Origin of the sequence: Sporosarcina limicola, from assembly GCF_014873855.1 — a bacterium.
GTDB classification, from domain to species: domain Bacteria; phylum Bacillota; class Bacilli; order Bacillales_A; family Planococcaceae; genus Sporosarcina; species Sporosarcina limicola.
The window spans coordinates 173,015-230,685 of sequence record NZ_JADBEL010000004.1 but is presented as its reverse complement, the minus strand read 5'-3'; the positions used below and the strand labels follow the sequence as shown (position 1 = coordinate 230,685).

61 protein-coding genes (1 of these 61 cut by a window edge) are annotated in these 57,671 nt (G+C 41.8%); 4 read left to right on the top strand and 57 right to left on the bottom strand.

Annotated elements, in window-relative coordinates:
* Nucleotides 1–483 precede the first annotated feature (483 nt).
* The 4 genes from H4683_RS06050 to H4683_RS06035 all read right to left on the bottom strand — a co-directional run bounded on the left by H4683_RS06050 (nt 484) and on the right by H4683_RS06035 (nt 5,137).
* A complete protein-coding gene (locus H4683_RS06050; RefSeq protein WP_192597935.1) occupies nt 484–927 on the bottom strand; it encodes an RloB family protein in 444 nt (147 codons plus the stop codon).
* Between the two features lie 4 nt (nt 928–931).
* The gene (locus H4683_RS06045) at nt 932–2,209 is read right to left on the bottom strand and encodes an AAA family ATPase (RefSeq protein WP_192597934.1); all 1,278 of its coding nucleotides are present in this window, start codon (nt 2,207–2,209) and stop codon (nt 932–934) included.
* A 292-nt stretch (nt 2,210–2,501) separates the two neighbouring features.
* A complete protein-coding gene (locus H4683_RS06040; protein WP_192597933.1) occupies nt 2,502–4,769 on the bottom strand; it encodes a DEAD/DEAH box helicase in 2,268 nt (755 codons plus the stop codon).
* Nucleotides 4,766–5,137 carry a YppE family protein gene (locus H4683_RS06035; RefSeq protein WP_192597932.1) on the bottom strand — a complete coding sequence of 124 codons (372 nt, stop codon included), beginning with the start codon at nt 5,135–5,137 and terminating at the stop codon, nt 4,766–4,768. Before H4683_RS06035 ends, H4683_RS06040 begins: the two co-directional genes overlap by 4 nt.
* 175 nt (nt 5,138–5,312) lie before the next feature.
* Between H4683_RS06035 and recU the strand changes: the two genes are divergently transcribed.
* Together recU and H4683_RS06025 are read left to right on the top strand one after the other, a co-directional pair.
* Nucleotides 5,313–5,945: a Holliday junction resolvase RecU gene (gene recU, locus H4683_RS06030; protein WP_192597931.1), complete on the top strand. Its 633-nt coding sequence runs from the start codon at nt 5,313–5,315 to the stop codon at nt 5,943–5,945.
* On the top strand, nt 5,942–8,584 hold the full coding sequence (locus H4683_RS06025; RefSeq protein WP_192597930.1) for a PBP1A family penicillin-binding protein: 2,643 nt from the start codon (nt 5,942–5,944) through the stop codon (nt 8,582–8,584). Before recU ends, H4683_RS06025 begins: the two co-directional genes overlap by 4 nt.
* A gap of 65 nt (nt 8,585–8,649) precedes the next feature.
* Here H4683_RS06025 and H4683_RS06020 read toward each other — a convergent pair whose 3' ends face one another.
* From H4683_RS06020 to H4683_RS05950, 15 genes are all read right to left on the bottom strand, one after another.
* Nucleotides 8,650–8,997, bottom strand: coding sequence for a YpoC family protein (locus H4683_RS06020; protein WP_192597929.1), 348 nt, complete (start codon nt 8,995–8,997; stop codon nt 8,650–8,652).
* Nucleotides 8,987–9,640, bottom strand: a complete 654-nt coding sequence (gene nth, locus H4683_RS06015) for an endonuclease III (protein WP_192597928.1) — start codon at nt 9,638–9,640, stop codon at nt 8,987–8,989. Before nth ends, H4683_RS06020 begins: the two co-directional genes overlap by 11 nt.
* Nucleotides 9,641–9,648: 8 nt before the next feature.
* On the bottom strand, nt 9,649–10,359 hold the full coding sequence (locus H4683_RS06010) for a DnaD domain-containing protein (protein ID WP_192597927.1): 711 nt from the start codon (nt 10,357–10,359) through the stop codon (nt 9,649–9,651).
* Nucleotides 10,360–10,376: 17 nt separating this feature from the next.
* Nucleotides 10,377–11,672, bottom strand: coding sequence for an asparagine--tRNA ligase (gene asnS, locus H4683_RS06005; protein WP_192597926.1), 1,296 nt, complete (start codon nt 11,670–11,672; stop codon nt 10,377–10,379).
* 35 nt (nt 11,673–11,707) lie between these two features.
* A complete protein-coding gene (locus H4683_RS06000; RefSeq protein ID WP_192597967.1) occupies nt 11,708–12,889 on the bottom strand; it encodes a pyridoxal phosphate-dependent aminotransferase in 1,182 nt (393 codons plus the stop codon).
* Nucleotides 12,890–12,914: 25 nt separating this feature from the next.
* Nucleotides 12,915–13,394: a DUF5590 domain-containing protein gene (locus H4683_RS05995; protein WP_192597925.1), complete on the bottom strand. Its 480-nt coding sequence runs from the start codon at nt 13,392–13,394 to the stop codon at nt 12,915–12,917.
* A gap of 46 nt (nt 13,395–13,440) precedes the next feature.
* Nucleotides 13,441–16,263 carry an ATP-dependent DNA helicase DinG gene (dinG, locus tag H4683_RS05990; RefSeq protein WP_338062402.1) on the bottom strand — a complete coding sequence of 941 codons (2,823 nt, stop codon included), beginning with the start codon at nt 16,261–16,263 and terminating at the stop codon, nt 13,441–13,443.
* Between the two features lie 105 nt (nt 16,264–16,368).
* Entirely contained in the window at nt 16,369–16,749 is a 381-nt protein-coding gene (gene panD, locus H4683_RS05985; RefSeq protein ID WP_192597924.1) for an aspartate 1-decarboxylase, read from the bottom strand.
* The gene (gene panC, locus H4683_RS05980) at nt 16,724–17,602 is read right to left on the bottom strand and encodes a pantoate--beta-alanine ligase (protein WP_192597965.1); all 879 of its coding nucleotides are present in this window, start codon (nt 17,600–17,602) and stop codon (nt 16,724–16,726) included. Before panC ends, panD begins: the two co-directional genes overlap by 26 nt.
* A 10-nt stretch (nt 17,603–17,612) precedes the next feature.
* Nucleotides 17,613–18,458: a 3-methyl-2-oxobutanoate hydroxymethyltransferase gene (panB, locus tag H4683_RS05975; protein WP_192597923.1), complete on the bottom strand. Its 846-nt coding sequence runs from the start codon at nt 18,456–18,458 to the stop codon at nt 17,613–17,615.
* Nucleotides 18,459–18,688: 230 nt separating this feature from the next.
* Nucleotides 18,689–19,672, bottom strand: a complete 984-nt coding sequence (locus tag H4683_RS05970) for a biotin--[acetyl-CoA-carboxylase] ligase (protein WP_192597922.1) — start codon at nt 19,670–19,672, stop codon at nt 18,689–18,691.
* Complete coding sequence (locus H4683_RS05965) at nt 19,650–20,840, bottom strand: CCA tRNA nucleotidyltransferase (protein WP_192597921.1); 1,191 nt, start codon at nt 20,838–20,840, stop codon at nt 19,650–19,652. Before H4683_RS05965 ends, H4683_RS05970 begins: the two co-directional genes overlap by 23 nt.
* Nucleotides 20,837–21,979, bottom strand: a complete 1,143-nt coding sequence (gene bshA, locus H4683_RS05960; protein ID WP_192597920.1) for an N-acetyl-alpha-D-glucosaminyl L-malate synthase BshA — start codon at nt 21,977–21,979, stop codon at nt 20,837–20,839. The genes H4683_RS05965 and bshA overlap by 4 nt, the downstream gene beginning before the upstream one ends.
* A gap of 18 nt (nt 21,980–21,997) precedes the next feature.
* Complete coding sequence (dapB, locus tag H4683_RS05955) at nt 21,998–22,798, bottom strand: 4-hydroxy-tetrahydrodipicolinate reductase (RefSeq protein ID WP_192597919.1); 801 nt, start codon at nt 22,796–22,798, stop codon at nt 21,998–22,000.
* Nucleotides 22,798–23,133: a nucleotide pyrophosphohydrolase gene (locus tag H4683_RS05950; protein ID WP_338062401.1), complete on the bottom strand. Its 336-nt coding sequence runs from the start codon at nt 23,131–23,133 to the stop codon at nt 22,798–22,800. The genes dapB and H4683_RS05950 overlap by 1 nt, the downstream gene beginning before the upstream one ends.
* 106 nt (nt 23,134–23,239) lie before the next feature.
* On the opposite strand from H4683_RS05950, the gene H4683_RS05945 reads away from it, so the two are divergent.
* Nucleotides 23,240–24,112, top strand: a complete 873-nt coding sequence (locus H4683_RS05945; protein WP_192597918.1) for a YitT family protein — start codon at nt 23,240–23,242, stop codon at nt 24,110–24,112.
* A 59-nt stretch (nt 24,113–24,171) separates the two neighbouring features.
* Here H4683_RS05945 and H4683_RS05940 read toward each other — a convergent pair whose 3' ends face one another.
* The 34 genes from H4683_RS05940 to prsW form a co-directional block, all read right to left on the bottom strand.
* On the bottom strand, nt 24,172–24,840 hold the full coding sequence (locus tag H4683_RS05940; protein ID WP_192597917.1) for a zinc metallopeptidase: 669 nt from the start codon (nt 24,838–24,840) through the stop codon (nt 24,172–24,174).
* A 75-nt stretch (nt 24,841–24,915) separates the two neighbouring features.
* Nucleotides 24,916–25,512, bottom strand: a complete 597-nt coding sequence (gene lhaT / locus H4683_RS05935) for a lipoprotein heptaprenylglyceryl N-acetyltransferase LhaT (protein ID WP_192597916.1) — start codon at nt 25,510–25,512, stop codon at nt 24,916–24,918.
* Between the two features lie 109 nt (nt 25,513–25,621).
* Nucleotides 25,622–26,398 carry a menaquinol-cytochrome c reductase cytochrome b/c subunit gene (locus H4683_RS05930; protein WP_192597915.1) on the bottom strand — a complete coding sequence of 259 codons (777 nt, stop codon included), beginning with the start codon at nt 26,396–26,398 and terminating at the stop codon, nt 25,622–25,624.
* A 43-nt stretch (nt 26,399–26,441) separates the two neighbouring features.
* Nucleotides 26,442–27,116: a menaquinol-cytochrome c reductase cytochrome b subunit gene (qcrB, locus tag H4683_RS05925; protein WP_192597914.1), complete on the bottom strand. Its 675-nt coding sequence runs from the start codon at nt 27,114–27,116 to the stop codon at nt 26,442–26,444.
* Nucleotides 27,117–27,139: 23 nt separating this feature from the next.
* Nucleotides 27,140–27,646, bottom strand: a complete 507-nt coding sequence (locus H4683_RS05920) for a QcrA and Rieske domain-containing protein (RefSeq protein ID WP_192597913.1) — start codon at nt 27,644–27,646, stop codon at nt 27,140–27,142.
* A gap of 147 nt (nt 27,647–27,793) precedes the next feature.
* The gene (locus H4683_RS05915; RefSeq protein WP_192597912.1) at nt 27,794–28,240 is read right to left on the bottom strand and encodes a DUF2487 family protein; all 447 of its coding nucleotides are present in this window, start codon (nt 28,238–28,240) and stop codon (nt 27,794–27,796) included.
* Between the two features lie 59 nt (nt 28,241–28,299).
* The gene (locus H4683_RS05910) at nt 28,300–28,851 is read right to left on the bottom strand and encodes a ReoY family proteolytic degradation factor (RefSeq protein WP_192597911.1); all 552 of its coding nucleotides are present in this window, start codon (nt 28,849–28,851) and stop codon (nt 28,300–28,302) included.
* Nucleotide 28,852: 1 nt separating this feature from the next.
* Nucleotides 28,853–30,118, bottom strand: coding sequence for a tetratricopeptide repeat protein (locus tag H4683_RS05905; protein WP_192597910.1), 1,266 nt, complete (start codon nt 30,116–30,118; stop codon nt 28,853–28,855).
* Nucleotides 30,119–30,156: 38 nt separating this feature from the next.
* On the bottom strand, nt 30,157–31,464 hold the full coding sequence (aroA, locus tag H4683_RS05900; protein WP_192597909.1) for a 3-phosphoshikimate 1-carboxyvinyltransferase: 1,308 nt from the start codon (nt 31,462–31,464) through the stop codon (nt 30,157–30,159).
* Between the two features lie 16 nt (nt 31,465–31,480).
* Entirely contained in the window at nt 31,481–32,593 is a 1,113-nt protein-coding gene (locus H4683_RS05895) for a prephenate dehydrogenase (protein WP_192597908.1), read from the bottom strand.
* 2 nt (nt 32,594–32,595) lie between these two features.
* Complete coding sequence (hisC, locus tag H4683_RS05890; RefSeq protein WP_192597907.1) at nt 32,596–33,690, bottom strand: histidinol-phosphate transaminase; 1,095 nt, start codon at nt 33,688–33,690, stop codon at nt 32,596–32,598.
* A 27-nt stretch (nt 33,691–33,717) separates the two neighbouring features.
* Nucleotides 33,718–34,080: a chorismate mutase gene (gene aroH / locus H4683_RS05885; RefSeq protein WP_192597906.1), complete on the bottom strand. Its 363-nt coding sequence runs from the start codon at nt 34,078–34,080 to the stop codon at nt 33,718–33,720.
* A 13-nt stretch (nt 34,081–34,093) separates the two neighbouring features.
* Nucleotides 34,094–35,182: a 3-dehydroquinate synthase gene (gene aroB / locus H4683_RS05880; RefSeq protein WP_192597905.1), complete on the bottom strand. Its 1,089-nt coding sequence runs from the start codon at nt 35,180–35,182 to the stop codon at nt 34,094–34,096.
* Between the two features lies 1 nt (nt 35,183).
* Complete coding sequence (aroC, locus tag H4683_RS05875) at nt 35,184–36,365, bottom strand: chorismate synthase (RefSeq protein ID WP_192597904.1); 1,182 nt, start codon at nt 36,363–36,365, stop codon at nt 35,184–35,186.
* A gap of 113 nt (nt 36,366–36,478) precedes the next feature.
* Nucleotides 36,479–37,249, bottom strand: a complete 771-nt coding sequence (locus H4683_RS05870) for a CheR family methyltransferase (protein WP_192597903.1) — start codon at nt 37,247–37,249, stop codon at nt 36,479–36,481.
* 102 nt (nt 37,250–37,351) lie between these two features.
* Nucleotides 37,352–37,798: a nucleoside-diphosphate kinase gene (ndk, locus tag H4683_RS05865; protein WP_192597902.1), complete on the bottom strand. Its 447-nt coding sequence runs from the start codon at nt 37,796–37,798 to the stop codon at nt 37,352–37,354.
* 85 nt (nt 37,799–37,883) lie between these two features.
* Nucleotides 37,884–38,858 carry a polyprenyl synthetase family protein gene (locus H4683_RS05860; RefSeq protein ID WP_192597901.1) on the bottom strand — a complete coding sequence of 325 codons (975 nt, stop codon included), beginning with the start codon at nt 38,856–38,858 and terminating at the stop codon, nt 37,884–37,886.
* 24 nt (nt 38,859–38,882) lie between these two features.
* Nucleotides 38,883–39,581: a demethylmenaquinone methyltransferase gene (locus H4683_RS05855; RefSeq protein WP_192597900.1), complete on the bottom strand. Its 699-nt coding sequence runs from the start codon at nt 39,579–39,581 to the stop codon at nt 38,883–38,885.
* An 18-nt stretch (nt 39,582–39,599) separates the two neighbouring features.
* The gene (locus H4683_RS05850; protein ID WP_192597899.1) at nt 39,600–40,340 is read right to left on the bottom strand and encodes a heptaprenyl diphosphate synthase component 1; all 741 of its coding nucleotides are present in this window, start codon (nt 40,338–40,340) and stop codon (nt 39,600–39,602) included.
* 50 nt (nt 40,341–40,390) lie between these two features.
* Nucleotides 40,391–40,612, bottom strand: a complete 222-nt coding sequence (gene mtrB, locus H4683_RS05845; protein ID WP_192597898.1) for a trp RNA-binding attenuation protein MtrB — start codon at nt 40,610–40,612, stop codon at nt 40,391–40,393.
* Between the two features lie 68 nt (nt 40,613–40,680).
* A complete protein-coding gene (gene folE / locus H4683_RS05840) occupies nt 40,681–41,250 on the bottom strand; it encodes a GTP cyclohydrolase I FolE (protein ID WP_192597897.1) in 570 nt (189 codons plus the stop codon).
* Between the two features lie 284 nt (nt 41,251–41,534).
* On the bottom strand, nt 41,535–41,807 hold the full coding sequence (locus H4683_RS05835) for an HU family DNA-binding protein (RefSeq protein ID WP_192597896.1): 273 nt from the start codon (nt 41,805–41,807) through the stop codon (nt 41,535–41,537).
* 164 nt (nt 41,808–41,971) lie between these two features.
* Nucleotides 41,972–43,450 (bottom strand): stage IV sporulation protein A, encoded by a 1,479-nt coding sequence (gene spoIVA / locus H4683_RS05830; protein ID WP_192597895.1) that lies wholly within the window; start codon nt 43,448–43,450, stop codon nt 41,972–41,974.
* A gap of 76 nt (nt 43,451–43,526) precedes the next feature.
* Nucleotides 43,527–44,249, bottom strand: coding sequence for a hypothetical protein (locus H4683_RS05825; protein WP_192597894.1), 723 nt, complete (start codon nt 44,247–44,249; stop codon nt 43,527–43,529).
* A complete protein-coding gene (locus H4683_RS05820; RefSeq protein ID WP_420826545.1) occupies nt 44,249–44,443 on the bottom strand; it encodes a DUF2768 domain-containing protein in 195 nt (64 codons plus the stop codon). The genes H4683_RS05825 and H4683_RS05820 overlap by 1 nt, the downstream gene beginning before the upstream one ends.
* Before the next feature lie 37 nt (nt 44,444–44,480).
* Nucleotides 44,481–45,503: an NAD(P)H-dependent glycerol-3-phosphate dehydrogenase gene (locus H4683_RS05815; protein ID WP_192597892.1), complete on the bottom strand. Its 1,023-nt coding sequence runs from the start codon at nt 45,501–45,503 to the stop codon at nt 44,481–44,483.
* A 32-nt stretch (nt 45,504–45,535) separates the two neighbouring features.
* Nucleotides 45,536–46,846 (bottom strand): ribosome biogenesis GTPase Der, encoded by a 1,311-nt coding sequence (der, locus tag H4683_RS05810; RefSeq protein WP_192597891.1) that lies wholly within the window; start codon nt 46,844–46,846, stop codon nt 45,536–45,538.
* Between the two features lie 173 nt (nt 46,847–47,019).
* Nucleotides 47,020–48,162: a 30S ribosomal protein S1 gene (gene rpsA, locus H4683_RS05805; protein WP_192597890.1), complete on the bottom strand. Its 1,143-nt coding sequence runs from the start codon at nt 48,160–48,162 to the stop codon at nt 47,020–47,022.
* Between the two features lie 78 nt (nt 48,163–48,240).
* The gene (locus tag H4683_RS05800) at nt 48,241–48,825 is read right to left on the bottom strand and encodes a lysophospholipid acyltransferase family protein (protein ID WP_192597889.1); all 585 of its coding nucleotides are present in this window, start codon (nt 48,823–48,825) and stop codon (nt 48,241–48,243) included.
* Nucleotides 48,822–49,499 (bottom strand): (d)CMP kinase, encoded by a 678-nt coding sequence (cmk, locus tag H4683_RS05795; protein WP_192597888.1) that lies wholly within the window; start codon nt 49,497–49,499, stop codon nt 48,822–48,824. The genes H4683_RS05800 and cmk overlap by 4 nt, the downstream gene beginning before the upstream one ends.
* An 85-nt stretch (nt 49,500–49,584) precedes the next feature.
* Nucleotides 49,585–50,250, bottom strand: a complete 666-nt coding sequence (locus tag H4683_RS05790; RefSeq protein WP_192597887.1) for a flagellar brake protein — start codon at nt 50,248–50,250, stop codon at nt 49,585–49,587.
* Between the two features lie 55 nt (nt 50,251–50,305).
* Nucleotides 50,306–51,583 (bottom strand): PepSY1/2 domain-containing protein, encoded by a 1,278-nt coding sequence (locus tag H4683_RS05785; RefSeq protein WP_192597886.1) that lies wholly within the window; start codon nt 51,581–51,583, stop codon nt 50,306–50,308.
* A gap of 90 nt (nt 51,584–51,673) precedes the next feature.
* Entirely contained in the window at nt 51,674–52,465 is a 792-nt protein-coding gene (sleB, locus tag H4683_RS05780; RefSeq protein WP_192597885.1) for a spore cortex-lytic enzyme, read from the bottom strand.
* Between the two features lie 73 nt (nt 52,466–52,538).
* The gene (gene prsW / locus H4683_RS05775; protein WP_192597884.1) at nt 52,539–53,222 is read right to left on the bottom strand and encodes a glutamic-type intramembrane protease PrsW; all 684 of its coding nucleotides are present in this window, start codon (nt 53,220–53,222) and stop codon (nt 52,539–52,541) included.
* Between the two features lie 58 nt (nt 53,223–53,280).
* On the opposite strand from prsW, the gene H4683_RS05770 reads away from it, so the two are divergent.
* Nucleotides 53,281–54,219, top strand: a complete 939-nt coding sequence (locus H4683_RS05770; RefSeq protein ID WP_225941904.1) for an asparaginase — start codon at nt 53,281–53,283, stop codon at nt 54,217–54,219.
* 50 nt (nt 54,220–54,269) lie between these two features.
* On the opposite strand, the gene H4683_RS05765 is transcribed toward H4683_RS05770, so the two are convergent.
* From H4683_RS05765 to H4683_RS05750, 4 genes are all read right to left on the bottom strand, one after another.
* A complete protein-coding gene (locus tag H4683_RS05765) occupies nt 54,270–55,241 on the bottom strand; it encodes a YpdA family putative bacillithiol disulfide reductase (protein WP_192597882.1) in 972 nt (323 codons plus the stop codon).
* Nucleotides 55,242–55,266: 25 nt separating this feature from the next.
* A complete protein-coding gene (locus H4683_RS05760; RefSeq protein WP_192597881.1) occupies nt 55,267–56,043 on the bottom strand; it encodes a metallophosphoesterase in 777 nt (258 codons plus the stop codon).
* 64 nt (nt 56,044–56,107) lie between these two features.
* Complete coding sequence (locus H4683_RS05755; protein ID WP_192597880.1) at nt 56,108–56,845, bottom strand: LysM peptidoglycan-binding domain-containing protein; 738 nt, start codon at nt 56,843–56,845, stop codon at nt 56,108–56,110.
* 78 nt (nt 56,846–56,923) lie between these two features.
* On the bottom strand, nt 56,924–57,671 hold the 3' portion of the coding sequence (locus tag H4683_RS05750) for a RecQ family ATP-dependent DNA helicase (protein WP_192597879.1). It continues 689 nt past the right edge of the window; only the last 748 of its 1,437 coding nucleotides appear in the window; the start codon falls outside the window, past its right edge; it ends in the stop codon at nt 56,924–56,926.

Here is a 57,671-nt window from a genome sequence, read left to right as displayed (position 1 = left end):
CACCTACACTAAAGCTAGACCAAGAGCGCTTCGGTACATTCAAACATCTTAAACCAAATACACTTAGTCCAGAACTGCGAGAAAAAAGAATAGAAATAATAAAAAAAGAATTGGTGAAGAATCCAGGATTCAGTGGCAGGCAGATGGAAGAGAATACAGGTATCAACCGAAAGATGATATATAAATTAATTGATGAAGAGGGTTTGAAGGCTTAATATAAAAAAGTAAAAGCAGGACAATGCATTCATATCTATCGTCCTGCTTAAGCCATTGTATTTATTGAGGTCGATCTAAAATATCCAACAGTTCATTAACCAGTATATATACTCTTGTATTTGGATCCTTTTTTGAAGGTGGAATATTAGGATTACTATTATCGTCTAATCCTTTAGCATTTTTTAATGCTGTATTCATCTTAGATTTTAGGATAGAGTATATCTCTGGGTTAGTTTTATCATAATTACTGAAACCTAACTTCTTAAATTAAAAATCTAATTTTTCAGAAATATCATCACGATGTAATGCTGATTGACTATAAGAAAAATGTAATAAATACCATAGTTCAAAACATTGGTTTGACCATGCAACTTCCATTCCCATTTCTCCAGCTTTATTTATTGCATTATCGAAATCATCTTGTGGGAAGTCATCTTTGTCAAAAACCGCCCAGATATTTTCATATAAAATTGGGAGTTTTCTAGAGTACTCTTCTATATCCTCGATAACGCGTAATGTTTCTTTACCAATCCCCTTAATTTCTATCTCGTATGATTGGATAGAATTTTTAAAACGTGCATTAATTTCATCTTTAAATCCTTTAAAATAATTTACTTCGGTACTTTTCCCCTCAGTTGCTATTAAAAAACTGGAAGGTTCCGGCAGCCTCTTTTCTCTCTTCTTCTTTTTTCCTGGCAGATGTCTAGCCATAAATTCACTCCTCCATTAATGACTTTAATTTAGGAACAGATTTATACCTGCCAAGAATATAGTCTTTTCCATAACTGGCGTCTTTTCGAACTTTTTTAGTAGTACCATTTTCCTCGAGTAAATAAGAATCTAATGAATATAAATCAGAAATCCCTTGATCATTTTTATCTACAAACCAAATTTCATCGCGTCTAAAGTTAGACTTATCTAATGAAAATACATCGTGCGTTGCAAAAATTAACTGGGCGTTTTTTGGATTACTCTCATTAGAATGGAATAATATCAACAAATAACGAAGTAAAAGTGGATGTAATTTTGCATCAAGTTCATCTACAAATAAAACGGAACCTTCTTGAAGAGCCCTACTAATTGGTATATAAAGTGAAATCATTTTTTTAGTACCACTAGACTCATTATGTAGCGGCACTGCAACTAAGCTACCATCGTCTATATTTTTGTGAGTTGAAACCACTTGATATCTAGTGTCCGCTCCTGAAGGGGTAAGAATCTCATTCTCGATTAATGAAAAACCTTCAATACCTAAATCAATAGCCTTAACAAAATTTTCTAGAGCTAATTTTTGTTTATCATCCTGCAATAATCTTACGAGTGGTGAAGCCCTTTTATTTAGAATGAGGCGTTCAGATGTATCTTGACCATAATCCATAACTTTTGATGAAATAAACCATTCATAAACTGTTCGTGCTATAGGAATTTCTAAATTTGCAGCAAAGCTTAAAAATAATGTGCGGCTTCCAAGAATCTTGGATATTTTCAAAATATTTGATACACTTTTTAATTCTCCCGTTACTTCTTCAACATCATTTCCAGTTCTATAAAAGATGTTGGTGAATTTTTCTTTTTTTGATTTTTTATCTCTAACATATAAAAACTCTTCTCTAATCCGATCTACATCAATACTGAAGCCATAATTATAAATATTTTCATCAACAGAGAATAATACTTCAAAATCTGAAGGCTCTATAGAATTATCGAACTTGAAAGGGTCCAAGGTCAAATTCGAAGTTTCGATATCCTGGTCTAAATCGTTACTTCGAAAAAAAGACAATAAAACATTATTTCTCATAAAATCGAAGGCTTTGACTACATTAGATTTCCCACTAGCGTTAGCCCCAAAAATAGCTGAAACTTTTAATACTTTTTCATCGAAACAGTCGTTAGCTAAATCTTGTGCATGTTCAGTAATAGATGCAGCAATTAAATCTAAAGTAGTTGTTTTTTTAAAGGATTTAAAGTTACTGAAAGTAAATTGATGTAACATAAATGCATCCTCCTTATTAATTAGTTGAGATATTATCTCACATACCTTATTATCATACCATATTTGATTACATTTAATACAATATAACAAAGTAATTGTACGCTTTTTCCTCAAGAAATATGCCTTATGTCAATACAAGATGGAACTTCTCATATAGTCAGAATAGATAAAGTCCCCAATCATCTTATCGCAAAGAATAAGGTGATTGGGGACTTTCAGTAAGCTTTGATTGATGTAGAAGGGATCCCCCACTTCAAGAACGGTTCGTTTTAAGTAGTGAAAGGTTCCTGACTTATTCTTTCCTCGAAAGAATTTGAAGAATATCCTCGACGGTATGTTTCATTTTAATGCCTGGTTCTTGTGCGCCAATACAAACCGGACAGCCTGATTCGCAACGACAAGCGGATATGTGATTAGCTACTTGACTTAGCAAGTCGCCCCACCGACTGAAGATGCTTTCACTCAAACCAATACCGCCGGGATAACTATCGTAAATAAAAATCGTCGGTTTTCCAGTATGAACCGCTTTGACCTGTGGGACAACATAGATATCCGTCCTGTCACAACGGACAAAAAGTGGGATGAACGATTGGATTGCATAAGCGGCACCTGTCATTGCATCGGTTAATCCCGCCCCTGTCCATCCTTCTGGAACATCGAACGTCAACCAGGTGGAAGTCGTATGCAATTCCTCTGCTGGCAATGAAATCGGACCGGAGCCGATATTGTCATGTGAGTCAAAACGTATTTTTTTGAAAATCGTCGGAATCGCAAGCACCGCGATATCGCCGTAAGATGCATTATTTAATCCGAGTTGCTGCGTTCCATCCTCGTTCATCACTTTCAATTCAACCGCTAAATTTGCATCCGTAAAATAATCGACATCTACTTCCGTCACATACGCCTTCTTTTCATCCCAGTCCAGTTCCTCTACTTGGAATTGAGTACCCTGATGCAGATAGATGGCCTCTTCATGTAAAAGCGTCATTGCGCTAAAACGATCCATCTCCCCAAGAACCTTCGTCTCTTTCGGATGTGTTCGATTAATAATGACGACGTTTTCCTGCGATGCAGAACGGAGACTTACTTCACTTGCAGGGAATCGATCCGTCATCCAATGCCATTTGTCTACCGTCTTGACGAGGACCCCTTCACTTTCAAGAAAAGCGAGTAATTCCTGCACTTCAAATTCACCGTATGTTTCTGTCGATGAAAAAGGTAATTCGAATGAAGCGCATTTCAGATGATCCATTAAGATGAACATATTATCTGGATGAATGCGTGCTTCTTCGGGTGATTGGCCCAACAAATAGTCAGGATGTTCAATAATATACTGATCGAGCGCGACAGACTGGGCAACATAAATAATCAACGCCTCTTCCTGCCGCCTCCCCGCTCGCCCCGCCTGTTGGAAAGCACTTGCAATATTTCCCGGGTAACCTGTCATAATACATGCTTGTAATTGACCAATATCAATGCCCAGTTCAAGCGCATTTGTACTAACGACTGTTCGGATTTCACCATCACGAAGCCCTTTTTCAATCTTCCGTCGTTCAGAAGGTAGATAACCGCCTCTGTAACCCATAATGGTTTTATCAAACAACCTTTTCTTCGTCAACTCTTTCATATAGGTAACAAGCATTTCAACTCGCACGCGACTTTTCGCAAAAATGATTGTTTGGATTCCTTCGCGGTACAGCATGGAAGCAACGTCTCGTACTTCAAGAACAGCACTGCGGCGAATACCGAAAGTTGGATGAACAACAGGCGGATTGTAGAACACGAAATGCTTCTTACCTGCAGGTGCCCCGTTATTTACAATCAACTCCACAGCCGAGTTTGTTAGTGACTCCGCAAGTTCTTTCGGATTAGCAATCGTGGCCGATGTACAAATGAAAACAGGATCACTTCCATAGTAATTACAGATGCGCTTTAGCCTTCGAAGTACATGCGCAACATGACTCCCGAAAACACCTTTGTACGTATGTAATTCATCGATAATGATATATTTCAAGTTCTCAAATAACGAAACCCATTTCGTATGATGTGGCAAAATGCCGGAATGCAGCATATCCGGATTCGTCAATACGATATGACCTGACTTTCGAACCTTGGAGCGTAGCCCTGGCGCGGTATCCCCATCATACGTATAACTGAAGATTGTTTCTCCGCTAGCTTCAATCAATTCATGAAGATCCGCAAGTTGATCTTGTGCAAGTGCCTTCGTCGGAAACAGATAGATGGCGCGCGACGCATCGTCTTCGAGAATACTTTGCATAACAGGCAGATGATAACAGAGTGATTTTCCAGATGCCGTTGGTGTGACCGCAGTAAAGGACTTTCCGTTAGCAGCCAATTCGAACGCTTCCCGCTGATGACTGTACAGCTTGTTTATGCCTTTCGATGCTAGCGCTTTGATAACCGATGGATGGAGGTTATCCGGAAATTCCGCATAACATGCCTTTTTCCCTTCGATTGTCCTGTAATGAATAACATTGGTTGAAAAAACAGGATCCGTCCTCAGCTTTTCTAAGACGACCGCTAAAGGCGTCTTCTTCATTCTGCTTCTCCTTCTTCCGCACGATCGAGCGCATCTAAAATCGTCTTAAACGTGTACTCAGCGGAGTTAATTGATAAGACGAAACGTTTCTTACCGGTTTTCTGGTAAAACGACTGCACTACGAATTGCCTCATCGAATCATTTAGCGACTCAATCTGGACGGGATGAACATACATCGGTTTAGCGATTTTAATCCAGTCACTCACTTCTATTGTCCATTCATCCAGCATTGTGTGGATCTTATCCGCATATGGTTTTACTTCATTAAAAAAATCAGGTTCAACATCCAGTTCCCTCATACGAGCATGCCTTTCAAAACACTCCGCGCAAACTGCAAGAAGGGTTTTCGTTTTTTCAATCAAATTCATACTGATGCACACCCTTTCCATACGTTTCTTTCATTTTATCAGAGATGGACATACTTCACCACACTGAGCGAACGTACATTCCTTACTATCATAGATTTTGAATTGAATGTGGAACTTTCCACCTCACAGACCGTCTAATCCATGTGGTATGATTAGTAGATGCGAGGTGAACCGTATGGCAATACGTTATCCGAACGGCAAAAAATACGTACCCGTTCAAAAGTTGGGACAGCAAAAAAAAACCAATCTATCCTTCAGTAACCGTGGAAAGACGTTGGAAGATGAATTGAATGAAACAAATGAGTTCTACCTAAGTCGCAGCATGGCTGTCATCCATAAGAAGCCCGTTCCAATCCAAGTCGTCAATGTAAACTATCCTGCAAGAAGCGCTGCCGTTATTACGGAAGCCTATTTTCGGACGCCATCTACAACGGACTACAATGGGCTATGGAAAGGAAAGTATATCGACTTTGAAGCAAAAGAAACGAAAAGCGCAACTTCCTTCCCGCTACAAAATATTCATGAGCATCAGGTAAACCATATGAAAAGCGTGTCAAAGCAAGGTGGAATCACATTTTTCATCCTAAAATTCACTTCCCTTGACCGTTATTTCATCACCCCTTATGTTTTCTTTGAGAAATATTGGGAAAGAATGATATCTGGCGGAAGAAAATCCATTACACTTGATGAGGTTATGGAGATGTCCACAGAAATTAAACCCGGTTTTAATCCGAGGCTAGATTATTTACAAGCGGTGTCTGCCCTAGCAGCATCCTATGAAACGATTGAAAGGCAGGAAGATGTATGAGCGATCAAATAAATTCAAGAACATCACGACGTAAAAATGTGGAATCAGACCGAAGCAATAAGAAAAACAAGAAAGCAGGAAAAGGGAAAGGCCTATTCAAGAAGATTTTCCTTTCACTTGTCATTGCTGGATTCGCGGTTCTTATCGGGGGAGCAGGTCTGTTTGCCTATTACGCAAGCACCGCGCCCAAGCTTGATGAAAACCTATTGAAAGATCCTCTCTCCTCGGAATTTCTCGATAAAGATCAGAACGTCTTCATGAAATTCGGTGCTGAGAAAAGGGATTTCATTCCCTATGATAAAATTCCGAAATTAATGGAGGACGCTATTCTAGCGACAGAGGACATACGGTTCTACAAGCATCATGGAATGGACTTCTGGCGACTTGGTGGTGCAGTTTTAGCGAACTTCAAAAGTGGGTTCGGTTCCCAAGGAGCGAGTACGATTACACAACAAGTTATTAAAAACTCATTTCTCAAACAAGAAAAAACACTGAAACGAAAATCTCAAGAAGCATATCTCGCGTTCCAACTCGAAAGACAATATGACAAAGAAGAAATCTTTGAAATGTACTTCAATAAAATCCTAATGTCCGGTACTGTTTACGGCTTCGGTACGGCTTCTCAATATTTCTACGGTAAAAATCTTGACGAACTTGAATTACACGAAGTTGCCCTACTGGCAGGACTTCCCCAGTATCCGAATGGCTATAACCCGTTCAAAAATCCGGAACGCGCTGAAAAACGACGCAATATTGTTCTTGGTCTCATGCACCAGCATAAGAAAATCACAAAAGAGGAAATGGATACAGCTAAAGCGATTCCAGTTATATCCACTCTCTTGCCTGAAGAGAAAAGACAGGCGAGAAACAAATCGGAGTACCCTGCATATGTCGATATTGTCTTAGATGAACTCGAGGCAGCAGGTATGATGGATGTATTAGCTGAAGGCGTAAAAATCCAAACAGCACTCGATCCTGCAGCACAGAAAGCTGTGGAAAACGCATTGAATACATCCGATTTATATGAATCAGAAAAAATGCAAGCCGGTATGACTGTTATGGATACAAAAACAGGTGCAATCGTTGCTGTTGGGGGCGGACGCGACTATTCTGGACGCGACTTGAACTTCGCTTCCGATCAGAAACGTCAGCCTGGATCAGTCATTAAACCGATTCTTTCCTACGGCCCCGCAATAGAAAATTTAAGCTGGTCAACAGGTCAAAGGATTGTCGATGAACCCTACAATTATAAAGGAACCAATAAATCGATTCGGAACGTAGACGGGAAATTTCTCGGAACCCAAACGATTCGGGAAGCACTTTATAAATCCCGGAATATTCCTGCAATTAAAGTATTTGAAGAAATTGGCACACAAAAAGCTGGTGCATTCGCAAAAGGACTTGGACTTCCATACGGCAAATTAAATTCTTCAAACGCACTTGGAGGCGGCGAGTATAACTTTTCCACAGTTCAAATCGCTGGAGCGTATTCCGCATTCGGCAATGGTGGAATTTATACGAAACCACATACTGTGAAGAAAATAATTTTCAGAGATGGCAAAACAGAACGTTCAATGGTATCAGATCCAGTAGCTACGATGAAAGATTCGACTGCCTACATGGTAACAGACATCTTACGTGACGTGGTAACTTCTGGAACAGGAACAGTCGCGGACATCCCTGGACTAGATGAGGCTGGGAAAACAGGTACAACCAACTATCCATCTGAAATTATTAGTAAGCACAACATGAAAAATACGGATGTTCCCGACAGCTGGTTCGCTGGCTATACAACGGATTATACGATTGCTATCTGGGGTGGCTACAAAGACTATACAACCCCAATTACGACATATGATAAAGGAAGACGTGTACCACAAAATCTTTTCCGTATGGTCATGTCTGATATTTCATCCGGTAAAGATACTGCACAGTTTAGTCAACCTGGGTCTGTTGAAGAGGAGACAATCGTATACGGTTCAGATCCTCTTATTCTCGCAAGTTCAACGACGCCCGCTAACATGAGACGGACAGAGCTATTCGTCAGAGGCACTGCTCCTGTAGAAGTTGCGGAAGTGGAGGAAGAGGTAGTAATCGAACTCGAAGCCCCTACTAGTCTGAGAACAAGTTACGTTGCTGAAACAACCTCTGCCGATTTGGTCTGGTCCCATAACGCACCGAACTCGGAGACGGTGGAAGGGGATGTCGAATTTACTGTACTCGTCAGTGTTGATGGCAGTGAGCAGAAAGAAATGACGACAACGAAAGAGAAGTCCGTCACCTTCTCTGGTGTCGAACCTGGAAAAACCTATACTTTCTATGTCTTTGCCAAAATTGCGGACCTCAAAAGCGATTCTACATCAACCCAACTCCTGATTGAAGAGGCTGCTGTAGAAGAACCTATTATCGAAGTTCCTCCTATCGAACCTATTGAACCTATTGAACCTGATCCTAATGTTGGGGGCGAAGATGGTAGTAATAACGGGAATAACGGGAATAATGGGAATGGTAGTACTAGCGGAGATGGCAGTAACAATGGGAATAATCCAAACGACAGTTCCACGGGAGAAGGTGGCACGGATGCGAATCCAAATCCCAATCCCGTTGAAAATGAAAGCGACGGCGATAGTAACCCTTAATCGCATGCCATCAAATTAAAAAGCAGAAGACTAGGTGCCAATTAGCACTTAGTCTTCTGCTTTTTTCATTTCTTCATAATTGAAAGTCTCGCTGCTTTCTTCTTTGTTTCCGAAAAAAGTGCATCCAATTGTATAAATGCGTAATGACTGTCGATTTTGGCCTTCACGAATTCAAATCGTTCAGTACCGTTTAACGGAAGGAGCGTGTAGACCAACTTTTCACTACGCTTGTCCAATTCTTTTCCGCCCTGTTCAAGTAATTTACGATAAGTGTCAATTGCTGTCTTCATCACTTCGACAGCTTGTCGGTCCTTTTGCTGATAATCTGATTCGATTTTTTCACGGATTGATTCCCAATGATCAAAATAAGGGGCAAGCAATTTTTTGTCGAACCGATTAGCTTCACTTTGCATTTGCTTTCATCCTCTTCTTTCCTTCCCTGCATAGCGGGAGGAGCGGACAGACGTCGCATCCAGGATTTTGCGCTTTACAATGGTAGCGTCCGAAAAAAATAAGTTGATGATGCGTGTCAGTCCACTTCTCTTTCGGCGTCCACCGCATAATTTTTTCTTCGACTGTAAGCGGATTATCTTTCCACCTGTTCATGCCGAGTCGCTTCGCTACCCGTTCCACATGTGTATCGACAGCCAGCGCAGGTACCCCGAATGCATTCGATATGACAACGTTCGCTGTCTTCCGCCCAACGCCTGGGAATGTCATCATAACATCCCGATTCGCAGGTACTTCCCCATCATAGCTATCAATCAGTAGCCGGCTTAAAGCTTGAATATTTTTCGATTTGTTTCGGAACAGGCCAATCGATCGAATATCATTTTGTAATTCTTCGATTTCCACCGAAAGATAATCCTTAGGTACTTTATACTTTCTGAATAAATCTGCTGTTACCCGATTGACGAGAACATCCGTACATTGGGCAGAAAGAAGTGTTGCGATAAGCAATTCAAAAGGATTTTCATGTACTAATTCGCAATGTGCATCGGGAAACATTTCCCCGATTTTATTGAGACACATTTCCCATTGTTTTTTCGTCAGCATCTTATCACCTAATCCCGTTCTTCCAACCAATTATAGAAAGGCACATGTTTTACCGAAACAGCTTGTGGTTGCTGTGCAGGCCGAACACCAATCGTTCTAAACGATCTCGTTTGCTTCTCAACATCTGCGAGTGTTTTAACGTTTTTCTTTTTCCATTCAAAAAGAATTCGGTCGATATAACGAAGACTTAACTTTTGTGCGATGACGGCTTCTTTCAATGCTGCACGGATAACTTCGACCGTATGGCCATCCTCATCAAACCACATCGCAATCGATTCACATTCCATTGGGGATAGGAGACGGCCAAACTCTTGTTCAAATAGCGAAAAGATTTCCCCTTCATCATTTTTCTTACTTTCTTTCTCAACTTCGTCTGAAACATAAGAAATATGATCAATGAGACGACTCCACAAGGGATGTAAGGAGAATGTCTCATATAATACGCTATTCTGATCTTCACTTTGGCTGATTTGAAGAAAACCATGTTGCATAAGTCGTTGTAATATACTAGATACTTCATTTTCCGTTAAATTCATCCGGTTTGCAAAATCAGCGGGTGTCGGAAAACCGTTCCCTTCAGATTGATACGCCGTCATTTGCATGATGAGCATCGCATCCAGATCTTTTATACCAAGGCTTTTATAATGGTGAAAAAAAAGCAGGGAAATGTTAACATTCCCCTGCTCAATCCAAATTCGGAGCCGTTCTTCGTGTTGCATGTCCGAACTCCTCTCTATTAAGGGTATAATCTGTTCAACAAACGTGGGAACGGAATCGTTTCACGTACATGTTCCACTCCGGAAATCCAAGCGACTGTCCGCTCAAGTCCGAGACCGAACCCTGAATGCGGTACTGCCCCATATTTACTTAAATCCAAGTACCATTCGTAAGCTGATTCCTCAAGACCATGCTCTTGAATCCGTTTTTTCATCAATTCGTAGTCATGGATCCGTTCAGATCCCCCAATGATTTCTCCGTACCCTTCAGGTGCAATCAGGTCAGCACAGAGGACGACATCATCGCGATCTGGGTGTAACTGCATATAGAAGGGTTTGATGCCTACAGGGTAATGTGTGATGAATACAGGCATATCATAACTTTCAGCAATCGCTGTTTCATGTGGTGCCCCGAAATCATCTCCCCACACGATGTCATCGAAACCTTTTTCAATCAAGAACTTGATTGCATCATCGTAAGAAATACGCGGGAATGGTGCTTTTATTTTTTCTAGTTTCGAAAGATCGCGTCCAAGACGTTCGAGTTCGAGTGGACAATTCTTCAATGCGGATTGTACCACATGAGCCACATATTGTTCTTGGATTTCTAAGCTTTCCGCATGTTGTACAAATGCCATTTCAGGTTCAATCATCCAGAATTCAATCAAATGACGGCGTGTCTTCGATTTCTCCGCACGGAATGTCGGACCAAATGAAAATACTTTACCGAGCGCCATTGCTGCCGCTTCCATATAAAGTTGACCCGATTGTGAAAGGAAAGCATCTTCATCAAAATATTTCGTTTTGAAAAGTTCAGATGTCCCTTCAGGTGAAGAACCTGTCAAAATTGGTGGGTCGACTTTGACGAATCCGTTCATGTGGAAAAAATCATATGTTGCACGGATTACTTCGTCTCTAATTTTCATGACCGCATGTTGTTTACGTGAACGGAGCCATAGATGACGGTGATCCATAAGGAATTCCGTTCCATGTTCTTTCGGCGTAATTGGGTAGTCAATTGCTACACTGATAATTTCAATGTCTTTCACTTGCAGTTCATAACCAAATGTCGAACGGTCATCGACTGTTACTTCAGCTGTAATATAGAGTGAACTTTCTTGTGTAATTGACTTCGCTTTTGCGAAAATCTCTTCGCCTACTACTTCTTTGACAACAACAGCTTGAACGAATCCAGAACCATCACGTAGTTGTAAGAAAGCAATCTTTCCACTTGATCGTTTATTGGCAAGCCAAGCACCTATACGAACTGTTTCACCCGCATGGTTCGGCATTTCATGTATCATAATTGTTTTCATATTACCCTCCGTAAGTAAACTTTTCTATGTGTACATTATGCCTTCCAGTTTTCCTCAACAAACGTGCGGATACGACGAATGGCTTCTTCAAGCAGGTCAATCGATGTCGCGTAGGATAGTCGAATTGTATCTGGTGAACCGAAACCAGAACCAGGAATAACTGCAACATTTGCTTTTGTTAGTAGCGCCGCGGCAAAATCGTCAACATTCGCAAAGCCTGTATTTTTCGCTGCTTCTGAAACGTCTGGGAGAAGATAGAACGCTCCTTGTGGTTTAAGGACTTTAAATCCTGGTATTGCGACGAATTGAGGATAGACTTGTTCTAACCGTGATTCAAAATCTTTCCGCATCGTTTCCACTGTATCTTGTGGTCCATTATACGCTTCAATCGTCGCATATTGAGATGTCGTCGTTGGATTTGATGTTGAATGGCTTGCAAGATCTGTCATTGCACTGACCACTTCTACATTACCTGCAATATAGCCAATGCGCCAGCCTGTCATCGAGTACGATTTTGAAACGCCATTGATAATAAGCGTACGCTGTTTCGCATCGTCTGAAAGTTGCGCGATGGAAATATGCTGTTCCTCACCGTAAATCAATTTTTCATAGATTTCATCCGATACAATCCAAATGTCCTTCTCTTTACAGACTTCTGCAATCTGTACTAATTCTTCTCTCGAGTAAATCATCCCAGTTGGATTACTCGGCGAATTGATGATGATTGCTTTCGTTCTTGGTGTAACCGCTTCGCGGATTTGTTCGGCTGTTACTTTGAATTGCGCTGCTGAGCTTCCTTCGATATGTACAGGTACCCCACCTGCCAATTTCACTTGTTCTGGGTAACTAACCCAATACGGTGCAGGGATAATCACTTCATCTCCCGGATCAAGCATAACTTGAAATAATGTATAGAGGACATGCTTTGCGCCTATACCAATCATGACTTCTTTTCTTGTATAGTTCAGCCCTTGATCTTTCTGTAATTTGTGAATAATCGCATCTTTAAGAGCGGGGAGACCACCAGCAGGCGTATACTTTGTTTTTCCTTCTATCATGGATCGATAAGCAGCTTCTAGAATATTATCCGGCGTATTGTAATCCGGTTCACCCGCACCAAGACCGATGACATCGATACCGGATTCCTTCATTTCTTTTGCTTTTGCTGTGATAGCTAATGTAGTTGATGGTGAAAGAGTTTTCACCCTGGAGGACATTTTTTTCGTCAACTGTATCGCTCCCTTATAAATTCAGAATTCGTTTCCACCATTGCCCATTCAAAAAAAACACATAAACATAATTCAGTTTGCCATTGTCACTTTTGAATGCGACTTCCCAGACAGGACCTTCTTCTTCCATTCCTAGTGTCACATGAAGAATTTTTTTCACATTTAGTTCTTGCTTGACGTTTTCAACGGCCTTTTCTGCCGTAATCCCGTCCGCTAATTTTACTTCTTTAAAACCGTCTTCCGATTGACTGTCAACAAAAATAGCTTTTTCCTGACCTTCTCCGTCTAACCCGATAACCGTCACAGATGGTACTGTACTATTAAAAGTATTTGCGGAAGTGGCCGATACAAGCTGACCTGACCTAATTGCAGATTCAATCGCTGACTTCTTGGCGTTTGCAAACGGTTTATCAGCATTATACAAAACAGTGATTATGATGACCGAAGTCAACAACAATAGGAAGACGACAATGAATTTAATCCAATTTAACAAAACACTTCACGTCCTGTATGTTTTAAAATTGTTTTTTCTTACATACCTATTCATTATAGCAATTTTCGAGTTCATTGACCATATGTTCGAGCGACACTTTTTTAACGGGTACATCTGGTAGTGATTCTAGAAAGTGACGGCCATAGGACTTCGTTTCGATCCGTCTATCCAAAATGATGAAAAAACCTTTGTCTTTTGAAGATCGAATTAGTCTACCAAAGCCTTGACGCAAGCGCATTACCGCTTCCGGCAGGGCGTGTTCACTGAACGAATTCACACCTTCAGCAGTCAGTTTTGCCGCTCTTGCTTTAAATACTGGCTCTCCCGGAGATGAAAAGGGTAGCCTGACAATAATGACAGCAGATAATGCTTCCCCTGGCACGTCTACGCCTTCCCAAAAACTATTTGTTCCAAAGAGGACCGAGTTATCGAATTGTCGGAAAGACTTCAAAAGTTTCATGCGACTGCCGGAACTGATTCCTTGCGCAAAGAGCGTGTAGTCTTCCAATTGTTCACTTTCCATAATGAGTTCATAGGTTCTTCTAAGCATATCTTGTGATGTAAACAAGACAAAAAGCCTGCCACCTGTCGCCATGACAGTCTGAACGACAGCATGAGCCACCGCTTCGATATATTCTGTTTGGGAAACCTGCTGGATGTCAGGCATATCCTCGACAATGAATATTTCAGCCCCATCATAAAAATGAGCAGGTGCGTGAAATGTTAAAAGCGGGATCGATTCATCGACACCGAGCTGTTTGGGTATGTAACGCTCATTTCCTTGGACCGACAATGTCCCTGATGTCCAAATGATGCCTGTTTGTTCAGTTTTCAATCGGTCGATGAACGTACGAATCATCAAGGAACTATCCAGTGAACGTTTAAAAATGGTGAGGCTCCCGGGAATGCTTCGTTTATCTTTTTCAATCCAAATTGCGAAATCATCCCTTCTATCATCAAGAAAAATCTCGACCCATTCACCGGCTTTGATTTTTAATTCACGAACCCAATAATTCCATTCCGAAAGAAGCACTTGTTCACTCCGAGTCAAGTTGTCAAGTACATTCGTTAAACCACTAGTGAATAATTCGGCTTTGCTGATATAATCAAACATCGCTTCAGAGACTTGTGAAAAGTCTTGTCTCCCAAAACCCGATTCAGCTAGTGTATAGACGATGCGATTTCCCTGCTGCTTCCAATGTGCCGCCGGATTAAATGATGTCAATTTACCAACAGCAAGATCGAATAACCCAATGAACTTAATAAATGCAGCGTCAAGCTGAGATTTAGCGCTAAGTCGCTGCACATCCAACTTCTTGGTTAGCTTATCGACCTGTGGGTATAGTTGCCCTGTTGTATCGGATCCAATCTGCCCCATTACGTACTTCCAATTTGTATAGGAGAATACGATTTCATCCATGCGGGATGCAGTCTGAATGAATTGATGAGCTTCATCAACAATAAGACCTGCAAGTGAACTGAAAATGGTTTGACCACGGTTCAAGTCAGCTAGTAACATGGAATGATTTGTGATGATAAGGGTTGAATGATTACAAGCTTTAAGTAGTCGGTTATGATAATCTGCCTCTTGTTCGTCAGGTTTTAGTCTATTAGAACGCTTTCGGATACGGTCAACGAACAGTTGTCCTCCTCCCGATACATTCAACTCTTCCAAATCTCCTGTCAACGTTCCGGTCAGCCAGACAAGAATTTGCATAATCGTAAATGTTTCATCATACGATTCGTCTTCAACTTGCAGGAGTTCCTCGAATTTATTGAGCGAAATATATTGTTCTCTACCTTTCAGAACTGTTGCAGATACATCTGCCCCCAGCATGGTTCTGACTTTTTCAAGTTCTTCGTCCATTATCTTATCAACCAAGTGATTTGTGAATGTGCTAATGACTACTGGTTTTCCAGTGGTCATGGAATGGATAGACGCTGGTAGAAGATAAGCAATCGTCTTGCCAATTCCGGTTGGTACTTCCGCAATCATTTCTGTTTGAGCAGATAGTGCCTCCCACGCTTTGTCCATGAATCCAAACTGCGATTCCCTTCGTTCAAATCCTGGAAACGCTTGTTCAAAAAGCGCAACTTTCTCGTGCTCTCTCACTGGATAATTTGATAATCCAAAGTGGTTTGTTTCCCGTATCTGTACTTGTCGATATGGAATGCCACGAAAATACTCAAATTCCTGCCCTTGACTGCGAGTACGCGCCTTCTTTAAGGCTTCATAGAATAACGTCGAAAGATCCGTTTTTAACCGGAACGATCTTCGATGCAATAGATTCAACGTATCCTCAGGTAAGGTATTCATCTTCTCCCTGCATGCAAGGAATAGATGAGCGGTTGCTTCTGCGTCGTCGTCAGCGCGATGAGCGGAAGCATGTGGTATCCCTAGTTCTTCGGTGATGTCTTGCAACCGATAGCTCGGGGAAGAAGGGTAGATGATTTTAGCTAGTTCAACCGTATCAATTTTCTTTCCTAGCCACTTACTTACGCCACACCTCGTAAACTCACTTTGTAGAAATGACAAGTCAAAATCCGTATTATGTGCAATGAAAACCGTACCTTCAAGCAGGCCAGCCACTTCGTCAGCAATTTCTTCAAAAAACGGTGCATCTTTCACATCTTCATCAGAAATCGACGTTAATTGACGGATAAAGATAGGAATTACTTGCCCAGGATTAACGAACCGAACATACTTCTCCCCAACTTTTCCATCTTTAATAAACACAATTGCGATTTGAATGATGCGGTCCCCTTTTGTTGGTGAATGACCAGTCGTTTCTAAATCGACGACCGCAAACGTCTTATTGTCCATACGCTCATCAACTTCCTGTTTATCATCTATAGCAAATTGTATCACATTCCTGCTTTCAGGCAATCCAAAGCCTATTCGATTTCAAAAAAAGAAAGGACACATACAGAATCATAAACAATCGATTCCTACGCATCCTTTAGTTTTGTGTAGTTAAATCATCATTCCTTGCTTTTCTCGGATGATCTCCTTAACTGCATTCTTTTCATCCATGATAAGTACGGTCGGTTCATGAGTACGCGCTTCTTCATCCGTCATATAAACATAAGACAGGATGATAACGACATCCCCTCGCTGGACAAGCCGCGCTGCCGCCCCGTTCACACAGATGACACCGCTCCCCCGCTCTCCAGCAATAATATAAGTTTCAAACCGCGCGCCATTATTATTGTTCACCACATGCACTTTCTCATTCGGCAACATTCCGGCAGCATCAAGCAAGTCGCTGTCGATTGTTATGCTACCTACATAATTGAGATCCGCTTCCGTCACAGTTGCACGGTGCAATTTACTGTTCATCATCATTCTGAACATGAAAACCATCCTTTGTAGACATAATAATATTATCAATTAATCTTGTCTTTCCAAACTTCACTGCACAAGCAAGAATAATTTCCTTACTTGTTCCATCATATTTCGTTAATGCAGGATAGGCTAACAGAGAAACATAATCAATGACGCCTAAGTTATTGATTGTAATAAAGTCCGCAACAATCTTTTCGATTTGTTCCGATGATGCACCATCATTAAATACGGCTACACCCTTCTGTAGCGCTTGTTGAATGACAGGTGCTTCCTCACGTTCTTTCGCTGTTAGAAAGACATTGCGTGAACTTTTAGCGAGACCATCCTGTTCACGGACTGTCGGAACACGCACAATTGACGTTCTCAAGTTAAAATCACGGACAAACGTTTCAATGATTGCCAACTGCTGAGCATCTTTCATGCCGAAATAGGAACAATCTGGATTGACGATGTTAACTAGTTTCAATACGACCTTCAACACACCATCGAAATGTCCTGGCCGAGATGCTCCGCAAAGCGCAGACGCTTGAGGGCCCGGCACTATTTTGATGCCGCCCTCATGTGGATACATTTCTTCCGGAGTAGGCATGAACAAAATGTCTACACCCGCACTTCCAGCAAGCTGTGCATCCCGTTGTGCATCTCGGGGGTATGCTTCTAAGTCTTCCCCTGGACCGAATTGAGCAGGATTTACGAAAATGCTCATCACCACAAGATCATTGTCTTTTCTAGCTTGACTTACAAGCGACAAATGACCCTCATGCAAAAAACCCATCGTCGGTACGAAACCAACAGTACGTCCTTCTTGCTTATTTCGGTCAATCAATCCTTGTAATGCTTCAATCGTATGAACCGTTGTCATTTCTATCGTATTAATTGCCATCCGTTTTTCCTCCGTATAAGGCCGTCAATTCTTCTTCCTTCATGGTAAAACGGTGATGCTCCGCGGGGAATGAACCGTCCTTCACAGATTTCACATACTTTTTCAGTCCGTCTCTGATAACCGTTCCACTATCTGCAAATGCTTCAACGAATTTCGGAATATGATGACTTCCGTATTTCACGGTGTCATGGTAAACAAGCACTTGACCATCTGTACCCGCGCCAGCACCAATGCCGATAACTGGTACGCCAACAGCTGCTGAAACCTTTTCAGCTAACTGATAAGGAATACATTCCAGCACAATCATGAATGCACCCGCCTCTTGACAAGCAATCGCATCATCAATAAGTTGTTGCGCCGCTTCCGCCGTCTTCCCTTGCACTTTATAACCGCCAACAACTGCTACGGATTGTGGTAACAGCCCGAGATGCGCAACGATAGGTATACCAGTCCCCGTTAGCAGACGAGTCGTTTCAATCACTTTCCCCGCCCCTTCGAGCTTTAATGCATTTGCTCCCGTCTCTTGAAAAATACGAACTGCTTCTACTAGCGTTCGATCTCCAGAACCGTGATAGGTCCCAAATGGCATATCGACAACGAGAAACGTGTCTTTCGCCCCTCTTCTCGTTGCTTTTCCGTGATGGATCATATCGTCCGTCGTCACCGCAACCGTCGAATCATAACCAAGCACAACCATGCCCAGCGAATCCCCGACTAGAATGATTTCAATTCCCGCCTCTTCTGAAATTTTTGCAGAAGGATAATCATAGGCAGTCATCATGACAATTTTTTCGCCCGTTTTTTTCATCTTGATAAAATCGAGTGTACTCTTCACTTTATTTTTCCTCCTTTTTGGGGAAGAAACCGAAAATAAAAACCCTAATGCCCGAAAATGGACAGAAGGGTTGTATCATCATAAGATGGTTTCCTCCGTCCCTGTCTGTTGTAAGATCAAGGCAGATCATGTTGAACTATGCAATTTAATCATTTTACTAAAGGTGCAGTTCGCAGTTGATACCGCCCTTCGACACTACTATAGCAAATTGCAAGAACGCTGTATACAATTCATTTTGAAATAGTGATATCCGCCGAATAGATTCCTCGGATTGACCCATCATCCAGCTTCAGTTCCAACACACCTTCATTTGAAATACCTAGTGCTGTTCCTACGATTGTCTCGTTCAACATAACAGCACGAATTCGTTTCCCTGTCGTATTTGAAAAGCCTTCCCATAAAATCTTAATCGGACCGAAGCCATGCTTTTCATACATCTCCGTATAGAGTTCAAGAAACCCAAGAATTTTTGCAATTAATTGTGCGCGGTCAATCGGATTACCAACAACTCTTTTGAGAGAAGTTGCAATTGCATGCAATTCATCTGGAAAATCCTCTTCATCTTGGTTGACATTCATGCCGATACCCAAAATAATCGCTTTCACCTGGTCCGGATCCGATTGAAGTTCAGTTAAAATGCCCGTTATTTTTTTGCCGCCAATCAAAATATCATTTGGCCATTTAATATCCGCGTCGATTCCAGTCATCTCCTGAATTGCACGTGTAACGGCAACCGCTGCTACAAGGGTCATTTGCGGTGCTTGCTGGGGAGTCAGTGTTGGACGAATAATGATACTCATCCAAATCCCTTTGCCTGACACCGAACTCCAAGGCCGCGCCATCCGCCCTTTTCCTGCCGTCTGTTCTTCCGAAATGATGACAGTACCATCTAACGCACCATTCTGCGCCTCTTCATGCGCTATGATTTGAGTCGAACTACATGTTTCAAAGTAACGGATATACTTTCCGTAATTCTTTGTCGTTAAATATTTCTGTACATTCGCTTCGTTCACCCGATCAGGGGATTTTATGAGAAAATATCCTTTTTTTCGAATTGTACCGATTTCATACCCTTCCTCTTCAAGTTCCTTGACGTATTTCCAAATTGCGGTCCGGGACAAACCGTAATGATCGGCAATCTCTTGTCCAGATACCGGCTCACCTTCCGCCTCAAACAGTCTTTTTAGTAACTCATTTTTCACGATTGAATTCATGTAGGAACCATTCCTTTATCGTATTTGAATCATTGTCACATCGTCCATGCAAAACCGCATGTTCAATTAACCCGATCCATTTCCCAGTCCACGGTCCACCCTTTAATCCAGTCCAACTGATTAACACTTTGCCGTCAACCTTCAAATCTTTAACGGATTGAATTGGTAATGATTGTTTTCGATGCATAATTTCAGTATTTGAAATTTTTTCTTTATCTGCATGATAGGCCTGAAATAGCTTTTCCGCTGTGAATAGAACTTGCAAATCATAGGTATAATAATCACCAATTGAGAATGGTTGAAATCGTCGCTTCTCATAAGCCTCGTTTACAGCGGTGATAACCATTTGCTCGTGTTTGGATAGCTTATATGCCTTCATGACGTCTGTTGGTGAAAAATTACCCGCTACCATGAAACAAGCCCATCCTTCGACCGCAGATTCGTAGGGCACTGTAGAAATTAATCTAGCTGCTTTAATTGGAAAAAGAGGTAAATGAATACCTAAGCCAGAGTCTTGAATATAGCGAAACGCTTTTTCAGGGTCGATTCCGTTGAATAATTTATCCATTTCAGCTTTCAAACGTTCAATGGAGATATAACGAATCTGCTGTGCATTCTCAGCAATCGCTTTATAGGTATCTTCCTCAATAGCAAAACCGAGGACAGAGGCAAAACGAACAGCACGAAACATCCGAAGCGCATCTTCTTTAAAACGGTTCGCTGGATTTCCTACAGCCTTGATAATTTGGTGAGCGATATCTTGTTTACCACCGAACAAGTCGATGAGTTCACCCTCTTTTGTCATGGCAAGCGCGTTCATTGTAAAATCACGGCGAAGTAAATCTTCCCGTAAGGACTTGACGAATTGCACTTCATCGGGACGCCGATGGTCTGTATACGTTCCTTCTGTCCGGTAGGTTGTTACTTCAATGGGTTCTCGTTGCATAAGAACAAGGACCGTGCCATGTTCTGTACCCAGATCCACCGTATTGGAAAAAACAACTTTCACTTCGTCTGGTTGTGCTGAAGTCGCAATGTCCATATCAGTCGCGGGTTTCCCTAACACATAATCCCTTACTGCTCCACCAACAAAAACAGCTTCATACCCCGCTGCTTCAAGGCAACGAATAACTTCACGACTTGGACCCGTTCCGAAAGAGTTGGTCATTTATTTTCCGCCACTTCATAATAGAGTTTCTCGTATTGAGACACGATTGTAGAGGAATGGAATTTGTCCCTCGCTGTTAACAATGCTTTTTCTTTAAGTGTCGTATATAGTTCTTCATCCGTTAATACTAGAAGTGCCTTGTCAACAGCCGCTGGAATATCTCCCAGTTGAACTAGGAAGCCATTTACACCGTTTTCGATTACTTCAGGAATCCCACCAACATTCGTTGCGATTGATGGTAGTCCGCAAGCAAGAGCCTCCAGTAGAACGAGACCAAACGCCTCTTTTTCAGATAAATGAAGCATAAGGTCGCTTATCGCAAGAAGTTCCGGTAAATCATCTCGTTTTCCAGTGAAAATGATTTTTTCTTGAAGGCCCAACTCATTAACAAGCGCTTCTATAGCATTTTTCTCTGGACCTTCACCGACAAGAAGTAATTTTGCATTAATTGAAGCAGCAATTCCCTTAAAACTTTCAATAATATCGGGAATGCGTTTAACTTTCCTAAAATTAGATATATGAATTAGAACTTTTTCATCTTCATTAATTCCAAGGTCACTTTTAAGTGTTCCTGGATCGACAGGTTTGTATTTTTCATTGTCAATGAAATTATAAATCGTCATAATATCTCTTTCCGGTTCTATCAATTCTAATGTCTCTTGGCGAAGCGATTCCGAAACAGCAGTTGTGGCATCCGATTTGTTTATGCCATAACGGACTGTATTTCGAAGTCCAGGATCATGTCCTAGAATCGTCACATCCGTCCCGTGCAACGTCGTAATCACGCCAATCGTAGAATTCGCCATATCCTTACCTAATGCGGCCGATACCGCGTGTGGGACAGCGTAGTGGACATGGAGTAGATCTAGTTTTTCCGATTCGATTACTTGTGCAATCCGATTGGCCAGCGCAATGTCATAAGGCGGATATTTAAAAACGGAATAACCGTCTATTTTCACTTCATGAAATTGGATGTTCGGGTGGGCATCCAGAAAACGGAATGGTCTACTAGATGTTATGAAATGCATCTCATGGCCTCTATCTGCCATCATAATACCCAGTTCGGTAGCTATTACACCAGAACCGCCGAGGGTAGGGTAGCAGATTACACCCACTTTCAATTTTTTCAATCTCAACATCCCTTTCCCTCTAAGGTTTTATTCTAAAATATTCTCAAGACCATAGACAAGCTCTTTTCGTTCCATGACAGTGCGAATCGCCATCAGTATGCCAGGCATAAAACAACTGCGATCAAATGAGTCATGACGGATGGAGAGCAGTTCACCCGTTCCCCCGAGTAGAACTTCCTGATGGGCAAGGAGTCCTGGTAGTCTAATGCTATGTATTTTCATGCCCTCCACGTCTGCCCCACGTGCACCCTGCTGATGTTCTTTTTCTTCCGGATGCCCTTGCTTATGCTGTTTTCTCACTTCACGGATCATTTCCACGGTTTTTACAGCGGTTCCCGATGGTGCATCGACTTTTCGATCATGATGCATTTCGAGTATTTCGATATCACCTAGATAACGGGCGGCCATCGCAGAAAATTTCATCATCAACACCGCGCCAATTGAGAAATTCGGTGCGATGATTCCACCAATTTGACCCTTTGTAGCAAGGTCGGATAATCGATCAATATCTTCCTTAGATAGACCCGATGTTCCAACAACAGGACGGATTCCGAGTGCAAGAGCGTCTTGTGCATTTTTGAAAACAGCATCTGGATCAGTCAAATCGAGGAGTACATCTGGTTTTTCAACAGCCGCCAGGTTTGCAAGTGATGTGTAAATCGGGACTCCCCCTAATTTGTCATTTACTTCTGTTCCGTGCAGATACTTGCCTTCATATTTATAATCAAGAACTGCAACCACTTCTATATTTATTGCAGCTAGTATTGACTCCACAGCAGCGCTTCCCATTCTCCCACGTGCTCCTGCAATCGCAACTTTTATCGTCATTATAGTTCCTCCTTTTTCGTCCATCTATCTGCATCGCGTTCCTTAAATTTATCGAGAACAGTATGCAATGCGTTATCCAGACGAATCCCTTGCGAATTGGCAAAACAGATGAGAACGAAAAGTAAATCCCCAGTTTCTTCTTCAAGTGAACAGACTGCCTCGCTCGATTTTTTCTTCTTCATGCCATAAACATGCTGAACTTCCCTCGATAATTCACCAAGTTCTTCTGTCAACCTAGCGATTAATTCCATCGGGGGGAAATAGCCTTCCTTAAAACCAGTTATGTATAAATCAACTTCCTGTTGTAAGTTCTCCAGCGTTTTTGATGTGTTCACTTGTGCCAACTCCCTTTACCATCGTATAAATTAACAACCCTATTGTCAAAATAAAAAATATAGCTGATAATAACCTTATTACACCAAGAGAGAAGGTACACTACGAATGTTGAGCGGAATCAAAATAAAAAATAGTTTATTCATTATTATCGGTGCAGCAATTTTCAGTTTTGGACTTGTCCATTTCAACATCCAAAACAAACTTGCAGAAGGCGGTTTCACAGGGATTACGCTAATTCTGTTTAACGCGTTCAAATGGAATCCTGCAATCATGAACCTTATCCTTAACATTCCAATGTTCCTAATTGGTTGGAAGTTGTTAGGGAAAAGAGTATTCATCTACACGGTAATCGGAACTGTTGCGGTCTCAGTATTCCTTGAAATCTTCATGGTCTACCAAATTGATATCCATTTAAAAGACGATATGTTCCTTGTTTCATTATTTGCTGGTGTGTTCATCGGAATCGGACTTGGTATTATCTTCAGATATGGTGGCACAACAGGCGGTGTTGATATTATCGCACGTCTTGCCCATAAATACATAGGCTGGAGCATGGGAAAGACAATGTTTTTGTTCGATGCAGTCGTCATTTTTGTTTCTTGGGCTGTATATCTAGATCATCGTTCGATGATGTATACGCTAGTTGCATTATTTATCGGTGCACGCGTCATTGATTTCGTTCAAGAAGGTGCTTATGCAGCCAGAGGTGCATTTATCATTTCCGAATCCCAAGACGCAATTGCAGAAAAAATCGCAGCTGATATGGAGCGCGGTGTCACTGTCTTTAGGGGATATGGACATTTTACTAAATCAGACCGAGAGATCCTTTATTGTGTCATTGGAAGAAATGAAATCGTACGTCTAAAAAATATTATTATATCCATCGATCCACACGCTTTCGTATCCATGACAGATGTTCATGATGTGATGGGAGAAGGATTTACGCTAGATGAACAAAAACGTCCGCTTGAACGGTAAGTATATAACTGGTTTAAAAAATCCGTCCCACAAATACACATGGGGACGGATTTTTATTATCAATCTCTACTTGTGAATAGTAGTAGCAATCGAACCAGTTCCATTACTGCTACTGCTGCGGCTGCTACGTATGTCATTGCGGCTGCATTAAGTACTTTTTTCGCGTCCTTCTCTTCTTCGTTACGGATTATATTAAGTTCAACGATTTGGTTCATTGCACGAGTGGATGCATTGAATTCCACTGGTAATGTGACAAGTTGGAACACTACACCGACTGCAAGAAGGGCAATCCCGACGCCAAGCAGTGAGTTCATGCTTGAGAAGATAACACCGATCATGATGAATACCCAAGACGCATTTGACGTGATGCTTGCAACAGGTGCTAAACGGTGACGGAAACGAAGAAATGTATACGCCTCTTTATCCTGAATAGCGTGTCCAACTTCGTGTGCTGCAATTGCCGTACCTGCAACAGATGCCTCATGATAATTATGTGGTGACAATGCAACAATTTTTGTCATCGGGTTGTAATGGTCGCTCAGAAAACCTTGGCTTTCAACGACCTGCACATTTTGTAAACCATTTTGGTCAAGGATGAGACGAGCGACTTCTGCACCAGTCATACCCGATGTCGAACGGACTTTTGAATACTTTTTATACGTACTTTTCACTTTGTACTGGGCGTAGAGTGGCAACAAAATAATTGCGCCCAAATAAAACCAAAACATATTCAGTTTCCTCCCTTTTTTCCCTATAAGCCTATTCTATAACGACGCCAACAGTACTGCAACTATTTAATATAACTATATAATAGTTGTGGGTCTTCTCTTCCATACCCAATAGGCAAGTAAAATACAGGCGATTGATAACCAGAACGTAAAGTAACCAATATTGTCCATATGCTTCATCAAATCATGATAAACCGGCATCTGGTTATACACGTAGTCAATGACATCGTTATGAATCGTCCAAACTGCAGCAATCACTATGTGAATGAGCCCAAATTTATACAACCGACTATACAACACAGCTTGGACAGCCATCGCAAAATGAGATCCAATGAGCATCCAACCGACCCAATCAATAGATCCTGTTTCGACCAAGGTCAGAAGGTTCATAACGACCGCCCAAAGACCATATTTGACAAGCGTGATAAGTGCTAACGCTTCAATTAGCTTAAAATTACGTCCCAAAAGCCAACCAATAATTGCTAGCGTGAAAAACAAACTCGCCGTCGGACTATCCGGTACAAATAGCAAAAACTTAGGTTCCGTAATTTCCAATTGCGACATATACCAGTAATAGCCGTAAACCGTGCCGAGCAAATTGATATACAATAACAGCCAAAGAAATGATTTATGCGTCAATAGAAACCATATTTTATTTATCAATGAACCCATAAGCACCTCTCCAAACGAAAAAAATATGTAATTTAAAAACTGTATAGGACATTGCTTATGCATCAATCATTATATAGCAAAAAAGAGTCAGTTTCCTGACTCTTTTTTGCTATTCCTTAGATTTTAAACCTTCGATGAACTCAGCAAGGACTTTCAGATCTTCATCTGTGCCCTTCCATAGACCTGGGCCCATGTCACCTCTACCGTTGTGAGCAATTTCTTCAATCTCAGCTGCCGTCAAACCAGTATCGATAAGCGTTAACCCAAGACCGCCCTCGAAGGCATTTCCGTGACAACCGATACATGAAGATCCAGCATAGATCTGATAGCCTTCCGATTCAGTATCAAATTCTACTTCTACTTTTTCAACAATTGCACCTTGTTTTGCCGCTTTCTCCCAATCGTGATTCTTAACTGATTCCCATGTCAAATAAAACATAGCAGCAAATGCTAGAAGCATGAATGCCGTTGGAAGTGGGCGTTTAAAAGGTTTACGTTCTTTTGAAGTATCCATGAACGGAACGAGCATCAATGCACCCATTGCAATTCCTGGCATGATAAGTGCTCCCACAATGTTCCATGGTCCGGAAGCAAATTCATATTTCAGCAACTGATACATGGAAAGAAAGTACCAGTCAGGTACTGGAATATATGTCGTATCTGTCGGGTCCGCCTGACGTTCAAGCGGTGCCGCTTCAGAAACTGTCAAAATTAAGTAACCGATTAAGAAAACGGCACCAACCATCCATTCCTTCAAAAGGAAGTTTGGCCAGAAAGCCTCCGTTTTACCTGGGTACTCTGAGTAGTCTTTCGGGACATTCGGCATTTTATTTGTAGCCTTAATGCGTGAATCTCCGACAAACTTCATCCCTTTACCGCGTTGCATAGTGTCCCCTCCTTAAATAAAAATCAGCATTGGACGATTTCAATTATAGTGGACCAGAAATACCTTGTTTTCTGATCATGATAAAGTGTGCTGCAAGCAACCCAAGCAAAGCAGCTGGTAAGAAGAATACATGTATCGCGAAGAAGCGTGTCAAAGTTTGTGCACCGAGAATCGTCGTGTCCCCTGCAAGGAGAACTTTGATAGATTCACCGATGAACGGGACAGATGCCGCAATTTCAATTCCTACTTTCGTAGCAAACACTGCTTTCATATCCCATGGTAATAGATACCCTGTAAAACCGAGACCCAGCATGACAGCGAAAATAAGTACACCGACAACCCAGTTCAGTTCACGTGGTTTCTTATAAGAACCTGTGAAGAATACACGTAGCGTATGTAGGAACATCATGACAATAACAAGCGATGCTCCCCAGTGATGCATCCCACGCACAATTTCACCGAATGCAACTTCATTTTGAAGATAGTAAACGGATTTCCATGCATTTTCAATATCCGGCGTGTAATACATTGTTAGGAACATGCCGGATAAAATCTGGATGACAGTGACAAAGAACGTCAGTCCTCCGAAACAATAGATGAATGCAGAAAAGTGATGTGCAGGGTTTACGTGCTCAGGTACTTCGTGGTCAGCGATATCCCGCCATATTGGGGTGATATCCAACCGTTCGTCAACCCAATCATAAATTTTATTTAGCACTTCGGTCGTACCCCCTTACATTTTTAAACTAATGTGTTCGAAACTGTTTTCCCGATATACAATAGACCGCCTTCCACTTTGACTTCATACTCGTCAAGTGGTCCTGTTGGTGGCGTCCCTTTTACATTATCGCCATTTTTCATATAACGCCCCGCGTGGCACGGACAGAAGAATTGGTCCGGATGTGTTTCATCTCCGCCCCAGTTCACCGTACAACCAAGGTGCTTACAGACAGGAGAAAGCGCGATGATTGTATCGCCATTTTTATATACCCAAGCAGTGTTCGATACATCAGAATAATACCAAGCATCTTTTCGATCCTTAATGGTAAAATCGACACGAACAGGGATTTCCGTGAGGTCGTCCACTTTTTGCGAAGTCGGAATGAAGTCCCCACCACCAGACTGCTGCAATACCGGATCGATTGCAAAGCGGACCATTGGCATTAGCATTCCAGAAGCCATGAATCCACCTACACCCATAAGTGTGTAGCTCAAGAATTGGCGTCTCGACACTTTGTTGCTCATCATTTTCCCTCCTCTTACTTAAAGCTCAGTCCAACGGACATACTTTTTCTAATTGTAATACTAGGACATATCTATGATATATCAATACCTAAGGAAATTCAATCATGCTTTCATTCCGAAAAGAATATTGTGACCAATTAATGAATTTTACTACTCCGACCACTTTTCTACAAACCTTGGCAATACTTGACGAAGTTGATCTTCAAGTATTGTTTGCCGCAGCTGGGGATCCATGCTTTCAAGTGGTATCGACGGTAACCAAATAACTGATCCCACCATCTCCATACTTGTCCATGCGGGGTCGGTCGTCAAGTAAAACACATGTTTGAAATGCAAGGCAGAAAGATCATTCGATAGTCCTGCCGCCATTACAACCAATTCAGTCGACATTGTGTACGCGAAAGGTGGCATTAGCATCACCCGGCCTTTAAATTGCGTTTCAATGAACGTCGTAAGATGCATTAGAAATTCGGAAGAAGACACACTATTTTTCACGTTCCCTGGTTCTGTTTCTACTTTAAGCAACGGCACAATGAGCGTATCGATATATTCTTTCTGCAGCAAATATGTATCTATATCTTTGGCTATCCAATTCATTGTTCATAAAACCTCCATGTGAAATCTGTAAATAACTCCATCTAAAGAAGATGGAGTTATCAATCCTTCGATACTTTCATGCCATTTAACATGGCAGATAAGACGATGAAGCGTTCCTTATCATTTGTATCAAGGGCTTCATCAACCCCTCTCCTAAGCATATCTACAGTAATTGTAGCAACACTTTCTTCGAGCAGTTGCTCGGCGATTCTTCTGTCACTTTCACTGACTTGTAAATAGGCAGGAAGAAAAGGATTCTCTTCACGTACGCTCGCATAATGCGGACATGAATGGCTGTTCGGAAAATTAAGTTGGATGTACATCTTATCATTCGGATGAAGCCTTAGATCATGAAACGATTTCTCAGCATCAGCAGTCATCAAGTTTCCTTTATAAAAGCGAAATGGGATACTCTCTGATCCTGTTGTAGAAATGACCATCGCACGTGGACAATAATGCGCTTCATCCGTAAAATGGACATTTTGTAGAAGGTGCTCATGGCTGAGAAGATAATTCAAAATCCATACACATTCACGGCGCTTTAATTTGTACCGCTTTAAGAACCATCGTACAAAGTCCTTTTTGGCAGTAACAGGTACCTTGGCCGTCATGTCACACCTCCTCGTCATTTTGCGCTTCCAGAAAAGCTCTCCAATAGTCGTTGTTAGGATCCATTTCAATCAGTTCTTTGGCAATTATGAGCGCTTCATCACGTTTCCCTTCTTCGAGTAGGAATTTCGTGAAATGTTCTAGAAACTCCTGATCATCTTTCATCCCAATATATGCCTTGCTATAGGATACGTATGCATCTTCAAATTGTTCCAACCGTTCATATGCATAAGCTTGGAATGCTTCCAAAAGAGGGACCTCTAAATACTCATCTTTTGAATATGAAAGAAGGTCGATAAGTTCATCGTCCCGTTCCATAGTAGAATACAATGAAGCAAGCGAAATGAGTGCTTCATTGTATTCAGGATCAAGCGCGAGTGCTTCTTGCAAGTGCTTTTCCGCTTCTACAATTAAGCCTAATTTCAAAGCAGATTTTCCAGCAGTCAATTGAAGTTCTTTGTCAAATTCGTCCCTACGGATTCCCTTCGTGAACATATCATATGCTTTTCGGTCATCTCCAGTTCGAGCCAACGCCTGCCCAGCAAGCATATAAGCCGAAAAGTAATCGGGGTCCATATCAATCAAGTTCTCAAGGTGCACGATTGCCCTTTCTGCATTGTCACTTTGGTAATAAGCGAATGCCGCTCCAAAAAGAGTATCTGGAATTGGGTTAGCTTGCAACATTTCCTCGTAATACGGAATCGCTTCTTCGTAAGCCGCCCCTGCGCTGTAGGTTTCCGCAAGTCTTGAAACAATACTGACCCCACCAATCTCATCCGTTTCCTCATTCAAGTCGAGGTAATGACGCATAGCCTCCCCGAATTTACCGGAATCCAGTAGTAATTCCGCGTACGCGAATCGAATAACAGGCTCATGTGGGATAAGTGCGTGGGCTTCCTTTATTTTAGAGAGTGCAGCTTCTGCCATACCAGATAGTTGATAATAGTCAGCAAGTGCCAATAAGGCTTGTACATATTCATCGTCTTCCGGTTGTACATCCGTAAGCAGCAGAAGCGCTTCATCCTCTTCTCCAAGTTCAAGTAACGTGCCCGCGCGGTCGATTTTTAATTGCGCTTCATCCGGCATATGGGTGCGTAATGTCTCATACAGACGATCCGCTTCCCGCATGAATCCGTAACTTGCGAGTAACCCCGCTGCTTCGTAAAGCATATCGAAATCAGATGAATTGTCCAAGCGATCGATAATCCGACCAATCGCTTCAACGTCACCTTCAAGGATACTTTTTTCAACTTCTTGTAACTGTCCCATATTTTCACCTATTCTTTCACAATGTATACATGAGCCCATTATCCTTTTAAGTTCGTCGAGATTGCAAGCTTTTCGAGATCATCAAAAAAACCGGGATACGAGATTGCGATGCATGAAGGGTCTTCAATCTGTATCGGCCCCGATGTGACGAGTGCAGCAATTGCAGCCATCATACCTAATCTATGATCGCCGTAGGAAGCAAGCGACCCACCTGTTAGCGCTGTAGGACCGTGAATAATCATCCCATCGTCCGTTGCCTCGATATCCGCACCGAGTTTTTTCAATTCCGTTGTCACAGCAACAATTCTATCCGTTTCTTTCACACGTAGCTCAGCCGCATCCTTAATAATTGTTGTGCCTTGAGCTTGCGTTGCGAGAAGAGCAATAACTGGTAATTCGTCAATCAGTGTCGGGATGATAGCACCACTAATTTCAATACCCTGAAGTGATCCGTAAGTAATAGTGACGTCGCCATATGGTTCACCCAACGGTTCCTTTTCTTCACCAATCTCAACCTGAGCACCCATCTCCTTCAACACATCAATAATTCCTGTCCTTGTCGGATTTAATCCAACATTTTTGAACGAAACCGAACTGCGTTCTAGCATCGCAACTGCCGCCATGAAGAATGCTGCGGATGAAATATCGCCTGGAACAACGACATCTGTCGCATGTAATAGTTGACCACCCTTCAAACGCACTGTATTTCCTTTCTTCGAAAGATCTGCCCCAAATTGCATTAGCATCCGTTCCGTATGATCGCGCGAAACTGTTGTCTCACTGACTGAGGTTTCACCTTCGGCAGTTAACCCTGCAAAAAGGATTGCCGATTTCACTTGGGCACTTGCTACTGGCATTGTATAATCGATTGCTTTCAATTGCCCTCCAGTGATTGACAGAGGTAGAAGATTACTGTCCGGTTCACCGGTAATCGATGCACCCATCGTCCGTAACGGTAACGTCACTCTATTCATAGGACGATTGGATAGTGATTCGTCCCCAGTTAAAACAGAAGTAATACGTGAACCCGCAAGAATACCAAGCAAAAGCCTTGCTGTCGTCCCAGAATTGCCAGCGTAAAGTACTTGTGTCGGAGTCTTCCAGCGCAACATACCAGGACTATCAATTGTAACCTTCGTTCCTTCTCTTTCAATCGATACACCTAACTGTCGAAAAATATTGATTGTACTTATACAATCTTCCCCATCCAGAAAACCGGAGATTGATGTCTTCCCTTTTGCGATTGATCCAAGCATTACGGCTCGATGGGAAATCGATTTATCCCCCGGAATCGTAAGTTTGCCGCTCAAAATCGGGTTTTCAAACTCCAATGTCTTTATTCCCATCATGCGTCGCCTCCATTTAAAGTATTTGCATACTATAATCCGTTGCTTTCGAAAGTACCTCGTTTGCTCGTTTTCGATCATCGCTTGTTTGAAAACTAATGACAAGTATCCCGTACACATCCGTGCGTGTTTCGACAATACGTATATTCGTTAAACTAATCCGGTCATCAGCAAGTATTTTTGTGATTTCCGAAATGACGCCGGGATGATCAGGAATGTCGATATGTAAATCGAATGTCATATAAAGTGCACCTTGGGTAGCGCCTTCAAATGTAGACGGTAAATTATCACGGAATTTTTTCGCTTCCGCAAAAAAATTATAAATTTCATCAGGGTCATTCGTTACTAGCATATCCCTAACAGTGCCCATTTCTTCAAACCATCCATCTAGTTGTGTCAATAATTCGTCCCTATTCTGAATCGTCACATCCCGCCACATGACTGGATCTGCGGATGCAATCCGCGTAAGATCCCGAAAACCACCTGCCGCTAAATTTTTCACAAACGACTGGCCTTCTTGTTGATCTGCAAGTCTCCCAACAAGAGAAGACGCTATAATATGGGGGAAATGGCTAACAATTGCCGTCATCCGGTCATGTTCAGCGGCATCAAGTACAACGATTTTACCCTTCGTAGAAGCAAACAAATCACGCAGACGTTCGATTTGTCCGGAATCTGCGTTAGGTGGAGGGGTCAAAATATAATAGGCATTTTCAAACAGATGCTCTTTTGCAGCAGAAACACCACTTTTATGCGAACCGGCCATTGGATGCCCTCCGATAACAGAAATTCCTTTATCAATCAATAAGGTTGCTGCATCCATAATCGGCTTTTTCGTACTGCCTGTATCGGTAATAATGATATCTTCTTTCAATGCCCATTCAATCGCTTCCTGCATGAGTACAACAGTTGTATTGACAGGTGTGGCAAAAATAATGATATCCGCTTGCTCACCAGCCGACTGAGCGGAAGGAGCGATTATATCGATTACGCCTCTACGATATGCTTCGTCTGCTGTCGAATAAGATTGATCAAAACCAATTATATGGATATCAGGATTTCTTTTTAACGCAAGACCGAGCGAACCACCTATCAAACCAAGTCCTATAATTGCTATATTTATTGTCATTGTTATCTACCTTTATCAGTTAGTAAGTGATCAAAAGCTGTTAAAAAACCGGTATTTTGCAGCTCTGTACCCATTGTCACTCGAACGTATCCAGGCGTTCCTAATGCGTTTCCGCTACGCACGATATATCCTCGTTGCAATAATTTCTCCGCGGCTTCATCCGCATCACCAGGCACTTCAATCAACATAAAATTCGCTTCAGAGTGAAAAAGATGAAGTTTATTTTCATGAGCGTAACGCTTGAACCTCTCTCGCTGATCATGATTCAACCTACGACATTGTTCAATAAACGCTTCATCATCAAGTGCTTTTTCCGCAACCGATAGTGCCAAGACATTATTATTAAACGGATTCCGTATCTTATTGAGCTCTGTAATAATTGTAGGGTTCCCGATACCATAGCCTATCCGAAAAGCTGCTAAGCCGTATGCTTTGGAAAATGTACGGAGGATCATCATATTCGGGAATTTATCCAGCCAAGTGATAGAGTCAATATGATTTGGTGTGGTAATGAATTCAAAATAAGCTTCATCCAAAACGACGAGAACGTTCATAGGTACTTGCTCAATAAATGCCAGTAGCTTATCACTCGGAATCAGTTCACCTGTTGGGTTATTCGGACTACACAGCCAGATGACCGCTGTCTTGTCGTCCATTGCACGAAGGAACCCCTCTAAATCATGTTGGCCATCCTTGAGCGGAACCTCCCTCACTTCCGCACCTTCTATTTTTGCATTATGTCCATATTGCGGAAATGTCGGCGTCGCCATTACCGTGTTCACGCCTTCGTCAAGAAGTGCTCTCGTAATAATGGAGACAATTTCATCTGAACCGTTTCCGAATAACAAAGTGGATTCATCCACCCCATGTTTTTCAGCAAGTTTTTTCCGTAGTCCGTTTGCATAACCATCAGGATATAATTCTTGCTGAAATGCTGTAGATGAAAGAAATTCTTTGACGGATGGCGCGCAGCCATACGGGTTTTCATTGGAAGCGAGTTTCACGACGTCTTCCAGTCCATACAAACGTTTCACTTCATCAATTGATTTGCCAGGTATATAGGGTTTCATGTCTTCTAGCGCAGTTTTCCAGTTCACGCCAATCCCTCCTTCAATGAATATAGATTATTGTTGTAAATCAGGTCGTAACTTCACAGCATCATTTTGGTAAAGATGTTGAATATCCTTTTGTAGAATAGCCGTATTTACATGCATTAAGACGCGAATACAGAGTGGCATCGCTCCTGGCACATCCATTTCGTGGGTACACATGACTGGAACATACTTCCATCCGTCAATTGAACGTACCGCTTTTGCAGGAAATGCTGACTTTATATCTTTGGTTGTCGAAATAACAACAGAAATAATATCTTCTGGCTCTATCTCGTTAGCCTTTGCCATTTCTGACACAAGCGCTTCCGTTGCTACTAGAACAGATTGTCCATCGTCTTGTGCGACAGTTGTCGCCCCTCTTAAACCTCTAACCATTAGACTCTCCCCCTTACGCTCTCAGTCTTAACTGATTAAACGCTTCCTCGCATTGCTCTCTTTCCAGTTCCTTAACATACGGCCTTCCGATACCATCAAGCAAGACGAAATTCAGTTTGCCGAAAGATGCTTTTTTATCCTTTTCCATATAACTTAAAAACAAGTCGAAGGAATATTCATGGATTGGTTCGAATAGATACCCGTTCGTTTTTGAAAAATCGATAAAACGGTTTGTTAGTTGTTCATCGACTGATCCATGCTGTTCACTCAGAATTAGACTGTACGCCATACCAATCATGACACACTCACCGTGACTCAACCCACCAAAGCCGCAAGCTGCTTCTACCGAATGGCCAAATGTATGCCCAAAATTGAGGTATTTACGGATGGAGTGTTCAAATTCGTCTTCTCCAACGATTTTTGCTTTGACAGCGATTCCTCTTAACAGTTCAGTCGATAACCATTCGATAGACGGTTGTGAAAAAGATGGGCTGGATAGTAACTCAAGTGTCCATTCCTCATCCGAAATGAATGCATGTTTCAATAGTTCTGCCATTCCTGAGCGAAGTTCGCGTGGAGGCAGTGTTTTGAATAAATCTGTTTGAAAAAGGACAGCGGATGGTTGGTGGAATGAACCAACCATATTCTTCCCTTCTGGCATATTAATCGCTGTTTTCCCACCTACCGCACTGTCATGCGCCAAAATAGTCGTCGGGCATTGGATATAGCGAATTCCCCTCATGAACGTCGCAGCGACGTAACCTGTGAGATCGCCACAAGCGCCACCGCCGAAAGCAATAATAAGTGAATCCCTTGTGAAATTATTTTTCAGTAAGAAGGATTGACACTCAATGTAGACAGCTGGTTTCTTGCAGCTTTCTCCAGTTGGAACTGTCTTCACGATAATCTCCCGATTCGTGCATTGTAAAGCTTCTTGCAATAGGGGTAGATGGAGTTTCGCAACATGTTCATCCGCTATGATCGCAATCCTGTCCGCACTTCCAAGAAGGTCAGCGTATTCTGTTGCGAACAGCTCATAGGAATGTTGACCAATATGGACATTGTATTCATGATTTAGAATGTCTACTGAAAGTTTCCCCATATTAAAACTCCTTTACATATCGTCTGTATTCTTCAATCTCCTTTTTAAGACCATCCATCGTGTCCGAACGGAATTCATCCATAATCGCTTTTGCCATTTCAGTCGCAATGACATGCTCAGCTACGACAGAGGCGGCAGGTACTGCACAGGGGTCTGAGCGCTCAATCGTCGCAACAAATGCTTCTTTTGTGTCAATATCTACACTTTCTAGCGGTTTATATAATGTTGGGATTGGCTTCATGACGCCCCTGACAACTATTGGCATTCCTGTTGTCATGCCACCCTCAAGTCCACCCAAGCGATTCGATTTCCGGATATAGCCTTGTTCTTCATTCCAAGCTATTTCATCATGGACTTCACTTCCATATTTTTTCGCCATTTGGAAACCGATGCCGAATTCAACACCCTTGAACGCATTAATGCTCATCATCGCCCCTGCAAGCTTACCGTCCATCTTGCGGTCGAATTGGACGTAACTCCCGATTCCAGGCGGGCAACCCTCTACGATGACTTCAACGACGCCACCGAGCGTATCCCCGCGTCTTTTCGCCTCATCTATCGCTTGCACCATTTGTACCGATGCCTGCGGATCTGCACAGTACACGGAATCATTTACAATAATCTCCCGCAGTTCCGCAGTTCCTAATCCTGCATATGTATCCGGATCAGTCGTGAATCCGCCGATTTCCGTTACGTGCGCAACTGTATGAATGCCAAGTTCACGAAGAAATTGCTTTGCAACCGCACCAATTGCAACACGCATCGTCGTCTCTCGAGCAGATGACCGTTCAAGCACATTGCGTAAATCTCGATGGCCATACTTCATCCCACCAACGAGGTCAGCATGTCCAGGTCTAGGTCGTGTAATTTGCCGCTTTACATCCTCAGGATTGACGTCATCCGCCAAAGGTTCAACGCCCATAATCGTAGTCCAATGTTTCCAATCATCGTTGACTACAGTTAATGTAACAGGTGAACCTAATGTCTTCCCATGTCTGACACCTGATGAGATGACGACTTGGTCTTTTTCGATTTGCATACGTCTTCCACGTCCGTGGCCGCCTTGTCTTCTCGATAATTCTCCGTTTATCATTTCTGCTGTTAATTCCATTTGAGCAGGTAATCCTTCTATAATTGCCGTCAACTGTGGACCATGTGATTCACCAGCTGTGAAATATCTCATTTCATTTCCTCCTCTAAGGGATAATCATTTATCCGTTTTATAGCACTCTACCAAAGTAAAGTGTATTTGACTATCTCTTTATATGAAAAATATCCGGAAAAATATCCGGATAGTTAAACTTTCCTATAAAAGAATGTATCTTCGGACTCGAAACCATACTTCCCAGGGTTAAAAATCTGCTCAGTGCTTCCAACAAAAAGAATCCCACCTGGTTTTAATGATTTTGAAAAATCCATGTAAATCTGATTTTTCGCCTCTTCAGTAAAATAAATCATGACATTTCTACAAACGATTAAATCGAACCCCGTATCATACCGATCTTCAAATAAATTTTGTTGTTTGAACGTAACAGCACGTTTTATCTCGTCTTTAACTTGATAAAAGCTTCCCTCATTGATAAAATATTTATTTTTAATAGATACAGGCGCTTCTTTTAAAGCCCTTTCAGAATAAAGACCTACTTTTGCACGTTTGATGACACCAAGATCAAGATCCGTTGCAAGTATAGATATATCACGAAGTGGAGCGAGAGATGATAGGAGCATTGCAATGGAGTACGGTTCTTCTCCCGTTGAACAAGCAGCACTCCAAATTTTTAGTTTTCTATTCCCTGCAAGAAGCTTCGGAAAAATCTTTTTTTCAAGAACATCCCAACGCTGCGCATTGCGGTAAAATTCCGATACATTAATTGTCATCCTATCAAGAAATTCTTCTAACAACTCTTTGTTATTATGTAGGGCCCCATAATAATCAACAAAACTACGGAAACCTCTTTTCTCGTAATGAGATGTCAGCCTTCTTTTCATCTGTGCTTCTTTATAAAGCGACAAATCGATTCCGGTCTTATTCTTTATATTCTTGATGAAAGTAGTATAATCCGACAAAATAAACCCTCCCGTTCATATGTTCCAGCCATTATAACTAATTGAAACACATTTCGGAATAACAAAAACAGCCGCACGGTATACGCTTGGCTGTTTTGAAAATTAGTTAATCCAGCTGTTCATCGTTTTATCATAAGAAACAAGCTCGGCATCTTTGAAGAAAAGTCCGATTTCACGAACCGCTGATTCCGGAGCATCAGAACCGTGGATAATATTCTTGCCAACAGTGACTGCGAAGTCGCCACGAATTGTTCCAGGAGCCGATTCTTTCGGATTTGTTGCACCAGTCATAAGGCGACCAACAGAAATAACATTTTCGCCTTCCCATACCATTGCGAATACAGGTCCTGATGTGATGAAATCAACAAGCTCTCCGAAGAAAGGACGTTCTTTATGCTCACCATAATGTTGCTCTGCAAGTTCTCGTGTGATTTGCATAAGCTTTCCGCCTACAAGTTGAAAACCTTTGCTTTCAAAACGACTAACAATTTCTCCAATTAAATTACGTTGGACACCGTCAGGTTTAACCATTAAAAATGTTCTTTCCATCATTAACACTCCTTCATAACTATGTATCGGAATTTCTCCTTTTCGATCGTACCATTCAGTTCACAATCTTTCAACTGTTAGTGCATTAATATTTTCGTTTCCCTATAAATGCCGCAATTTGCTTGAACGCTTTCTTCGCATCACCTTCAGGTAAAGCATCTATTTCATCCAACGCTTTACGTAAGTATACATCACTTACTGCTTGCGCTTTTTGAATTGCACCACTACTACGGATGTATACAAGCATTTCTTCGCGTTCCATTTCTGTCAAAGTCCCATCAAACGAACGTTCCAAATAAGGTTTGAATTTCAGGTCATCTTTTATGTAGAGAACGGGCAGTGTTAAGTGGCCATTCAAGAGATCGCTACCAGCTGGTTTCCCAAGTTTTTCATCCGTTGATGTGATATCAAGTATATCGTCGACTATTTGAAAAGCCATCCCAGCAAAGTAACCGAAACGACGCAAACTACCCACAATACTCGAGTCTGTCCTAGAAACGAGTGCACCTAGTTCACAACTCGATGAGAGAAGGAGCGCTGTCTTCCGTTTAATGCGACGTAAGTAGTCTCGAATTGTCTGATTGGTTTTCCGCTGATGATCAATTTGGATGATTTCACCTTTACAAATTTCAAGCATCGTCTCTGCAAATAGTTGGTGAACTTCCGGAATTTCGATATCTCCCATAGCTGTAAGTGCACGAGAAAAAATAAAATCACCAGTATACATTGCAATTCGGTTATCCCATCTGGACTTAACTGTTTCGAAGCCACGGCGCATATCTGAATCGTCTATCACATCGTCATGTACGAGAGATGCCATATGTACAAGTTCCAAAGAGACCGCTACTTTTGCTACGTCCTCCAATGAATAAGTACCAAATTTGGATGCGAGGATGACAAAAATAGGCCGTATCCTTTTTCCACCAGCCCGAAGAAGATGGAGTGATGCTTGCCGAATGACCGGGGAAGTTGATTCTACGGATCGTTCAAGTTCCTTCTCGATATAGGCGAGATCCTTACGGAAATCGGCATAGAGCGTTATTAACTTCAATTTCTCCAAAACAATTACCTTCCCCTGCGGTCTTTATTGTTTATATCCTACGTGGCCCGCTGCGGCACCACCGCTATATGATTTATACGACACTCCAACAAAACCTGCCTCCACAAAAAGCTGAGCAAGTTGCTTTGCACCTAGGAAGTCATTGGCAGATTCTTGAAGCCATGAATATTCCTTGTAACTTTTAGCGAAAAGTTTTCCGAATAAAGGCATAACAAATCTAAAATAAAACCTGAATAACTGCCTGTATATAGGAATTTCGGATTGCGAAGTTTCTAGGCATGCAATCATCCCTCCAGGTTTTAGAACACGATGCATTTCTTTTAACACTGTAGCGTAATCCGGTACATTCCGTAAGCCGAAACCAATCGTAACATAATCAAACGTATTAGAGGGAAATGGTAAATCCATTGCATTCCCTTGTACAAGCGAAACGGTAGGAATATCCATAACTTTTGTTTGGCCAGCTTCCAGCATACCCATACTGAAGTCCAATCCAGTCACATCACCAGTAGATCCTACCGCTTCCGAAAGGGCGATTGTCCAATCTGCCGTACCACAACAGACATCCAACGCACTAGCACCTTCATGGACGTTCATACGGTCCATGATGTCGTCACGCCACTTTTTATGTTGATTGAAACTAATCACAGAGTTCATTTTATCGTAATCACTTGATATTTTTTCAAACACTTCATGGACCTTCTGTTCTTTTGATAATGCCAAGAGTACTACCCCATTTCTTCAAATAGGCTTGTCAAATAGTGGTATCGCCATGTTGCGGATTTCCTGTTGAAAAAAAGGTTTGAGGAAATCAGCTTCAACAATCGCGACTTGCAATTCCGTCATAAGCAGAACGATTGCTTGGTCTACAAAGGCAGTATCCAACGTACGATCGGGCCGACCGTAAGTGGAAAGCTCGAGTTTATGTTTAGAAAATCCCTTGTCCAGCTTAAGGAGTGGCAATACAGCATTGGCAAGCGGTATATACTGCATAAAGCCAAAAGTATGTAAAAAATTTGTTATACATCCCGCTTCAATAACACGGACAGCTTCAATCAGCTTCCCTGGTCCATCTGGTAATTGCTCGTGAAATATTGTCTTCATCTCATTGATGGCTCCGATTGTCTTAGACAATGAGCGAATGAATTTGTATTCAGATTGAGATGCAAGAAGCCGATAATGGATTCCACTGAAATGATCACCTGATAGTACGGTTAGCTGTTGCTGCTTCGTTGTTGCATCGGATAAGTCAATTCGATCATGCGCATCAAATGCTGCATGGACTGCACCAATTGCAATTGCAGCGGTGTTCATGGAACTTGTCCACTTTTCCCCATTCAACATCGGCAGAAGCAGGAAAAAGGCTTTGACATCGTCCACAGTTATGCACCTAACATCTCTGTTCACAATCGGTTCATAAATCGAACGCTCCACTTCACTTATATAGTTTTCGATATATTGCTTCATTTTTTGTTTTTCCATCGTCGAATCTCCATTCAAAGACGTCCCTGGAGGAGTGTCTCAAAAACGAATTATTCTTTCCCTTTACTCGACACGACACCATATGCGGTATGGACATCGGCCTTGCCACGTATTTTCATTGCTGACGTATGTTCGGTGAACTGTGCAATCATCACTTCGCCACAATCAAGTTTTTCTGAATGATGGAATTTCGTGTCGTTTCCTCTCGTCAGACCGATGACGTTCACACCATCTTCTTTCGCTTCAATAACGATATAGTCGGTTTGTGTCATTTTCAGCTCTCCAATCTGTTCCTGTACAGTCTAATCATACCATAGAAAAGGAGTTCACCGCAAAGGTCTCAAGTCATTTTAATAAGTGACAAGATTTCAGCCCGTTTCACATCATCATGTTCGTAGATTCCTCGGGCTACAGTCGTTACCGTTTTCGCTCCAGGTTTTTTGATACCACGCATCGTCATACACATATGCTCTGCTTCGATAATGACATATACTCCAATCGGATTCAACATGTCCATCATTGCATCAGCCACGGTCGATGTAATACGTTCTTGAAGCTGTGGTCGTTTTGCGGTTGTTTCAACAGCTCTTGCTAGTTTACTGAGTCCAGCAACGACACCGTCACGTGGTATATAAGCGACATGTGCATGGCCAAAAAAAGGCACAAGATGATGCTCACACATCGAATGGAAGGGTATATCTTTCACCAGGACGACTTCATCATGATTTTCGTTGAAGACAGTTTTAAAATAATCTTTTGGATCTTTATTCAACCCTTCAAACACTTCAGCGTACATTTTAGCGACCCGCTTTGGAGTATCAATCAAACCTTCGCGCTCAGGATTTTCCCCGATTGCTTCAAGAATCATTGTAACCGCTTTTTCTATCTTCCTATAATCGACATCTTTCATAAATACGAAACCTCCTCAATTGAAACTAATGCTATTCCAACAAAAATAGTAGCATACTCCTCCATTTCAGTACAGTTCACGGTCTCTAAATAAAGATGGCAATCAAGTTCGCGAATAAAGACAGATAACCTGTAGCAACAAAGGAAAGAAACCTAAGTCCGCTGCGTCCTACGATAACAAATAGGGTTGACCCTGCATCGCATAAGCTCTAAACAACGGAAAGGAGCCCGCCCAATGAACCTGAAAACAGATTCGCCGGACAGACTCCTATGTAAGCCTGGAGATTATTTCACTGCATCTTTGAGCGCTTTACCCGCTTTGAAAGCTGGTACTTTGCTTGCCGCAATATCGATTTCTTCCCCTGATTGAGGATTACGTCCTTTACGAGCAGCACGTTCACGTACTTCGAAATTTCCGAAACCGATCAGTTGTACCTTCTCACCTTTTGCAAGAGTCGATTGGATTGTATCAAATACAGCTTCAACAGCTTTTGTAGCATCTTTCTTAGTTAGTTCTGCTGCTTCAGCTACAGAGTTAATCAATTCTGTTTTGTTCACACCATTCACCTCCTCTCAAAGGGGATTTAATAGCTTTCAATACTGTAAAAAGAGTATCACAAGAAAAACCGTGACGCAAGAATATTATCGTCAGTTCCTAAATTTCACACATAAATAAATGCGAAAAACAGAAAAAGATCCGCTTTTTACGGATCTTTTTCTGTTTAGACGATAAATGTTATCATTCCTTTATTTCCATCGTTCACCATCTGTTCGATTGTTTCTCGAAGACGTTTTCGGGCATTTTGAGGTACAGAGGCCGTTTTGAATCGTATGCTTTCCTTCATAACTTCGTGGAGGGGGGTACCAAAAAGTTGTGTTTGCCAAAGTGCTTCCCGATCATGTAAATAGGCATTTTTTAATTCTTTCAAAAGATGATGACTATGGAATTCCGAACCGATGAGTGGTGAAAACTCGGCTTCCATATCAACCCGAATAATATGAAGCGACGGTGCTGTAGCTTTCATACGTACACCGAAAAAGTTATTTTGTTTAATCAGTTCCGGGGCGGTAGGATTGAAGTCATCTATTGCTGGTAACGCAACACCGTAACCTTGTTTCTTAGCCGTTTCGATTGCTTCAGCGTACATATCATATGACTTCTTGGCCTTAGCAGCTTCTTGTGCAAACAATAACCAGTCTTTTTTTGTGCCGATTTCCTGTCCCATGATTTCTTCGCATACTTCACGGAATGTTTGTTCATCAATGTCAATTTTCACGATTGCTTTTCCTTTTCCCGCATCTACTTCGACAACTTCGGCATGTCTGACGTGATTTTCTTCTTTTAAACGCTCTGCAAGTTCTTGAACCTTGCGAATTTTCGATACTTCAAGAAAACCTTCATTAATAACTTTGTCAATTGAAGAATTTAATTCATGTTCACTTCCAAGTACATCCATCCAATCAGGTTTTTGCAACTCAATATCCGAGATTGGGAATTCATAAAGTGCCTCTTTTAAAATGAGTTGAATTTCCTGTGCATTGAGCTGATCGGCACTGATTGCGATAACAGGCACACCATAGGTTTGATGTAATTCTTTTTTCAATGCGACCGTCTTTTCATTGGCTGGCATTTTTGAATTCAACACGATGACGAATGGTTTTCCAATATCTTTTAACTTGTTGACGATTTCTATTTCCGCCACTTCTGCTGCAGCTCGCGGGATGTTATTCACGGTTCCGTCCGTCGTGACAAGTATACCAATCGTGGAATGGTCCCTAATCACTTTGTCCGTGCCGATACGCGCCGCTTCCTCAAATGGTATAGGTTCGTTATGCCATGGCGTATGAACGTATTTAGGGCCATTCTCGTCCTCGTAGCCTTTCACACCGTCGATTACGTAGCCCACACAATCTGCTAGACGAATTTGGAATTTCAACTCTCCGTCTCCTACGGATACCGAGGTCCCCTGTGCGGGGACAAATTTCGGTTCCGCCGTCATTATCATTGGACCTGGTGAACTTTGCGGAAGTTCGTCCTGCGCTCGAATTCGATCCGTTGCATCTGTCATGTTTGGAATGACGACTTCTTCCATGACCCTCTTCACAAACGTGGATTTTCCTACACGAACAGGGCCGACAACTCCGATATAGATGTCGCCATCCGTGCGTCTAGCTAGATTTTCATACAATTCCTCTTTCATCCATCGCCCTCCTTATCTGCTCATAGTAGTTTATGTATTAAAAAAACGTTTCATGCGTATACGCATGAAACGTTTTTCATTTCGATATTTTCATGAAAACAGGTTCATTTTGATTGTTCACCGTATAAGGTAATGAATAAGCTGGTAATACAGGATAATTGTCAGCTAATAGGAAACGGATATCTTCACCTTCTTTGACATCATGTTGCTTTTCCATCAGCATCCGGTTCAAGTCAACCGAATAGTCAATATAAAAATGTCCATCCCCACCAACAACAACTGGTAATTGAACATCGGAATACGGACTCGGAACTGTCAACGGCTCTTTAAATCCCATTTTCTCAAAATCGATTAAAAAGACGTTTTCACCGATTGGATCTTTGAAAGGTACATAACCATTAATATTTTTCCTTACATTCAATTCGCGAATCCGTTCTGCGACTCGTAAATCGACGAGCTTGACTGTGGGATTTGTTTCTACATCCATCAGGACATACTGATAGATCCCTCCCATTTCAAATGCATTGGAGGGGATTTCTCCTGTATAAGTTGGTACGATGTTCGAGAATTCAATTGGATATTTTATGTACATATCCGTTTCCATATCACGTGTTTTAATCGGTAACAGACCACCCGATTTTTCCTGATAAGCGTCAATTACTTTTTGCATCGTGCTTAATTGGTCAGCGTAAGGAATTTCTTGACTCGGGTTTTTATCTGGAGAATTCATGCATCCAGAAAGTAGTAACACAAATGACATAAATAACAGAAATCGTATTTTTTTTATCGTCAGTTTCATCATGCCCCTCCTGTTGGTCCATTAAATACCAAATAGATCATTGCCAAAAAGGAGAATATGAGTAGCGAATAAGCAGTGATGGCAAACACGATTTTTAATAACCGGTTGTTCAGTTTATGTCTACTCGCGTAAATGAGACCCATCGAAATCACCATGAAACCCATCGCATAAAACGACAACCACATTTTATCCATAGAGGACAAAGGAAGTCCTCCTTTCATATATTAAAAGTCACTTAGTACCAAAAAGATCTTCAATTTCCTGCCTTTTCATACGATTCATAAGCTGATCAACCGCTTGTTTCGGCGGAACATCTTCAAACAATACAGAATAGAGCGCTTCGGTTAACGGCATCGATACATCATGACGCGCTGCAAGCTGATGGGCAGCTTTCGCTGTCCGGACACCTTCAATGACCATCCCCATGCCCGAGACGACCTCCTCGAGACTATGCCCTTTGCCAAGCAAGTTACCAGCTTTCCAGTTTCGGGAATGAACGCTTGTACACGTGACAATCAGATCGCCTAGACCCGTTAGACCAGAAAATGTAAGAGGGCTTGCTCCCATCTTCACACCCAATCTTGAAATCTCTGCTAAGCCCCGTGTAATCAGCGCCGCTTTCGCGTTATCGCCATAGCCAAGTCCATCTGACACGCCGGCCGCAAGTGCGATAACATTCTTTAGTGCAGCCCCGATTTCCACTCCGACAATATCAGGGTTCGTGTAGACCCTGAAATAATTGTTCATAAATAAGTCCTGCACTTTTTCTGCTGCTTCAATATTGGTTGAAGCTGCCGTCACAGTTGTCGGATGGTGAAGAACGACTTCCTCTGCATGACTAGGTCCAGAAAGAGCAACGACTGCCTTCATTTTCGAAGGTGACAACTCTTCTGTAATCATTTCGGAGATTCGTTTCAACGAATCTGGTTCAATTCCTTTTGATACATGTACAACGAGTTTTAGACCCAATTCCATCCTATTCAACTCGGCACAAACTTCGCGTATCGCCTTTGTCGGAACAGCGATAATTACAGTGTCACCATGCCTCGCCACAGCTTCCAAGTCTGATGTCGCCTTCAAGTTATCCGGTAACGAAATGCTGGGTAAATATGAATCATTTGTATGCTTATTGTTAATTTCAGCAGACTGTTCAGTGCGTCTCGCCCAAAGTAGACAATCATGACCGTTTTCAGCTAGGACGAAGGCGATAGCTGTGCCCCAGCTTCCAGCACCAATCACAGATACTTTTTCCATTTAATAAAAACACCCTTTCTTCGACGAAGTAGTCAGCTTCTCGCGCGAGTGATGAGACGAATCGGTGTACCCTCAAAGCCAAATGACTCCCGAAGACGGTTTTGTAAAAAGCGTTCATATGAGAAGTGCATCAGCTCGGGTTCGTTCACAAAGACGACAAATGTCGGCGGTTTGACCGCAACTTGTGTTGCGTAGTAGATACGAAGTCGACGTCCCTTACTTGTCGGCGCTGGGTTTCTTGCAACAGCATCCTCGACTACTTCGTTCAACACACTTGACTGGATGCGTAATGCATGGTTTTCGCTAATCTTTGTAACTTTTTCAAATAAGCTTTGAACGCGCTGTTTCGTTTTTGCTGAAACAAAAGCGATTGGAGCATAATCGAGAAATAGGAAATTCTCACGTATATCTGTTGTGAATTTATTCATCGTTTTATCATCTTTTACGACTGCATCCCATTTGTTGACGACGATAAGAACACCTTTTCCTGCTTCTTCCGCATAGCCAGCAATCCGCTTGTCCTGCTCGCGGATTCCTTCTTCTCCATTAATAACGATGAGGACGACATCCGAACGGTCAATCGCCTTCAACGCACGGAGAACACTATATTTCTCAGTGTTTTCATATACTTTCCCTTTCTTACGCATGCCGGCAGTATCAATAATTTTATATTTCTGTCCGTCATGTACATACGATGTATCGATTGCATCCCTAGTCGTCCCGGCAACCTCACTGACGATAACCCTATCTTCACCTAAAAATGCATTTACAAGTGAAGACTTTCCGACATTTGGTCTACCAATCAATGAAAAGCGGATGACGTCGTCTTCAATTATTTCTTCTTCCGTTTCCGGGAAACTTTCCGCTACCTTATCAAGCAGATCCCCTAGACCAAGACCATGAGATCCTGAAATCGGATAAGGATCACCGAATCCAAGTGCATAGAAATCATAGATCATTTCTTTCATATCAGGATTGTCGACCTTGTTCACCGCAAGAACGACAGGTTTTTTAGTTTTGTATAAGATCTTGGCAACTTGTTCATCTGCGTCCGTTACGCCTTCACGGCCATTCACAAGGAATACGATGACGTCCGCCTCATCTATTGCAATCTCAGCTTGTGCTCGGATTTGCTCAAGAAAAGGTTCATCCCCGATGTCGATTCCACCTGTATCAATGAGATTGAACTCATGGCTAAGCCAATCTGCCGAACTATAAATACGGTCACGTGTAACTCCCGCAACGTCTTCGACAATCGATATTCTTTCACCAACGATACGATTGAATATTGTCGATTTCCCGACGTTTGGTCTACCGACAATTGCTACTGTTGGTTTCGTCATAATCTAACATCCTTCCAGCTTATCTTCTGCATATTATACACAATAATCTTTCGAACGTCTAAACGAACGTATTTTTAGTGCCTGGCACTCAAACAACACTTAAAAAAAGACGATGATGCCTATATCAGCACCACCGTCCATCCGTATAGTAATCACTGCTCACAAATGCGAAATCATTTTGAAAAGTTTTTCAGCTGATCTCCGATAACATCACTTAGGGAAAAGCCAGACGCTTCCTCGGGCATTTTATAATCGCCATATGAATTGTCGGCTTCTTTTTCAACAAGATCTTTGATGCTAAGGGATAGACGTTTTTCGTCCTTATTGACATCCAAGACTTTGACATCCACTTTTTGGCCTTCTTGTAGTACTTCATGTGGTGTGCCGATGTGTTGGTGAGAAATGCGCGAGATATGGACAAGTCCTTCGACGCCAGGGACCACTTCAACGAATGCTCCGTATGAAACTAGTCGTTTCACAGTTCCTTCGAGTGTAGAGCCTACTGGTGCCTTTTCTTCGATACCTTCCCAAGGTCCAGGCAACGTGTCTTTGATGGATAGGGAAATCCGTTCTGCATCCCGATCTACTGATAACACTTTCACATTGACTTTGTCCCCTTCTTTTAAGATGTCTGAGACTACCTCAACATGATTATGTGATAATTGTGAAATATGGACAAGTCCATCAACACCACCGATATCAACGAAAGCACCAAATGAGGCTATACGTTGAACAGTTCCCTCAATCACTTGACCTTCTTTGATGTTTTCCATCACTTCACCTTTTTGAGATGCTTTCTCTTCTTGGATAACTGCGCGATGAGAAAGGATAAGACGATTTTTTTCTTTATCTAGTTCAACAATTTTGAATGTCATTAGTCGGCCTTTGTATTCTTCAAACGATTCAACGAAGTGATCTTCCACAAGTGATGCTGGAATAAAGCCACGGACACCCATGTCAACTACAAGTCCACCTTTGACAACATCCTTTACTTCTGTTTCAATTGTCTCTTTATTGTTGAACTTCTCTACAAGGGAACCCCATGCGTCTTCTGCGTTAACTCTTCGTTTAGACAGAACATAGTTGTCTTCTTCCACTTTTATGATGATTAATTCAAGTTCATCGCCTTCTTTAACCACATCTGACGCATTTTCAATGTGAAGGCTTGACAGTTCACTAATTGGAATGATTCCGTCAAACGGCGCTCCTGCTATTTCAGCTGTCACCGATTTGTCTTCCACTTTTGTTATTTTCCCGGTAACGCGATCCCCTTCATTGTAGCTCTTTGCTGATTCCAAAACCATTTCTTCAGTCATATGTAGTCCTCCTCCATAAAGAATCCTACTTCTATAGTATGCGAATTGATTCAAAAAAACAAAAATTTACCCTTATTTTCAAGATTTATTCTGTTCAAGAAGTTTTCGAATTTCCTCCATGATGACTGCTGTCACTTCTTCGGCAGATGCCTTTCTTTCTTTGTACGGATTTATATCGATTGGCTTTCCGTAGACGACTTTCAATCTTCTAAACGGCTTGTAGGGTCCTACAATTGCACAAGGTACTACGTTCACGTTTCCTTTCAACGCAAAGAATCCAGCACCTGCAAGCCCTTTTCCTAATTCTCCCGTTGTATTTCTCGTTCCTTCTGGAAATAGACCTACAACATTGCCCGATTTTAGTACAGATAGAGTTCGTCTGAACATTTCTCTATCGCCCTTCCCTCTTTTTACAGGATAAGCTTTGATACTCGGAAGAATCGTTTTCAAAATCGGTGCTTTGAATAACTCTTCTTTTGCCATAAAATGAACAGGTCGCGGGCATGTAATACCAACAACAGGTGGATCAAAATTATGAATATGGTTCGTACAAAGAAGGACTCCTCCTTCTTTAGGAAAGTTTTCCTTGCCAATTGTTTTAATCCGATAGAGAGGATAAAGAATGGTACTCATGATAAATTTTCCTAAAGGATATAAATTCATTGCTCTTTCCTCTCTTCGGCAAGCTCACTAATTTTTTTCGCCACTTCCTCGATGGTCATCAGCGTAGTATCAATTAGAACAGCATCTCCCGCTCGTCTAAGGGGGGATACTTCCCTTTCACTATCAATACGATCTCGCTCACTTATTTCAGCCTTCAACTGCGTGAGGGATGTTGAGATACCCCGCTTACTATTTTCAATATGACGACGCTTCGCTCTCTCTTCAACAGAGGCAGTCATAAAGATTTTTAATTCAGCATCCGGCAATACAGCTATTCCGATATCTCGGCCATCCATCACAACTCCTGTCCCTTCGGATAGTTTACGTTGTTTCTCCACCATCAGTTGACGTACTGCTGTATGGGTAGCAACTGTCGATACATTTGTTGTTACATTTTGAGAACGAATCGCTTCCGAGACGTCTACCCCATCCATAATAACTGCTTGCCTTTCTTGTAAGGGAACTAAAAGAATTTCCGTCTGTTGAAGCAATTCCCCGAGATAATCTCCGTCATTTATATCTATGTTCCGTACTAATGCTTTATACGTAAGAGCACGATACATGGCTCCTGTATCAATATACGTATAACCCAGTTTTTCAGCCGCCATTTTAGCAATCGTGCTTTTTCCTGCTGCTGCAGGACCGTCGATTGCAATTTTTATTCCCTTAGACATTTCATCTACCCCCGTTGTCAATTCGACAACATTGTATCATAAGGAAAAGGGAAAAGTCCCTATGTGGAGACATTTCCCTTTAAATTTATTGTTCTTTTTTTCTCATTCGGAGTTGATGTTCGAAACAGAAACGAACAATATTTTGACGATCATCCTGAGGCACTTCCTCAAACTGTAAAGAAGCTATTTTCCTGCCGTCTTTTTCCCATATTCGAATAATCGTCATATCTGCTTTGATATATTTTATATCTTTGGATATAAACGGGAGAGTGATGGTTATTCCCAGCGAATCACCTTCTTTGAATTCCTTTTGAACTGGGAGATTAATCGCAATTCCCCCCGCACTAATATCCTCCGCAACACACTGGCTGAATTGCCCGTCTTTTTCAATTGCAACATCGATAGGAGTCTCCACCCTCACAAATTCGCGCCGTTGAATTTTAATCAGCTGATCATCACCAGGGTAACTTAATTTCAACAACGGTACTCCTTTATTAACCCGCCCAATCACTTTAGCTTGGAAAGCATATGACGATTTCATACTGTTCGTAAATGTAACATGTATTTGCGCCCCATCTATGAAGAACGCAATCCGCCCTGTTTCTATATGCGTCGGATAATCAATCACTATGAATTCATCACCTATATCAATCACTTTACTTTTATATTTCTCACTGCCCTTTGCAATTTTTTTGTCGATAGAAATAATTGTCTCAATCGATAATAGCACTTCAGTCACCTGCCATCCCATGTATTTACTCTATTATGTCACAAAATGGATGAGGCTTCCAATGCTATTTTTTAACTTATTGCAATCTTTCCGTTTTAATCACTTCGGATGTTTCAGTATCAATGATAACTGCATACGTCCCTATGACTCCATGTTCATCTATTGTGACAGTTAGATAATGAACTAACCGTTGTTCTAGCCGTTCATTTTCAACATACGCCAACTCTTCCTTAACGACCTGAACGTTAGCATGGAAAAATTTCTTCCAATCTTTTTTTGTAATGGGTTGTGGGTGTGTATTTTCTTTTCTAATATATTCAGAAGCATCCAATCCAACAATACTCCCTATATCCTTTGCGACTTTTAGATGAATTGTGTCTGAGAATACTTTCGCACCATATCGCGGCTCCACTCTGACATACACCATATGCCACGCTGTATTGTTTTCTCTCGCCTCTTCATAGACAAGGTCCTTATATTCTGCATCTGCAAGAAACTTTTCGGCCTTCTTTTGGATATCTTCAAACGGCAGAACTTCCTTGCCAAACGGTCTTTCGGATAAAAAGGAAAGGACATGACCTCCTTTTTCCAGAATATCAATGTAGCCAATGGACTGATTCTCCGCAAATCGAATATGATAAAATGGATAGGGCGAGCCTGATTTACTTGTTTCTACGCCAATTATCTCGTTTGAAACCGACGGAAATAATTTTTTAAAGCGTTCTACTGCCTCTTCGCGTGTCACTTCCGAATCTGGCATGTTTCGCAGTTCTTTCTTCTTCATAGAATCCGATTCACTTGCCGTCAGCGGGAAGTCACTTTCTGTATACTGTTTCACTGTAGTGCCCATTCCTGACCAATCATGTCCTGATTTAGTTGCATCCAATCGATTAGTCCAATCGCTGATAGCTAATTTCCCGCTCACCATTCCAGTAGTTGCAACCTCCCACTCATCTGCCATTGCACGAAGGTTTTTGGATGCTTGTCCCATAACGCGAAGGTATTCATTATGATCTGTTACACGGTCGGCCTCCTTAGCATAATTGCCTAGCCGTCCTAGATAATTCATCCACGATGTCGAGAAGCTTTGGTCGAGTGGTAATGACGAAACCGAATTTTTAATATCAGATGATAGTCGCCAAATATCTTCACGTGCCTTTGAAGAGCCATCTGATTCATTGAATAATAATGTTTTCTTTACTGCTGTATCGAGTTCCTCAAGCTTTTTGGAGGCATCTGTCATCTTTCTGGCGTACTGTCCGCTTAACGCAATCGAAAGCTGTTCATTCTCAGCGGCTTTTCCAAATGAAAAAATCGTCAGTGTAGTAATTGCGTATACAAGTACAAAAATCATCTTTTTCATAATATGGCAAAAGTTAGCCGGAAGTATCCGTCACTCCCTTCAACTTTTGCCTATCCTCCTTTCGACATCAAAAATATCTGATTAACTACAAAATACATGCAATCCAATTTTCTTTATTTGCGGCCTCGACCAGATCCACTTGCTTGTCGCAGTGATTGGGTTGAAATAATAGATTGCATTTTCGGATGGGTCCCAACCATTGATGGCATCCAACACGGCTTCTTTTGCTTGTGCATTCGGCGTCAGCCATATCTGACCATCGGCAACTGCAGTAAATGCACCCGGCTGAAAAATAACACCCCCAACCGTATCCGGGAAATCTGCATGTTCAATCCGATTCAAGATGACCGCCGCAACGGCAACTTGACCTTCATAGAGTTCTCCCCTCGATTCACCATAAACAGCGTTGGCAATCAGTTTCAAATCTTGTTCGGAGTACTTAGCGGGTAACTGGATATTCTCTTTTTTCCCTGCACCTTTTTTCGTTTGTGACGCAAGCGGTTTATCCCCATAATGTGTGAACTTATTCCCTTTGTTTAGGTTATCTTTCACAAACTTTTCGTCGTACTTTGAGACGTCAACAAGTTTCTTCCTAGTTTTTAAACCCGCAATCCCATCTACCGGAAGCCCATACTTCTCCTGAAAAGTACGTAACGCCCAATACGTTCCATAGCCAAATTTCCCATCGATTGTCCCTTTGTAGTAACCGATATACTGGAGTCTCGATTGCAACTCGATGACATCATCACCGAAAGCACCTCGCGCAACTTGTTGGGAACTAAATGCTCCTATTTGATTTGGTGATGTGACGTACGTACCCCCGAGGAGAAGGATAACCACTATTATACGAATGACTACTTTTTTCAAAATCATTCCTCCTTTTTCATCAGTTTGTCCAAAATCGGTACGATTATAATCAAAAAAAAATAATCCAGCAGAAGCCGGATTATTTTATGCTTGTTCGTGTTCTACGCCTAAACTGCTGCATTGCGAATGTATGGGCATATTTAACGCGCGTTAAACCAAACCACCAAAGGAATAGCATGAATGGAATGATTAAGTAGAGCCAAAGATTGTCAACAGCTAAAATGCCGTTATATATAGAATGTAAGACATATGGAGCAAAGAAGGAAAAGAATAGAAGTCCTTTTTTATTTGCTTCTGCAGCAAATTTTGCACGACCGAAATAATAGCCCATTACGACGCCGAATAAAGCATGACTGGACACAGGAAGCAATGCACGGATGAAAGCCTCATCTGTTCCGAATGTCAGCAAGAAGATGATATTTTCGACGGTCGCAAAACCGAGCGAAACACTGGCACCATATAAAATACCATCATAAGCATCTTCAAATTCAACATGACGATAAATAGCAAGTAGGAGAATTAGCCATTTGAAAAATTCTTCAAGTCCACTCGTAAATATGACGTTACGAAAAAAGTAATTGGAGAATATATTTTCTTCCTCAAAGACATGTTGAATGAACAAAATCGGAAAAGTCATGATAGCCCCATATAGGAATGTGTGAAATAATGTACGTGATGGTTCTTTTGCAATCTGCTTTCTCAAATAAAAATAGCTGAAGAGCGCCAATCCTGGCGCAATCGCTACGGTGAGCAATATGAACATAGACGGCCCTCCATCCCGTCTTATTATAACACTATTCCCTTATATAGGAGGCATCGATTTGAAGAAAAATATACTACTCATTCATACAGGCGGAACAATTTCGATGCAGCTAAATGCAGAAACAGGCGGGGTTCTATTAAGTGCTGCAAATCCATTGGTTCTAGAAATCGACAAAATTCAACAATTTGCCAACATTTCTGAAGTTGAAGCTTTTAATCTACCCTCCCCACATATCACGCCTGAACACATGTTCAATTTGAAAAACATTATTGTAGATCGTGTGAATTGCGAGAAACTTGATGGGGTTGTCATTACACACGGAACGGACACACTTGAAGAGTCGGCCTATTTCCTTGAATTAGCTACGAATTGTACAATTCCAATTGTCTTGACGGGTGCAATGCGCTCTTCGAATGAAATCGGGGCGGACGGCGTGTATAACCTCATGTCCGCCGTCCGGGTGGCCTCTGATGATGAAGCAAAAGGCAAAGGGGTTCTCGTTGTACTGAATGACGAAATACACACTGCAACAAACGTAACAAAAACACATAGTAGCAGCGTATCTACTTTCCAAAGTCCACAGTATGGGCCCATTGGCATTGTGACAAAATCAGGTATTCATTTTCACCATGCGCCGATAGCTAGAGTCCATTTACCTGTCAAAGCGATTGATAAGAAAGTCGCGATGTTTAAAATCTATGCCGGGATGGAATCCGATTTACTTCTCGCCGTTGCCACCCTTGGCTATGACGGTGTTGTATTGGAAGGACTTGGACAAGGAAATGTTCCGCCTGCTTTAATAGCAGGCATCCGACATTTACTAAATGAAGGTATTCCTATCGTCCTCGTTTCCCGTTGTTTTAATGGCATTGCACAGGATATCTATGCGTATGAAGGCGGAGGGAAAATGCTAAAAGAATTGGGCGTTCGTTTCGAACATGGGTTAAGTGGTCAAAAAGCACGTCTTAAGCTATTGCTTGAACTTTGTTCGAACTAATAAAAGGCTCCCACATCTTGGATAATAAGAAGATGTAGGAGCCGCTATTTTTAGTTTTCTAATTGTTTTGCGTTAATCGCATTCGCAATTAGTCCGCCGTGTAGCCTACCGTTTTCTATGAAAATTTCATTGGCATTATTGCCAGCAGCAATGACGCCAGCAATATATAGCCCTTCAATGTTCGACTCCATTGTTTCTTCATTGAAAGTAGGTCGTCCACTAGCTTCATCGATTGAAATACCCATCTTTCTCAAGAAATCATGGTTCGGGTGATAACCAATCATCGCGAAGACGTAATCATTTTCAAGTTCGAATTTTTCCCCATCTTTGTCAATAAAGACTGACGTTTCCATAATCTTTTCGACAGATGAATTAAAATACATATTGATTATGCCATTCTGAACGAGGCTATCAAAGCCAGGCAAAATCCAAGGCTTAACACTTGTTGAATAGTCGGGACCACGATAGATAACGGTCACTTGGGCACCAGCACGCTCCAATTCGATAGCGGCATCGATAGAAGAGTTTTTCCCTCCAATGACGACTACTTTTTTCCTGAAGAACGGATGTGCTTCTTTGAAATAATGGAATACGTTCGGAAGGTTCTCCCCTTCAACTCCAAGTTTATTCGGATTATCATAATAACCTGTAGCAATTACAACATTTTCGGCGAAATATTCACCCTTATCCGTCATGATATGGAAGCTGTCGTTTTTCTTCTTTACATCCATAACTTTTTCAAAGCTGTTGATTTCAATCTCTTTTAGTTCGGCAACTTTCCGATAATAGACAAGTGCGTCATTGCGCTTTGGTTTATCAATTGCTGTGATGAATGGGATATCACCAATAGACAGCTTCAAGCTAGAACTAAAAAACGTTTGATGGGTCGGATAATGGTAGATTGAATTGACAATACAGCCTTTTTCAAACACAAGTACATCAAACCCATTATTTTGCAGCTCGATCGCCGCAGAAAGGCCACATGGACCCCCTCCTACCACAATCGCATCTTTTCGAATCATTTTTATAGCACTCCTTTAGTACATTTTACGCATAATTTATCGTAATCACATGACATTCTGGTGCTGCTCCCAGCCGAAGTGGCACAGTCGATGTACCGTATCCATTACTGACTAGCTTTGCTCTACCATCTTCCATTCGAAACGCTCCTTTGTCAGTTAGGCCGTATTTACCTATTCGGATTTGTCCCCCATGTGTATGTCCTGCAAGCATCAAACGAGGCTGATAGTAAGGTTCCACTTTTCGAAATAATGAGGGTGTATGCGTTATAAGAATCACATGCTCATACTTAGTAATATAACGGAGAGTCGAATCGATATCGACATTACGGCTCGACGGGTCATCTGTCCCACAAATCCCCCACTGTGGATGACTTGGGACTCCAGCACTCTCATTATCCAAGATCTTCCCCCCATGACGGGTAATAATTTCTCTAATCACTTCTTCTCCAACTTCACGGTCGTTATTGCCCCAGACATAAAAGACCGGTCCCAAACGCGCAAGATTACGGATATTTTTTTCAATACGAGACCTCGGGACCCCTTTTTCAGCGAGGTCTCCCCCGATGATAACCATATCGATTTCATGACCAGCCTTTACTTTCATCACCAATTTTTCATCGATTTTCCGTCGATGAATATCAGAAATAAAAAACACCGATAATTCTTTGATAGGAGAATCGGTATTTACTACATTCATTTTATGGTAAATGATATGTTTTCCTCTTGCACTTACAAACATAAATGTTAACATTCCAATTAGAAATAATGCTAATAACCACAGCGTTTTTTTTAGCGAAATCATGCCCCTCCTCTCATAGGAAAAAGGCAAAGCAAGCTTACTTTGCCTTTCCAATTCCACTTCTTTTTTAAGGGATAATGAGCTTCTGCCCTACCCTGATTTCATTCGACGGCAGACCATTCGCTCTTTTGATCTTTTCGACTTCAGCATCAGATCCCGAACCATAATAATTCAAAGAAATTCGAAAAAGATTCTCTCCGCTTGCCACAGTATGTGTTTTCCCTACTGGTTTCGGCTCTGGTTTTGGTTTTGGCTCTGGTTTTGGCTCTGGTTTTGGCTCTGGTTTTGGTTTTGGTTTTGGCTTTGGTTTTGGCTCTGGTTTCGGCTCTGGTTTCGGCTCTGGTTTCGGCTCTGGTTTCGGCTCTGGCTTGGGTTTTGGATTTACATTTACGCCAGATTTCGATACAGGTTTTTGTTCGGGCTTTGTTTTAGATGAAGGACTTTGAGCCGCCTTATTATCATCCTTATTGACCAAACCAACTTTTTTGTTGTTATCATCCGTTTTCCCATCTGCCGTTTTACTCCCTTTTTCGATAAGTACATCTTGTTCTTTTGCTTCTAGCGTTGGTTTGTCATTCGAAGAAAAATCCATGATAAAATAGATGAGAATGAGAATCAGGACTGGAATCAGGATAAATAATACAAGTATGCTATTTATCATCATATTCCCAGATTTTTTTTTGGGTTTCCCACCTTTTTTATGCAGCTCAGCTCGAGAAGGTAGGTCGTTCCCCTCTAACCCTTCGTCTACATTAATTTCCTTTCTATGCTCTTCGAATTCAGTCTTATAATCATCTTTTTTCATCGTCACATTCTCCTATCACATCATGCTGTTCTTTTATTATGACGAATTCTGTTGTAAATGTAAATGGACACAAGCTCGTTATCCAAGAATCGCTATAAGTCTTTCCTGCCAGCCCATGCATTTTTTATTGTAAACAATTGATTTCATATCCATTAACCATCGATCATCTTCAATTCCGCAAACGGAACAACAGGACTTCGATTTCGAATGTAGATTTTCACCAAAACACGCTAAAACCTCTTTCCGAATACATTGATTTGTATAAATCAAACGGAGCATCTTTTGCAATTGTGCTTCTTTCTCGCGAATCAATTCATCCATAAGAAGAATAGCCTCTTCGATGGTCATCCGTTCAAGATAATAATCAATTACCCTTTTCCCTGTTTCGTGGATACTTGCCATTTCCGCCGCTTCACTAGATGGAATGTTCTCCGCAATAAGACGTTCATAGTAACGAATTTCTCTTTCTTTCGGAAAATTCTCCTGAATGATGAACCGCATTCTTCCCTCATCATCTGGTGAATAAAGTAATGTCGCTGCAGAAAGGTCACCATCACGCCCTGCTCGCCCAACCTCTTGAATGTAACCTGCAATCGCTTGCGGTACATGCTCATGGATAATTTGACGGACATCATCTTTATGTATGCCCATTCCGAACGCATTTGTAGCGCAAATCCAATGTATTTCACCATTGATGAATTGCTCCTGGATAAATGCCCGATCCTCTTGCTCTTTGCCCGCGTGGTAAGATGCGCTGGAAACATTCTGTTGTTGTAAGATAGAAGCAAGTTCATCCGCACGTTTTCGCGAGGCTACATAAATGATC

What these genes read in the sequence shown, in the direction of transcription:
- H4683_RS06050 (WP_192597935.1), bottom strand. Translation starts at nt 927, where the DNA reads ATGGCTAGACATCTGCCAGGAAAAAAGAAGAAGAGAGAAAAGAGGCTG.
- H4683_RS06045 (WP_192597934.1), bottom strand. Translation starts at nt 2,209, where the DNA reads ATGTTACATCAATTTACTTTCAGTAACTTTAAATCCTTTAAAAAAACA.
- H4683_RS06040 (WP_192597933.1), bottom strand. Translation starts at nt 4,769, where the DNA reads ATGAAGAAGACGCCTTTAGCGGTCGTCTTAGAAAAGCTGAGGACGGAT.
- H4683_RS06035 (WP_192597932.1), bottom strand. Translation starts at nt 5,137, where the DNA reads ATGAATTTGATTGAAAAAACGAAAACCCTTCTTGCAGTTTGCGCGGAG.
- recU (WP_192597931.1), top strand. Translation starts at nt 5,313, where the DNA reads ATGGCAATACGTTATCCGAACGGCAAAAAATACGTACCCGTTCAAAAG.
- H4683_RS06025 (WP_192597930.1), top strand. Translation starts at nt 5,942, where the DNA reads ATGAGCGATCAAATAAATTCAAGAACATCACGACGTAAAAATGTGGAA.
- H4683_RS06020 (WP_192597929.1), bottom strand. Translation starts at nt 8,997, where the DNA reads ATGCAAAGTGAAGCTAATCGGTTCGACAAAAAATTGCTTGCCCCTTAT.
- nth (WP_192597928.1), bottom strand. Translation starts at nt 9,640, where the DNA reads ATGCTGACGAAAAAACAATGGGAAATGTGTCTCAATAAAATCGGGGAA.
- H4683_RS06010 (WP_192597927.1), bottom strand. Translation starts at nt 10,359, where the DNA reads ATGCAACACGAAGAACGGCTCCGAATTTGGATTGAGCAGGGGAATGTT.
- asnS (WP_192597926.1), bottom strand. Translation starts at nt 11,672, where the DNA reads ATGAAAACAATTATGATACATGAAATGCCGAACCATGCGGGTGAAACA.
- H4683_RS06000 (WP_192597967.1), bottom strand. Translation starts at nt 12,889, where the DNA reads ATGTCCTCCAGGGTGAAAACTCTTTCACCATCAACTACATTAGCTATC.
- panD (WP_192597924.1), bottom strand. Translation starts at nt 16,749, where the DNA reads ATGTTCAGAATGATGATGAACAGTAAATTGCACCGTGCAACTGTGACG.
- panC (WP_192597965.1), bottom strand. Translation starts at nt 17,602, where the DNA reads ATGACAACGGTTCATACGATTGAAGCATTACAAGGATTGATTGACCGA.
- H4683_RS05970 (WP_192597922.1), bottom strand. Translation starts at nt 19,672, where the DNA reads ATGAATTCAATCGTGAAAAATGAGTTACTAAAAAGACTGTTTGAGGCG.
- H4683_RS05965 (WP_192597921.1), bottom strand. Translation starts at nt 20,840, where the DNA reads ATGACCAACTCTTTCGGAACGGGTCCAAGTCGTGAAGTTATTCGTTGC.
- bshA (WP_192597920.1), bottom strand. Translation starts at nt 21,979, where the DNA reads ATGTTGAGATTGAAAAAATTGAAAGTGGGTGTAATCTGCTACCCTACC.
- dapB (WP_192597919.1), bottom strand. Translation starts at nt 22,798, where the DNA reads ATGACGATAAAAGTTGCGATTGCAGGAGCACGTGGGAGAATGGGAAGC.
- H4683_RS05945 (WP_192597918.1), top strand. Translation starts at nt 23,240, where the DNA reads ATGTTGAGCGGAATCAAAATAAAAAATAGTTTATTCATTATTATCGGT.
- H4683_RS05940 (WP_192597917.1), bottom strand. Translation starts at nt 24,840, where the DNA reads ATGTTTTGGTTTTATTTGGGCGCAATTATTTTGTTGCCACTCTACGCC.
- lhaT (WP_192597916.1), bottom strand. Translation starts at nt 25,512, where the DNA reads ATGGGTTCATTGATAAATAAAATATGGTTTCTATTGACGCATAAATCA.
- H4683_RS05930 (WP_192597915.1), bottom strand. Translation starts at nt 26,398, where the DNA reads ATGCAACGCGGTAAAGGGATGAAGTTTGTCGGAGATTCACGCATTAAG.
- H4683_RS05920 (WP_192597913.1), bottom strand. Translation starts at nt 27,646, where the DNA reads ATGATGAGCAACAAAGTGTCGAGACGCCAATTCTTGAGCTACACACTT.
- H4683_RS05915 (WP_192597912.1), bottom strand. Translation starts at nt 28,240, where the DNA reads ATGAATTGGATAGCCAAAGATATAGATACATATTTGCTGCAGAAAGAA.
- H4683_RS05910 (WP_192597911.1), bottom strand. Translation starts at nt 28,851, where the DNA reads ATGACGGCCAAGGTACCTGTTACTGCCAAAAAGGACTTTGTACGATGG.
- H4683_RS05905 (WP_192597910.1), bottom strand. Translation starts at nt 30,118, where the DNA reads ATGGGACAGTTACAAGAAGTTGAAAAAAGTATCCTTGAAGGTGACGTT.
- aroA (WP_192597909.1), bottom strand. Translation starts at nt 31,464, where the DNA reads ATGGGAATAAAGACATTGGAGTTTGAAAACCCGATTTTGAGCGGCAAA.
- H4683_RS05895 (WP_192597908.1), bottom strand. Translation starts at nt 32,593, where the DNA reads ATGACAATAAATATAGCAATTATAGGACTTGGTTTGATAGGTGGTTCG.
- aroH (WP_192597906.1), bottom strand. Translation starts at nt 34,080, where the DNA reads ATGGTTAGAGGTTTAAGAGGGGCGACAACTGTCGCACAAGACGATGGA.
- aroB (WP_192597905.1), bottom strand. Translation starts at nt 35,182, where the DNA reads ATGGGGAAACTTTCAGTAGACATTCTAAATCATGAATACAATGTCCAT.
- aroC (WP_192597904.1), bottom strand. Translation starts at nt 36,365, where the DNA reads ATGAGATATTTCACAGCTGGTGAATCACATGGTCCACAGTTGACGGCA.
- ndk (WP_192597902.1), bottom strand. Translation starts at nt 37,798, where the DNA reads ATGGAAAGAACATTTTTAATGGTTAAACCTGACGGTGTCCAACGTAAT.
- H4683_RS05850 (WP_192597899.1), bottom strand. Translation starts at nt 40,340, where the DNA reads ATGGAAAAACAAAAAATGAAGCAATATATCGAAAACTATATAAGTGAA.
- mtrB (WP_192597898.1), bottom strand. Translation starts at nt 40,612, where the DNA reads ATGACACAAACCGACTATATCGTTATTGAAGCGAAAGAAGATGGTGTG.
- folE (WP_192597897.1), bottom strand. Translation starts at nt 41,250, where the DNA reads ATGAAAGATGTCGATTATAGGAAGATAGAAAAAGCGGTTACAATGATT.
- spoIVA (WP_192597895.1), bottom strand. Translation starts at nt 43,450, where the DNA reads ATGAAAGAGGAATTGTATGAAAATCTAGCTAGACGCACGGATGGCGAC.
- H4683_RS05825 (WP_192597894.1), bottom strand. Translation starts at nt 44,249, where the DNA reads ATGAAACTGACGATAAAAAAAATACGATTTCTGTTATTTATGTCATTT.
- H4683_RS05820 (WP_420826545.1), bottom strand. Translation starts at nt 44,443, where the DNA reads ATGGATAAAATGTGGTTGTCGTTTTATGCGATGGGTTTCATGGTGATT.
- H4683_RS05815 (WP_192597892.1), bottom strand. Translation starts at nt 45,503, where the DNA reads ATGGAAAAAGTATCTGTGATTGGTGCTGGAAGCTGGGGCACAGCTATC.
- der (WP_192597891.1), bottom strand. Translation starts at nt 46,846, where the DNA reads ATGACGAAACCAACAGTAGCAATTGTCGGTAGACCAAACGTCGGGAAA.
- rpsA (WP_192597890.1), bottom strand. Translation starts at nt 48,162, where the DNA reads ATGACTGAAGAAATGGTTTTGGAATCAGCAAAGAGCTACAATGAAGGG.
- H4683_RS05800 (WP_192597889.1), bottom strand. Translation starts at nt 48,825, where the DNA reads ATGAATTTATATCCTTTAGGAAAATTTATCATGAGTACCATTCTTTAT.
- cmk (WP_192597888.1), bottom strand. Translation starts at nt 49,499, where the DNA reads ATGTCTAAGGGAATAAAAATTGCAATCGACGGTCCTGCAGCAGCAGGA.
- H4683_RS05790 (WP_192597887.1), bottom strand. Translation starts at nt 50,250, where the DNA reads ATGGGATGGCAGGTGACTGAAGTGCTATTATCGATTGAGACAATTATT.
- H4683_RS05785 (WP_192597886.1), bottom strand. Translation starts at nt 51,583, where the DNA reads ATGATTTTTGTACTTGTATACGCAATTACTACACTGACGATTTTTTCA.
- sleB (WP_192597885.1), bottom strand. Translation starts at nt 52,465, where the DNA reads ATGATTTTGAAAAAAGTAGTCATTCGTATAATAGTGGTTATCCTTCTC.
- prsW (WP_192597884.1), bottom strand. Translation starts at nt 53,222, where the DNA reads ATGTTCATATTGCTCACCGTAGCGATTGCGCCAGGATTGGCGCTCTTC.
- H4683_RS05765 (WP_192597882.1), bottom strand. Translation starts at nt 55,241, where the DNA reads ATGATTCGAAAAGATGCGATTGTGGTAGGAGGGGGTCCATGTGGCCTT.
- H4683_RS05760 (WP_192597881.1), bottom strand. Translation starts at nt 56,043, where the DNA reads ATGATTTCGCTAAAAAAAACGCTGTGGTTATTAGCATTATTTCTAATT.
- H4683_RS05755 (WP_192597880.1), bottom strand. Translation starts at nt 56,845, where the DNA reads ATGAAAAAAGATGATTATAAGACTGAATTCGAAGAGCATAGAAAGGAA.